The sequence below is a fragment of the Methylobacterium thuringiense genome, assembly GCF_022179645.1.
In the GTDB taxonomy this organism is placed as follows: Bacteria; Pseudomonadota; Alphaproteobacteria; order Rhizobiales; family Beijerinckiaceae; genus Methylobacterium; species Methylobacterium thuringiense.
The window spans coordinates 1-57,100 of the sequence record NZ_BPRA01000035.1; the positions used below are offsets into that span (position 1 = coordinate 1).

General features: G+C 68.6%; 50 protein-coding genes (1 of these 50 cut by a window edge). 25 read left to right on the forward strand and 25 right to left on the reverse strand.

Features of this window, described 5'->3' with window-relative positions:
- Positions 1 to 15: 15 nt before the first annotated feature.
- The gene (locus tag MFF07_RS22020; protein ID WP_238232926.1) at positions 16 to 2,310 is read left to right on the forward strand and encodes a TonB-dependent receptor; all 2,295 of its coding nucleotides are present in this window, start codon (positions 16 to 18) and stop codon (positions 2,308 to 2,310) included.
- Between the two features lie 118 nt (positions 2,311 to 2,428).
- Here MFF07_RS22020 and MFF07_RS22025 read toward each other — a convergent pair whose 3' ends face one another.
- Together MFF07_RS22025 and MFF07_RS22030 are read right to left on the reverse strand one after the other, a co-directional pair.
- Positions 2,429 to 3,796 carry a sensor histidine kinase gene (locus MFF07_RS22025; protein ID WP_147821660.1) on the reverse strand — a complete coding sequence of 456 codons (1,368 nt, stop codon included), beginning with the start codon at positions 3,794 to 3,796 and terminating at the stop codon, positions 2,429 to 2,431.
- On the reverse strand, positions 3,780 to 4,460 hold the full coding sequence (locus MFF07_RS22030; RefSeq protein WP_147821658.1) for a response regulator transcription factor: 681 nt from the start codon (positions 4,458 to 4,460) through the stop codon (positions 3,780 to 3,782). Before MFF07_RS22030 ends, MFF07_RS22025 begins: the two co-directional genes overlap by 17 nt.
- Positions 4,461 to 4,708: 248 nt before the next feature.
- Between MFF07_RS22030 and MFF07_RS22035 the strand changes: the two genes are divergently transcribed.
- The 3 genes from MFF07_RS22035 to MFF07_RS22045 all read left to right on the forward strand — a co-directional run bounded on the left by MFF07_RS22035 (position 4,709) and on the right by MFF07_RS22045 (position 5,715).
- A complete protein-coding gene (locus MFF07_RS22035; protein WP_238232927.1) occupies positions 4,709 to 4,903 on the forward strand; it encodes a hypothetical protein in 195 nt (64 codons plus the stop codon).
- 197 nt (positions 4,904 to 5,100) lie between these two features.
- Positions 5,101 to 5,448 (forward strand): hypothetical protein, encoded by a 348-nt coding sequence (locus MFF07_RS22040; protein WP_147821654.1) that lies wholly within the window; start codon positions 5,101 to 5,103, stop codon positions 5,446 to 5,448.
- Positions 5,449 to 5,541: 93 nt separating this feature from the next.
- Entirely contained in the window at positions 5,542 to 5,715 is a 174-nt protein-coding gene (locus tag MFF07_RS22045) for a hypothetical protein (protein WP_187272669.1), read from the forward strand.
- Positions 5,716 to 5,720: 5 nt separating this feature from the next.
- Here MFF07_RS22045 and MFF07_RS22050 read toward each other — a convergent pair whose 3' ends face one another.
- Positions 5,721 to 6,875, reverse strand: a complete 1,155-nt coding sequence (locus MFF07_RS22050; RefSeq protein ID WP_147821652.1) for a hypothetical protein — start codon at positions 6,873 to 6,875, stop codon at positions 5,721 to 5,723.
- A gap of 172 nt (positions 6,876 to 7,047) precedes the next feature.
- On the opposite strand from MFF07_RS22050, the gene MFF07_RS22055 reads away from it, so the two are divergent.
- Complete coding sequence (locus MFF07_RS22055) at positions 7,048 to 7,908, forward strand: C40 family peptidase (RefSeq protein ID WP_238232928.1); 861 nt, start codon at positions 7,048 to 7,050, stop codon at positions 7,906 to 7,908.
- 39 nt (positions 7,909 to 7,947) lie between these two features.
- Here the strand turns inward: MFF07_RS22055 and MFF07_RS22060 are convergent, their stop codons facing one another.
- Genes MFF07_RS22060 through MFF07_RS22075 form a run of 4 tightly spaced genes read right to left on the reverse strand, consistent with a single transcriptional unit; the run spans position 7,948 to position 10,791 of the window.
- A complete protein-coding gene (locus MFF07_RS22060; protein ID WP_147817255.1) occupies positions 7,948 to 8,421 on the reverse strand; it encodes an arsenate-mycothiol transferase ArsC in 474 nt (157 codons plus the stop codon).
- Positions 8,422 to 8,454: 33 nt separating this feature from the next.
- Positions 8,455 to 8,961 (reverse strand): UPF0262 family protein, encoded by a 507-nt coding sequence (locus tag MFF07_RS22065; protein ID WP_147817256.1) that lies wholly within the window; start codon positions 8,959 to 8,961, stop codon positions 8,455 to 8,457.
- Between the two features lie 43 nt (positions 8,962 to 9,004).
- Positions 9,005 to 10,300: a histidinol dehydrogenase gene (gene hisD, locus MFF07_RS22070; RefSeq protein WP_147817257.1), complete on the reverse strand. Its 1,296-nt coding sequence runs from the start codon at positions 10,298 to 10,300 to the stop codon at positions 9,005 to 9,007.
- Positions 10,297 to 10,791 (reverse strand): DUF2948 family protein, encoded by a 495-nt coding sequence (locus tag MFF07_RS22075; RefSeq protein ID WP_147817258.1) that lies wholly within the window; start codon positions 10,789 to 10,791, stop codon positions 10,297 to 10,299. The genes hisD and MFF07_RS22075 overlap by 4 nt, the downstream gene beginning before the upstream one ends.
- A 189-nt stretch (positions 10,792 to 10,980) precedes the next feature.
- Here MFF07_RS22075 and MFF07_RS22080 point away from each other — a divergent pair, with 189 nt between their 5' ends.
- The 3 genes from MFF07_RS22080 to MFF07_RS22090 all read left to right on the forward strand — a co-directional run bounded on the left by MFF07_RS22080 (position 10,981) and on the right by MFF07_RS22090 (position 14,509).
- Positions 10,981 to 11,196: a heavy-metal-associated domain-containing protein gene (locus tag MFF07_RS22080; RefSeq protein WP_147817259.1), complete on the forward strand. Its 216-nt coding sequence runs from the start codon at positions 10,981 to 10,983 to the stop codon at positions 11,194 to 11,196.
- A gap of 6 nt (positions 11,197 to 11,202) precedes the next feature.
- Complete coding sequence (gene aptA, locus MFF07_RS22085; protein WP_238232929.1) at positions 11,203 to 12,522, forward strand: omega-aminotransferase AptA; 1,320 nt, start codon at positions 11,203 to 11,205, stop codon at positions 12,520 to 12,522.
- A gap of 313 nt (positions 12,523 to 12,835) precedes the next feature.
- Positions 12,836 to 14,509, forward strand: a complete 1,674-nt coding sequence (locus MFF07_RS22090; RefSeq protein WP_147817261.1) for a formate--tetrahydrofolate ligase — start codon at positions 12,836 to 12,838, stop codon at positions 14,507 to 14,509.
- A 234-nt stretch (positions 14,510 to 14,743) separates the two neighbouring features.
- Here the strand turns inward: MFF07_RS22090 and galU are convergent, their stop codons facing one another.
- Complete coding sequence (galU, locus tag MFF07_RS22095) at positions 14,744 to 15,610, reverse strand: UTP--glucose-1-phosphate uridylyltransferase GalU (RefSeq protein ID WP_147817262.1); 867 nt, start codon at positions 15,608 to 15,610, stop codon at positions 14,744 to 14,746.
- A gap of 318 nt (positions 15,611 to 15,928) precedes the next feature.
- Here galU and galE point away from each other — a divergent pair, with 318 nt between their 5' ends.
- The 3 genes from galE to MFF07_RS22110 all read left to right on the forward strand — a co-directional run bounded on the left by galE (position 15,929) and on the right by MFF07_RS22110 (position 19,814).
- The gene (gene galE / locus MFF07_RS22100) at positions 15,929 to 16,921 is read left to right on the forward strand and encodes a UDP-glucose 4-epimerase GalE (protein ID WP_147817263.1); all 993 of its coding nucleotides are present in this window, start codon (positions 15,929 to 15,931) and stop codon (positions 16,919 to 16,921) included.
- 233 nt (positions 16,922 to 17,154) lie between these two features.
- A complete protein-coding gene (locus MFF07_RS22105; protein WP_238232930.1) occupies positions 17,155 to 18,327 on the forward strand; it encodes a lytic murein transglycosylase in 1,173 nt (390 codons plus the stop codon).
- 122 nt (positions 18,328 to 18,449) lie between these two features.
- A complete protein-coding gene (locus MFF07_RS22110) occupies positions 18,450 to 19,814 on the forward strand; it encodes an SGNH/GDSL hydrolase family protein (RefSeq protein ID WP_147817265.1) in 1,365 nt (454 codons plus the stop codon).
- A gap of 69 nt (positions 19,815 to 19,883) precedes the next feature.
- On the opposite strand, the gene MFF07_RS22115 is transcribed toward MFF07_RS22110, so the two are convergent.
- Positions 19,884 to 21,317, reverse strand: coding sequence for a glutamate synthase subunit beta (locus MFF07_RS22115; protein ID WP_147817266.1), 1,434 nt, complete (start codon positions 21,315 to 21,317; stop codon positions 19,884 to 19,886).
- Between the two features lie 101 nt (positions 21,318 to 21,418).
- Positions 21,419 to 26,119: a glutamate synthase large subunit gene (gltB, locus tag MFF07_RS22120; RefSeq protein ID WP_147817267.1), complete on the reverse strand. Its 4,701-nt coding sequence runs from the start codon at positions 26,117 to 26,119 to the stop codon at positions 21,419 to 21,421.
- Positions 26,120 to 26,771: 652 nt separating this feature from the next.
- Here gltB and MFF07_RS22125 point away from each other — a divergent pair.
- Positions 26,772 to 27,806, forward strand: a complete 1,035-nt coding sequence (locus tag MFF07_RS22125; RefSeq protein ID WP_147817268.1) for an NADH-quinone oxidoreductase subunit E — start codon at positions 26,772 to 26,774, stop codon at positions 27,804 to 27,806.
- 43 nt (positions 27,807 to 27,849) lie between these two features.
- Here MFF07_RS22125 and fdhD read toward each other — a convergent pair whose 3' ends face one another.
- Positions 27,850 to 28,692: a formate dehydrogenase accessory sulfurtransferase FdhD gene (fdhD, locus tag MFF07_RS22130; RefSeq protein WP_147817269.1), complete on the reverse strand. Its 843-nt coding sequence runs from the start codon at positions 28,690 to 28,692 to the stop codon at positions 27,850 to 27,852.
- A gap of 285 nt (positions 28,693 to 28,977) precedes the next feature.
- Here fdhD and coxB point away from each other — a divergent pair, with 285 nt between their 5' ends.
- The 11 genes from coxB (at position 28,978) to MFF07_RS22185 (ending at position 38,982) form a co-directional block, all read left to right on the forward strand.
- The gene (gene coxB / locus MFF07_RS22135; RefSeq protein WP_147817270.1) at positions 28,978 to 29,817 is read left to right on the forward strand and encodes a cytochrome c oxidase subunit II; all 840 of its coding nucleotides are present in this window, start codon (positions 28,978 to 28,980) and stop codon (positions 29,815 to 29,817) included.
- A 78-nt stretch (positions 29,818 to 29,895) separates the two neighbouring features.
- Positions 29,896 to 31,521, forward strand: coding sequence for a cytochrome c oxidase subunit I (gene ctaD / locus MFF07_RS22140; RefSeq protein ID WP_147817271.1), 1,626 nt, complete (start codon positions 29,896 to 29,898; stop codon positions 31,519 to 31,521).
- Between the two features lie 166 nt (positions 31,522 to 31,687).
- Entirely contained in the window at positions 31,688 to 32,644 is a 957-nt protein-coding gene (locus tag MFF07_RS22145; protein ID WP_147817272.1) for a heme o synthase, read from the forward strand.
- Positions 32,645 to 32,650: 6 nt separating this feature from the next.
- Positions 32,651 to 32,818, forward strand: a complete 168-nt coding sequence (locus MFF07_RS22150) for a cytochrome c oxidase system small membrane protein (protein ID WP_187272522.1) — start codon at positions 32,651 to 32,653, stop codon at positions 32,816 to 32,818.
- Between the two features lie 13 nt (positions 32,819 to 32,831).
- The gene (locus tag MFF07_RS22155; protein ID WP_147817273.1) at positions 32,832 to 33,419 is read left to right on the forward strand and encodes a cytochrome c oxidase assembly protein; all 588 of its coding nucleotides are present in this window, start codon (positions 32,832 to 32,834) and stop codon (positions 33,417 to 33,419) included.
- A gap of 155 nt (positions 33,420 to 33,574) precedes the next feature.
- Positions 33,575 to 34,435, forward strand: coding sequence for a cytochrome c oxidase subunit 3 (locus tag MFF07_RS22160; RefSeq protein ID WP_147817274.1), 861 nt, complete (start codon positions 33,575 to 33,577; stop codon positions 34,433 to 34,435).
- 121 nt (positions 34,436 to 34,556) lie between these two features.
- The gene (locus MFF07_RS22165) at positions 34,557 to 34,925 is read left to right on the forward strand and encodes a DUF983 domain-containing protein (protein ID WP_238232931.1); all 369 of its coding nucleotides are present in this window, start codon (positions 34,557 to 34,559) and stop codon (positions 34,923 to 34,925) included.
- Positions 34,925 to 35,698 carry an SURF1 family protein gene (locus MFF07_RS22170; protein ID WP_147817275.1) on the forward strand — a complete coding sequence of 258 codons (774 nt, stop codon included), beginning with the start codon at positions 34,925 to 34,927 and terminating at the stop codon, positions 35,696 to 35,698. Before MFF07_RS22165 ends, MFF07_RS22170 begins: the two co-directional genes overlap by 1 nt.
- 79 nt (positions 35,699 to 35,777) lie before the next feature.
- Entirely contained in the window at positions 35,778 to 36,194 is a 417-nt protein-coding gene (locus MFF07_RS22175) for a DUF4864 domain-containing protein (protein WP_147817276.1), read from the forward strand.
- A 78-nt stretch (positions 36,195 to 36,272) separates the two neighbouring features.
- The gene (gene thrC, locus MFF07_RS22180; protein WP_147817277.1) at positions 36,273 to 37,685 is read left to right on the forward strand and encodes a threonine synthase; all 1,413 of its coding nucleotides are present in this window, start codon (positions 36,273 to 36,275) and stop codon (positions 37,683 to 37,685) included.
- Positions 37,686 to 37,689: 4 nt separating this feature from the next.
- A complete protein-coding gene (locus MFF07_RS22185; RefSeq protein WP_238232932.1) occupies positions 37,690 to 38,982 on the forward strand; it encodes a M16 family metallopeptidase in 1,293 nt (430 codons plus the stop codon).
- On the opposite strand, the gene selB is transcribed toward MFF07_RS22185, so the two are convergent.
- The 8 genes from selB to MFF07_RS22225 all read right to left on the reverse strand — a co-directional run bounded on the left by selB (position 38,979) and on the right by MFF07_RS22225 (position 49,943).
- A complete protein-coding gene (gene selB / locus MFF07_RS22190) occupies positions 38,979 to 40,886 on the reverse strand; it encodes a selenocysteine-specific translation elongation factor (RefSeq protein ID WP_238232933.1) in 1,908 nt (635 codons plus the stop codon). The genes MFF07_RS22185 and selB overlap by 4 nt on opposite strands.
- A gap of 153 nt (positions 40,887 to 41,039) precedes the next feature.
- Positions 41,040 to 42,038 carry a formate dehydrogenase accessory protein FdhE gene (gene fdhE / locus MFF07_RS22195; protein WP_147817279.1) on the reverse strand — a complete coding sequence of 333 codons (999 nt, stop codon included), beginning with the start codon at positions 42,036 to 42,038 and terminating at the stop codon, positions 41,040 to 41,042.
- Between the two features lie 3 nt (positions 42,039 to 42,041).
- A complete protein-coding gene (locus tag MFF07_RS22200; RefSeq protein WP_147817280.1) occupies positions 42,042 to 42,773 on the reverse strand; it encodes a formate dehydrogenase subunit gamma in 732 nt (243 codons plus the stop codon).
- A gap of 61 nt (positions 42,774 to 42,834) precedes the next feature.
- Positions 42,835 to 43,770, reverse strand: coding sequence for a formate dehydrogenase subunit beta (fdxH, locus tag MFF07_RS22205; RefSeq protein ID WP_147817281.1), 936 nt, complete (start codon positions 43,768 to 43,770; stop codon positions 42,835 to 42,837).
- Between the two features lie 13 nt (positions 43,771 to 43,783).
- A complete protein-coding gene (gene fdnG / locus MFF07_RS22210) occupies positions 43,784 to 46,864 on the reverse strand; it encodes a formate dehydrogenase-N subunit alpha (protein WP_147817282.1) in 3,081 nt (1,026 codons plus the stop codon).
- Positions 46,865 to 47,017: 153 nt separating this feature from the next.
- On the reverse strand, positions 47,018 to 47,374 hold the full coding sequence (locus tag MFF07_RS22215) for a hypothetical protein (protein WP_147817283.1): 357 nt from the start codon (positions 47,372 to 47,374) through the stop codon (positions 47,018 to 47,020).
- A 95-nt stretch (positions 47,375 to 47,469) separates the two neighbouring features.
- Positions 47,470 to 48,513: an alpha/beta hydrolase gene (locus MFF07_RS22220; RefSeq protein WP_147817284.1), complete on the reverse strand. Its 1,044-nt coding sequence runs from the start codon at positions 48,511 to 48,513 to the stop codon at positions 47,470 to 47,472.
- A 128-nt stretch (positions 48,514 to 48,641) separates the two neighbouring features.
- The gene (locus MFF07_RS22225) at positions 48,642 to 49,943 is read right to left on the reverse strand and encodes an RsmB/NOP family class I SAM-dependent RNA methyltransferase (protein WP_238232934.1); all 1,302 of its coding nucleotides are present in this window, start codon (positions 49,941 to 49,943) and stop codon (positions 48,642 to 48,644) included.
- 165 nt (positions 49,944 to 50,108) lie between these two features.
- On the opposite strand from MFF07_RS22225, the gene MFF07_RS22230 reads away from it, so the two are divergent.
- Positions 50,109 to 50,294: a hypothetical protein gene (locus tag MFF07_RS22230; RefSeq protein ID WP_147821676.1), complete on the forward strand. Its 186-nt coding sequence runs from the start codon at positions 50,109 to 50,111 to the stop codon at positions 50,292 to 50,294.
- 10 nt (positions 50,295 to 50,304) lie between these two features.
- On the opposite strand, the gene MFF07_RS22235 is transcribed toward MFF07_RS22230, so the two are convergent.
- The 4 genes from MFF07_RS22235 to MFF07_RS22250 form a co-directional block, all read right to left on the reverse strand.
- On the reverse strand, positions 50,305 to 50,592 hold the full coding sequence (locus tag MFF07_RS22235) for a hypothetical protein (protein ID WP_147821678.1): 288 nt from the start codon (positions 50,590 to 50,592) through the stop codon (positions 50,305 to 50,307).
- A gap of 125 nt (positions 50,593 to 50,717) precedes the next feature.
- The gene (panE, locus tag MFF07_RS22240) at positions 50,718 to 51,662 is read right to left on the reverse strand and encodes a 2-dehydropantoate 2-reductase (RefSeq protein WP_147821679.1); all 945 of its coding nucleotides are present in this window, start codon (positions 51,660 to 51,662) and stop codon (positions 50,718 to 50,720) included.
- A gap of 109 nt (positions 51,663 to 51,771) precedes the next feature.
- Positions 51,772 to 53,262 (reverse strand): IMP dehydrogenase, encoded by a 1,491-nt coding sequence (gene guaB / locus MFF07_RS22245; RefSeq protein WP_147821681.1) that lies wholly within the window; start codon positions 53,260 to 53,262, stop codon positions 51,772 to 51,774.
- Positions 53,263 to 53,449: 187 nt separating this feature from the next.
- Positions 53,450 to 54,337: a DUF3313 domain-containing protein gene (locus MFF07_RS22250; protein WP_147821683.1), complete on the reverse strand. Its 888-nt coding sequence runs from the start codon at positions 54,335 to 54,337 to the stop codon at positions 53,450 to 53,452.
- A gap of 230 nt (positions 54,338 to 54,567) precedes the next feature.
- On the opposite strand from MFF07_RS22250, the gene MFF07_RS22255 reads away from it, so the two are divergent.
- On the forward strand, positions 54,568 to 56,040 hold the full coding sequence (locus MFF07_RS22255; protein WP_147818459.1) for an MFS transporter: 1,473 nt from the start codon (positions 54,568 to 54,570) through the stop codon (positions 56,038 to 56,040).
- On the opposite strand, the gene MFF07_RS22260 is transcribed toward MFF07_RS22255, so the two are convergent.
- Both MFF07_RS22260 and MFF07_RS22265 read right to left on the reverse strand, forming a co-directional pair.
- Positions 55,997 to 56,515 carry a DoxX family protein gene (locus tag MFF07_RS22260; protein WP_147818455.1) on the reverse strand — a complete coding sequence of 173 codons (519 nt, stop codon included), beginning with the start codon at positions 56,513 to 56,515 and terminating at the stop codon, positions 55,997 to 55,999. The two genes, MFF07_RS22255 and MFF07_RS22260, sit on opposite strands and share 44 nt — an antisense overlap.
- An 88-nt stretch (positions 56,516 to 56,603) precedes the next feature.
- Positions 56,604 to 57,100 carry the 3' portion of a metal ABC transporter permease gene (locus MFF07_RS22265; RefSeq protein WP_147818454.1) on the reverse strand. It continues 181 nt past the right edge of the window, so 497 of the gene's 678 nt are visible here — the last part of the coding sequence; its start codon lies beyond the right edge, outside the window; the stop codon is at positions 56,604 to 56,606.

The window sequence follows — 57,100 nt, forward strand, 5'->3', positions numbered from 1 at the left end:
GGTGGATTGTTGTTTATGACGTATCGGCGAGATCGCGATCGACGCAGCGAAGCCGGCACGGGGCGACGGGACGGCCTGGGCGCAGGCTTCGGCAGAACCGGTACGATCCTGGTCGCGGCCGTCCTGATGGTCGATGCGGCGGGGGCGTTGGCCCAGAACGCCACCACGATCGAGGAGATCAGCGTCGAGGGCGGCGGCCGCGGGACCGGTCCGCGGCCGGCCGCCGCCCCGGTCCTGGCCGTCCCGGTCCAGGCCGCCGCGCCCGCCGCCTCGGCCCCGATCCCCGCCACCGGCGTGGTCGGCCCGCCGCCGCCGCCCTATGCCGGCGGACAGGTCGGGTCGGGCTCGCGGCTCGGGCTGCTCGGCAACCGCAACACCTTCGACCAGCCCTTCAGTGCGACCAGCTTCACCGAGAAGGTCATCCGCGACCAGCAGGCCCGCACCGTCCAGGACGTCGTCGACAACGACCCCTCGATCCGCACCAACGTCCCGGCCTTTTCGGGCATCCTCGGCTTCTTCATCCGCGGCTTCCCCTACTTCGCGCAGGACATCGCCTTCAACGGCCTCTACGGCGTCGCCGATTCCTTCAACCCGGCGATCGAGCCGATCGAGCGGATCGAGGTGCTGCACGGCCCCTCGACCCTGCTCTCGGGCGTGCCGCCCTTCGGCAATATCGGCGGCACCATCAACCTGATCCCGAAGCGGGCGCTGGACGAGCCGCTCAACCGCGTCACGGTCGGCTATGCCTCGAACGCCACGGTCTACTCGGCCGTCGACGTCGGCCGGCGCTTCGGCGAGGGCAAGGAGTGGGGCATCCGCTTCAACGGCGCCATCAACAAGGGCCGGACCCCGATCGACAACCAGAGCGTCGACTTCGGCGTCGCCGCCCTGGCGCTCGACTATCGCGGCGAGCGCTTCCGGGCGAGCCTCGACCTCGGCTATCAGCAGCTCGACTTCGACGCGCCCCTGCGCAACCGCTCGGTCGCCGCCGGCGTGCGCATTCCCCGCGCGCCCGACCTGACCCTCAACCAGCACCAGCCCTGGGAGTACCGCACCAGCGACAACAGGCAGATCGCCACGCGGGTCGAGTACGACCTCACCCCGGACCTGACGGTCTACGGCGCCTACGGCCGCTCGAGCTTCCGCCAGCAGTATTTCGGCGGCGTGCTGCAGATCTTCAACGCGCGCGGCGACTACCGCGACCCGATCCAGTTCATCCCGTTCGAGATCGATAACGAGACCGCCGAGGCCGGCCTGCGCGGCAGCCTCGACACCGGCTTCGTCAAGCACAGCTTCGGCCTCGCCGCCGTCGGCTTCTGGCAGGCCAACGGCCAGCAGCCGGGCGTCGCCGTCGGCCCGACCATCGTCTCGAACCTCTATGCGCCGACCGTGCTTCCCGAGCGCTCCCCCATCGGCGTCTCCCGCCTGACCCCGACCACGAGCACGCGCATCAACCGCTCGATCGCCATCGCCGACACGCTGTCGTTCCTCGACGACCACGTGCTGCTGACGCTCGGCGGACGCTGGCAGAGCCTCGACGTGCGCTCCTTCTCCCCCGTCACCGGCCTCAAGACCGGCGGCAGCGATGCCGGCGCCTTCTCGCCCGGCATCGGCCTCGTGGTGAAGCCGTTCGAGCGGCTCTCGCTCTACGCCAACTACATCGAGGGCCTGACCGCGCCGGTGGCGCCCGTCACCGCGATCAACGCCACCGCCGCCTTCCCCGCCTTCGTCTCGCGCCAGACCGAGGTCGGGGCCAAGTACGATTTCGGCACCGTCGGCGTCGGCTTTGCCGCCTTCACCATCGCGCAGCCCTTCGGCTTCCTCGGCGCCGACAACGTGTTCTTCGCCGGCGGGCGCCAGCGCAACGACGGCGTCGAGGTCACGGTGTTCGGCGAGCCGGTCCCCGGCATCCGCCTCGTCGGCGGCTTCAGCCTGCTCGACGGCGTCCAGGTCCGCTCGCAGACCGCGGCCACCGCCGGAAAGACCGCCGTCGGCGTGCCGGACGCCCAGATCAACCTCTACGCCGAGTACGACCTGCCGCCCTGGCTCGCGCCCGGCCTCAGCCTGACCGGCCGCGTGATCTACACCGCGGCGCAGTACTACGACCTCGCCAACAGCCAGAAGATCCCCGACTGGGCCACCTTCGACCTCGGCCTGCGCTACACCACCCTCTACGACGCGCGCCCCGTCACCCTGCGCGCCAACGTCGTCAACCTCACCGGAAACAACTACTGGGCCTCAACAGGACGCGGCGTCCTCTCACAAGGCGCGCCCAGAACCGTCCTCATCTCAGCATCCGTCGACTTCTGAAAAAGGGAGGGGGCCGGTCAGATGCCGCTCGGCGGACGGATGCCCCCCTCAAAGCCTTCCTGGAGATCAACGACCTGAAGTGCGCCCTTCGCGTCGCGCCGGGAAGCCGGCCTGACCCTCAGGCCGGCGCCGGAAAGCTCACGGCGGCGCGCAGGCCCGGCCGGTTGTCCGAGAGCGTCAGGATCGCCGCGTGCAGCTCCGCCACGGCTGCCACCAGCGGCAGGCCGAGGCCGTGCCCCTTGGTGCCGCGGCTCTTCTCGACGCGGTAGAAGCGCCGCAGCACCTTGTCCCGCTCCGCCACGTCGATGCCGGGCCCGTCGTCGGCGACCGCCGCGACCACGCCTGCGCCGGATCGCGCGAGTTCCAGGCTGATCGTCGCGCCGGGCGGCGTGTAATGCAGGGCATTCTCGATCAGGTTGGCGAAGAGCTGGACCAGCAGCTCCCGGTCGCCGTCGATCCGGAGATCGGGCTCGATCGCATAGCGGACCCTGCGCCCGCCATCCTCGATGCCGGGTGCGTAGGCCTCCCCGACCGTGCGCAGCACATCCGACAGGTCGATCGACCGGAAGCCGGCACGCCGCGCGCCGGCCTCGATCTGCGCGATGCGCAGCAAGGCCGTGAAGATCGTGAGGATCTCGTCGATCTCCAGCACCGCCCGATCGATCGAGGCGCGGTATTCGCCGACGGTGGAGGCCTGCTTCCCGGACGTCAGCAGCCCATGCTGGAGGCGGGTCAGGGGCGTGCGCAGGTCGTGCGCGACGTCGTTCGTGACCTGCCGGAGGTTCTCCATCAGGCCAGAGATCCGGTCGAGCATGCGGTTGAGCGTCCGCGACAGCCGGTCGAAATCGTCGCCGGACCCCGAGAGGGCGATGCGGCGTCCGAGATCCCCGGCGATGATCGCCTCCGCCGTGCGCGTCACCGCATCCACCCGCGCCAACAGGCGGCGGGACACAACGAGGCCGAGGCCGAGGCCGAAGACGATCGAGGCCATCAGGGCGATGGCGAAGGCCCGGTTGAGGATCGCGGTGACCTCCTTGATGCCCTGGAGGTCGTCGGCGACGACGAGCTTCGTGCCGTCGCCGAGCCTCCGCGTCGCCGCGATCAGCGGCCGGGCGAGTTTCCGGCCGCCCGCCGCGGAGACCGGGCGCGCGGACGTGTCGGCCGAACCGGCGAGCGCGGCGAGATCCGGGTTGCCGACTCCGACCCGGCCGTCGACCTCGACGATCGCGTGGCTCAGGCGGCCGCCGCCGCGGGCGAACCGGCCGGCGAGCGCCACATCGAGGTCGACGCGCCCGCCATGGACGAACTCGTCCACCAGGGCGCCGACTTCGGCGTCGATCCGATGCTGTGCCTGCTCCCGGAGCGTGGTGGTGAGCGCGATCTCGACGAGGAAGCCGAGCGCCGCCACGGACAGCACGAAGGCGGCGGTGTAGAGCAGCGCGAAGCGGAAGCCGGCGCTGCGGAGGAGCTTACCCAGAGAGGCCACGCAGGATGTATCCGGAGCCGCGCACGGTCTCGATCAGCCAGCAGTCGAAGTCCCGGTCCACCTTGGCGCGCAGGCGGCTCATGTGGGTCTCGACGATGTTCGTCTTCGGGTCGAAGTGGAAATCCCAGACGTTCTCGAGGAGCTGGCGGCGGGTCACCAGGGCTCCGGCGTTGCGCATCAGGAATTCGAGCAGCTGGAACTCGCGCGGCTGCAGGTCGATGCTGCGCCCGGCGCGCCGCACCGTGCGGGCCATCAGGTCCATTTCGAGGTCGGCGGCGCGCAGGACCGTGACGATCGCGGAGATCGGCGGGCGGCGCGCCAGGGCGTTCACCCGCGCGAGCAGCTCGGCGAAGGCGAAGGGCTTCACGAGGTAATCGTCGGCGCCCGCTTCGAGTCCCTCCACGCGATCGTCGATGCCGGACATCGTGGTGAGGAACAGCAGCGGCGTGCGAACCCGCGCCGCCCGCAGCCGCCGCGTCAGGGCGAGACCGTCGAGCCCCGGCAGCATCCGGTCGACGATGGCGACGTCGTGGCCGCCTGCGAGGGCGAGGCTCAGGCCGGACGGGCCGTCTGGGGCGAACGCGACATCGTGCCCGGCCTCCGCCATCTCGGACCGGACGAAGGCCGCGGTGGCCTCATCGTCCTCGATCAGCAGGATCTTCACGTCCGTCCTCGCCCGCGAGTATGCGCAGGCTCGGCCTCGCGATTGTGTCCTGTATCATCCCGCCGGCCGATCTCGCCAGCGACGAGACACCCGGAAACCACGGCCGCAGCCGCTCCCGGACGCGAAGCTGAGCCGGTTGCCTTGCACTGCACGCAGGTGGGGTCGTCGGCCGAAGCGCCATAAGACGCATGTGTTCGGAGGCATGCGTGTGAGATGGTCGCCGGATGATCGATCGGACACCTCAACAATTGCGCGTCGAGGTCGTGCAGGCGAGCCGTGGAGACCGGCTCTGGGCCTGGACGATCTATCGCGGCATCGGCGAATCGCCCATCGACGGCTCGCATCCGATCTTCGCGACGCGGGACATCGCCAGGCGCGTCGGCACCGCGATCAGGGACGCGTTCCACGCGCCGCAGCCGGCCCTGTTCGCGGGCTGCCAGTAAAACCGCTTCACAGGACCTTTCCTGCCCGGGCGACTCGCGGGCGACATTGACGAGCAGCGGTATTCGCGGATGCGGACGCTCTCAATCGCGCCTCGGCGCAGTGGCCGAGAGTCTTTCGGCCGTCTTGAAACTTTACAACCACAGCGATCGTAGGTCCGCATCAGGGGAATGCTCACTGAACCGTCAGGAGCGTTCATATGCGGAACTGTGCCGGCGCCATCCTCATGCTCGCCGGGACGGCCGGCTCCTGCCTCGCGCAGGACGACAGGCCGCCCCCGTCCGTCACGCCCGAACAGCGCGAGGCCGTGAGCGACAAGCGGGCGGCCGAGATCAAGGCCGTCCTGCGCGAGGGCCGTAAGCGGCAGGACGCCATCGATGCGAGCTATCGGGCGCTGATGGCGCGCTGGTCGCTGGCGGTGTGCATCGGCTGCGAGCCCGCTGGGCGCCGGCCGCGGATCCTGCACACCTATCCGCTGCGTGTGCTGGCCGGCTTCTCGGCAGTCGAGGACGATGCCCGCGAGCGTCGCGGCCGCATCCCTCTGTAGCCGGCGAATTGGTTTTCGCGGCGAACCGCCGGGCGGCGCGCGGAACCGCCCTGGCCCCCGATGCTTTCTCCGGGACGACAGGAGGACATCGCCATGGCCGTTTCATCCCGCGCGATCTACGATGACGGCAAGGCGGCCAAGGCCGCCAACAAGCCGGATTCCGACAACCCGCACCCGGCCGGCTCGCAGGCGAGCCTCGACTGGCTGGAGGGTTATACCGCGGACGAGGTCGAGCCGAGTTCGACGGGACCCGACGAGCACGACTGATCCCATCAGCCGGCGAACCAGTCCCGGAAGCCCCGCCGGATCGTCACCGACGGCGGGGACGCCGACGGCGGGACAGGACCCGACCCGATGCGCCAGTCCGTCGACCAGAAGCGCTGGCCCGGATCGCCCGTCACGCCGAAGCCGAGCACGAGCCGGGAGATCCCGGACGGGACCTGGGCCGAGATCCAGATGCGCTGCCAAGCGTCGCGGATATCGAGGTCGGCGTCGCGGTGCGCCAGCCGCTGATAGCTGTCCGAGAACTTGACGAGCCCGAACACCGTCTCGGCCCGGAACCCGCCCGGAATCCAGATCCAGGCGGAAAAGACGTTGATCGCGCCGGGCACGATGTGGTCGGGTCCGACCTCCGCCGTGAACGCGCTGAGGCGGATCCGCGAGCGCCGCGTGACGTGCCGCTCCGCCTTGTGCTGCAGGCGGATCGGCGCCGAGGCATGGTCCATCGCCGCGGCCGGCCGGCCGTCTAGGGCGAGGGCATGCGCGTTCCGGCAGAGCGCGACCCAGGGCTCCAGGTCGATCCGCATGCCGCCTTCGTAGGGCGAGAAATGCCGCACGTAGCCCCGCAGGACGCCCGGTGAATGCCATTCCGCACAGCCGACCAGGGCCGGATCCTCCGTCTGTTCGGCGCGCAGGACGACGGAGGGGCCGTGCCGGCGGATCGCCGCGGCGAGGCTCAGGAAGGCGTCGAGGGATTCGCTCGGGAGGCCCTTGCGCACGAAAATCCTAGTGCCTTCGGCGAGGTCTTCGAGCAGGCTCCGCTTGAGATAGCCGACGCGCTTGATCTCGCGCCGAAGCACGTCGTCCTGCGCCAGCGATCCGACTTTGTGGTTGGTGTTGTAGGTGAAGTCGTAGCGGAGGCTCCGGCACCAGAGGTAATCGGCATGGCCGGCGAAGATCTCAAGGTCGCCGGGGGCCCCGTAGAACCGGAAATCGCTGTCCAGCGCGTGGACGAGATTGGGGATGCTGCCGCTGCTGAACCGGAATAGCCCCAGGGGCTCGACGCCGCAGGCGCGTTGCACGAGCCCGAATTCGCAATTGTCGCCGATGCCCTGGAAGTTCAGCATCGTCCGCCGGATCGCGGCCGCGACATCCGTCTCCGGCGCGCCGTCCGTCATCGCTACGCCTTCAGACAGCTTCGACGGCATCGCTGATATCCGGGGACCCTGACGCGACCTAACCGAGGGGCGTTCTCGACGGTGCCGATCGTGCCGCCGGACACCCTATCGCCCGGCGCCCGCCCGCTCGCAACGGAGCCCGCCTCCGCATTGCGCCGGTTTCCGTTGACATGCGCCGGCCGTCGGGCATCCGATCCGGCGCATGACCAGCCGTGATCCGCGCCTCACCCCCGCCCGGCCCGACCTCGCCGACAGCCGCCTGCGCGGGCTCGTCGAGGCGGAGCGCTTCGTGGACGGACAGCCCCGGCGGCTGGCCGCGCCCTCGGCCCCGCTGCGCCGCACGCCCCGCTCCGAGGCCGGGCTCGACACCGAGGCGATCATGGGCGAGCCGGTCACGTTCTACGACGTGGTGGACGGCTTCGCCTTCGTGCAGCTCGGCCTCGATGGCTATGTCGGCTACGTGCCCGAGGGCGCCCTCGGCCCGGCCGATCCGGCCCCGACCCACCGGGTCACGGCTTTGCGCAGCTTCCTCTACCCCGAGCCGAACATGAAGCGGCCGAACGGCGGCTACCTCAGCCTCGGCGCCAGCGTGACAGCGCACGAATGCGAGGGCGATTTCCTGCGGATCGGCCCGGGTGCCTACCTGTTTGCGGCGCATGCCGAGGATGTGGGACACCGAAGACCCGACTTCTGCGGCACAGCCGAGCGCCTCGCCGGCACGCCCTATCTCTGGGGCGGCCGCACCAGCCTCGGGCTCGATTGCTCGGGCCTCGTGCAGCTCTCCCTGCTGATGGCCGGCATCGCTTGCCCCCGCGACACCGACATGCAGGAGGCGGCTCTGGGCGAAGCGCTTCCCCCCGGCCTCGACGGGCTGCTGCGCGGCGACCTCGTGTTCTGGAAGGGCCATGTCGGCTTGATGCTCGACGCCGACCGCCTCATCCACGCCAACGGCCATCACATGACGGTCGCCGTCGAGCCGCTGCGCGAGGCGGTCGCGCGGATCGCCGAGAAGAGCTTTGGGGCGGTCACGTCGATCCGGCGCCTGCCGCGAATCGCGGCGTAGCGGATTTTTCAGGGCGGCAATCCTCGCCGCACGCGGGTCTCACTGCTTCAACCGCATCTTGATCCGGTAGGTCAGCCCGTCCCGCACGTCGCGATAGCCGTCGAGGCGCTGTTCGCGGGTGCCGTCCTGGTTCAGCGTCGGGTCGGGGGTCGGCCAGTATTCGACGTCGGCGGCGAGCGTGTGCGTGAGGGCGATGGCCTTGTGGTGGGCTTCCGGGGAGAGGGTGACGATGAGGTCGAAGTTCAGGCCCTCCCACTCCTCCAGCTCCTCGATGGTGCGCGGCTTGTGGCGCGAGGCGTCGATGCCGATCTCGTCCAGCGCCGCCACCATGAACGGATCGCGCGGCTCGCCCGTGCGCACGCCGGCCGACTGCACGTAGATCGATTTTCCGAAATAGTGCCGGGCGATGGCCTCCGCCGCCGGGGAGCGTACGGCGTTGAAGTTGCACATGAACAGCACGGCCTGGACCCGCCGTTTCTTCGCCGGGCCTCCGGGGGGAGCCTCGTCCGCCATGCCGGAATCCTCAGGACGCGCGCCGCGCGCTCATCAGCCCTTCCAATGCAAGGCGAAGACCAGGGTGAACAGCCGCCGCGCGGTCTGGTGGTCGAGGTCGACCTTGCCGTCGAGGCGCTGCTTCAGGAGTTCCGAGGCCTCGTTGTGCAGGCCGCGCCGGCCCATGTCGATCGCCTCGATCTGGCTGGGGGAGGCGGTGCGGATGGCGCTGTAATAGCTCTCGCAGACCATTTCGTAGTCGCGGATCACCCGCCGGAACGGCGAGAGCGAGAGCAGGTGCGTCATCACCGGCTCGCCGCCCTCGGTGGAGATCGCGAAGGACAGCTTGTTCTCCACGAGCCCGATCACGAGGCCGTAGGGGCCCTGGTCGCGCCCCGGAATCGTGAAGGAGTTGTCCTCCAGGATGTCGAAGATCGCGATGGCGCGCTCGTGTTCCTGGTCGGGATTGCCGCGACTGATCGAGGCCTCGTCGAGGCTCACCGCGACGAGGCGGTGACTCGAGGTCTCTTTGTCTGTCGCCTTGTCCGCTTCGGCCGCCATCCCGCCGTCGCCTTCCATCACGTCCCGCGTTCGGACACGCCTATCAGAGGTTCAGCCGGATCGCGACCGAGCGGGCGTGCCCGTCGAGGCCTTCCGAGCGCCCCAGCGCGATCGCCGCCGGTCCCAGCGCCCGGAGCGCCGCCGGATCGCAGCGCAGGATCGAGGTGCGCTTCATGAAGTCGAGCACCGAGAGACCCGACGAGAATCGGGCCGAGCGGGCGGTGGGCAGCACGTGGTTCGGGCCGCCGACGTAATCGCCGATCGCCTCGGGCGTGTGCGAACCGAGGAAGATCGCGCCGGCATTCCGGATCTTCTGCGAGAGGGCTTCGGCGTCCTCGGTCTCGATCTCGAGATGCTCGGGGGCGAGCCGGTCGACCAGCGGCACGGCCTCGTCGAAATCCGCGACGCGGATGATCGCGCCGTAATCGCGCCAGCTCGCCCGCGCGATCTTTTCGCGGGACAACGTGGTGAGCGCGCGCTCGACGGCCTGCTCGACCTGCTCCGCCAGCGCATCCGAGGTGGTGATGAGGATGGCCTGCGCCGCCTCGTCGTGCTCGGCCTGGGCGAGCAGGTCGGCGGCGATCCAATCGGGGTTGGCGTGGTGGTCGGCGAGGATCAGCACCTCGGAGGGGCCGGCGATCATGTCGATGCCGACCTGGCCGAACACCCGGCGCTTGGCCGCCGCGACATAGGCGTTGCCCGGCCCGACGATCTTGGCGACGGGCGCGATGCTCGCGGTGCCATAGGCCAAGGCCGCCACCGCCTGCGCGCCGCCGACGCGAAAGATCTCGGTGACGCCGGAGATGTGGGCGGCGGCCAGCACCAGCGGGTTGAGCCGTCCGTCCGGCGTCGGCACGACCATGGCGACGCGCGGCACGCCGGCGACGCGGGCGGGCACGGCGTTCATCAGCACGGAGGAGGGGTAGCTCGCGGTGCCGCCCGGCACGTAGAGCCCGACGGATTCGAGCGCCGTCCAGCGCCAGCCCGCGGTGACGCCGAGATCGTCGGTGGCGAGGTGGTCCTTCGGGATCTGCAGGCGGTGATAGGTCTCGATCCGCTCGGCGGCGAGGCGCAACGCCGTGAGCTGCTCGGCCGGGCACTGCGCCAGCGCGGCCTCGACCTCCTCGGCGGTGAAGCGCAGCGAAGCCTCCGAGAAGTCGTCGCCGAGCCGGTCGAAGCGGCGGGTGTAGTCGACGAGCGCCGCGTCGCCGCCCGAGACCACGCCGGCGATGATGCCGCGCACGGTCTCGTCGACGTCTTCGGATATCTCGCGCTTCACGCTGAGGAGGCGGGCAAAGCCCTCGGCGAAGGACGGGTCGCGGCTGTCGAGGCGGATCATGAGGTGATGTCTCGGGTCTGGCCCTGCAGCACGGCCTGGCCGGCCTGTTCGGCGTCGTGGTCGGGACGGCCCTCGGCTTCCCAGACGGGCCCGAGATCCTTCATGCGGACCTCGATGCACTCGACGTCGAGCCGGACCGCGATGCCGTCGGCGAAGACGAGGGTGGCGGTGCCGGACGGCGCCTCGCCGGGCTCGAAGGTGACGGCGAGCAGGCTCAGGATCTCGTCGGATGTCTGGCCCGGCACGATGCCCATGTTTTTGAGCCCCTTGGCCTTCACGCTCATCACCCGCTCGAAATGCACGCCGACGAGCCGGCGGCGCGGCGCTTTGCCGGGGGCGGTGGAGCGGTCGAAACGGCGGGCCACCAGCACGAAGCGATGCTCGCCCGGTAGCCAGGCGAGGTCGTCCGCGCGCAGGATCGCATCCTGCAGATGCGCCGAGACGACGGCGAGATCCTCGGTGTCGAGGGCGGCGAGCTTGAGAAGCTCCACGGAGGGCTCCGGAGGGAGGCGGGGTCGCGCGCAGACGGCGACCGGTCGGCGTCTAGGTAGCGAGGCGCTTCCCCCGCGGCAACTGCGGTGGCGGCGCAGGCCCGGTCCCTGCGCGGCGCTTGCCCTGCGCTCGACCGCACCGACATGAGTCTGCCGACACCGAGTCTCGGGCTAAACGAGAGGCGCGCCATGGACCGCACCGAACTGATCCTGAACGTCGAGGGCATGACCTGCGGCGGCTGCGCGGAGTCCGTCCGCAAGACCATTTGCCGGCTCGACCCCGACGCCGAGGTCGCCGTCGACCTGGAGCGCCGCCGGGTGACGGCGACGACCCGCGCGCGGAGTCTCGAGATTGCGCAGGCGCTGGACAAGGCTGGTTTCACGGCCAGCGCTATGACGGGCTGAGGCACCATGGACGCTCCCCGCAACGACCGCGACGCCTGGTGGATGCCCTTCACCGCCAATCGCGCCGCCAAGCGCGATCCGCGCCTGATCGCGAGCGCGGAGGGCATGCATTACCGCACGCCCGATGGGCGCACCCTGCTCGACGGCATCTCGGGGCTGTGGTGCTGCAATGCCGGGCACAACCGCGAGCCGATCGTGGCGGCGATCCAGGCCCAGGCGGCGCAGCTCGACTATGCGCCGCCGTTCCAGTTCGGGCACGAGGGCGCCTTCGCGCTGGCCGCACGGATCGCGGCGCTGGCGCCGGGGGATCTCGACCACGTCTTCTTCTGCAACTCGGGCTCCGAGGCCGTCGACACCGCGCTGAAGATCGCGCTGGCCTATCGCCATGCCACGGGGGAGGGCGGCCGCACGCGGTTCGTCGGGCGCGAGCGCGGCTATCACGGCGTCGGCTTCGGCGGGATTTCGGTCGGCGGCCTCGCCGGAAACCGCAAGGTCTTCGGCCACGGCCTCTCGGGCGTCGACCACCTGCCGCATACCTACGACCGCAAACGGCAGGCGTTTTCCAAGGGCGAGCCCGATTGGGGTGGCCATTTAGCCGACGAACTGGAGCGCATCGTCGCCCTGCACGACGCCTCCACGCTCTGCGCCGTCATCGTCGAACCGATGGCCGGCTCCACCGGCGTGCTGCCGCCGCCAAAAGGCTACCTACAGACACTGCGAAACATCTGCGACCGGCACGGCATCCTGCTGATCTTCGACGAGGTCATCACCGGGTTCGGGCGTCTCGGCTTCGCCTTCGCGGCCGAGCGCTACGGCGTCACGCCGGACATGATCTGCTTCGCCAAGGGCGTGACCGCCGGCGCGGTGCCGCTCGGCGGGGTGATCGTGCGGGAGGGCATCCACGCCGCGCTGATGACGGGACCCGAGCGGGCGATCGAGCTGTTTCACGGCTACACCTATTCCGGCCACCCCCTCGCCTGCGCCGCCGGCCTCGCCGCGCTCGATCTCTACCGGGACGAGGGCCTGTTCGCGCGCGCCCGCACTCTGGAGCCTGTCTTCGCCGACGCCGTGATGAGCCTGCGCGGCGAGCCGAACGTGCTCGACATCCGCACCCTCGGCCTCGCCGCCGGCATCGACCTCGCGCCCCGGCCCGACGCGCCCGGCGCGCGGGGCTACGACGCCATGGTCGAGGCGTTTCACCGGCACGACCTCGTCGTCCGGGTCTCGGGCGATACGCTGACGCTCTGCCCGGCGCTGATCGTGAGCGAGGATCAGATCGGTGAACTGGTGGAGAAGACGCGGGCGGTGATCCGGGCGGTGGCGTGAACGGCGCTCTCTTACCAGTGGCCCTTACGGCTGACGCCGTCAGGGATGTCCGCCGCACGCGCGGCGACGCGCATTCGCGCTGGCCAACGGCCGACGGCTTGTCAGAGCCGAAGCTTACGGCCGCTGGTATCAAACAAAATTTGGCCCAAACCTCCAAAAAATCCGAGACGCTTTTCTCAGCCCACTCGACCACAACGCGCAGAACGCCTTATCTCGGCAGTTGAGCATTTCACGATCCGGCCGCGTGCGCCCGCGTGCCCGGCCCAAGAAATTGCAGCGACGCCCAAACCCAAAAAAGAACGAAGGAGAGGATATGCCCTCAGACATCGAGATCGCCCGCGCGGCGACGCTGAAGCCCATCGCGGAGGTCGCGGCCAAGGTCGGCATTCCGGAGGACGCGCTTCAGAACTACGGCAAGCACATCGCCAAGATCGATCACGGCTTCATCAAGTCGCTCGGCGACAAGCCGAACGGCAAGCTCGTGCTCGTCACCGCGATCTCGCCGACCCCGGCGGGCGAGGGCAAGACCACCACGACGGTGGGCCTCGGCGACGCGCTCAACCGCATCGGCAAGAAGGCCGTGATTTGTATCCGCGAGCCCTCGCTCGGCCCCTGCTTCGGCATGAAGGGCGGGGCGGCCGGCGGCGGCAAGGCGCAGGTCGTGCCGATGGAGCAGATCAACCTGCACTTCACCGGCGACTTCCACGCCATCACCTCGGCGCACTCGCTCGCCGCCGCGCTGATCGACAACCACGTCTACTGGGCGAACGAGCTCAACATCGACGTGCGCCGCATCCACTGGCGCCGCGTGGTCGACATGAACGACCGGGCGCTTCGCGCCATCAACCAGTCGCTCGGCGGCGTCGCCAACGGCTTCCCGCGCGAGGACGGCTTCGACATCACCGTGGCCTCCGAGGTCATGGCGGTGTTCTGCCTCGCCAAGGACCTCGCCGACCTCGAGGAGCGCCTCGGCAAGATCGTCATCGCCGACACCCGCGACCGCAAGCCCGTCACCCTCAAGGACGTGAAGGCCACGGGCGCGATGACCGTGCTCCTGAAGGACGCCCTGCAGCCCAACATCGTTCAGACGCTCGAGGGCAACCCGGCCCTGATCCATGGCGGACCCTTCGCCAACATCGCCCATGGCTGCAACTCGGTGATCGCGACGCAGACCGGCCTGAAGCTCGGCGACTACGTCGTGACCGAAGCCGGCTTCGGCGCCGACCTCGGCGCGGAAAAGTTCATCGACATCAAGTGCCGCCAGACCGGCCTCGTCCCGTCCGCGGTGGTGATCGTCGCGACGATCCGCGCCCTCAAGATGCATGGCGGCGTCAACAAGAAGGAACTCGCCGGGGAGAACATCGAGGCCCTGGAGAAAGGCTTCGCCAACCTCGCCCGGCACGTGACCAACATGCGCAGCTTCGGCCTGCCCGTGGTGGTGGGCGTGAACCATTTCTTCCAGGACACCGATGCCGAGCACGCCAAGCTGAAGGAGCTGTGCCGCGACAAGCTCGACGTGGAAGCCATCACCTGCAAGCACTGGGCTGACGGTGGCGCCGGCGCGGAAGAGCTCGCCAACGCCGTCGTCAAGCTCGCCGAGGGCGAGGCGAAGCCGCTGACCTTCGCCTACGAGCTCGAGGGCAAGCTGTCCGACAAGGTCAAGGCGATCGCGACCAAGCTCTACGGCGCGTCCGGCATCTCGATCGATGCGAAGGCGGCGACCAAGCTCGCCGGCTTCGAGAAGGACGGCTACGGCAACCTGCCGGTCTGCATGGCCAAGACGCAGTACTCGTTCTCCACCGACCCGACCCTGATCGGCGCTCCCTCCGACCACGTCATCGCGGTGCGCGACGTCCGCCTTTCGGCCGGCGCCGGCTTCGTGGTGGTGATCTGCGGAGAGATCATGACCATGCCGGGCCTGCCCAAGGTCCCGGCCGCGGACACGATCCGGCTCGACGAGAAGGGCCAGATCGACGGGCTGTTCTAGGAACCGCGACGCCCACCCTCTCCCCGCACGCGGGGAGAGGGCCGTGGCCCCTCGTCGGGTCCACGGCAAGCGGAGGCGAAGCCGAAGCGGGGGTGAGGGGGCGGCTCCGAACGAGACTCCTCCGGCGGCGACCCCTCACCTTCGGCTGCCGCCTTGCCCCGCCGACGACGAGGTCGTCGCGGCCCTCTCCCTGCAAGCGGGGCGAGGGGGTGCGCTCAGGCCGCGCGTGTACCTTCAGCCCTCGCCGAGCAGCGCCCGGATCTCCGCCGTCAGCGCATCCTTCAGATCCGGCCGCTGCAACCCGTAGGCGATGTTCGCGGTGAGGAAGCCGAGCTTCGAGCCGGTGTCGTAGGTCTTGCCGTCGTAGCGCATGCCGAAAAACTTCTGCGCGTCCATCAGCTCGAGCATCGCGTCGGTGAGCTGGATCTCGCCACCGGCGCCCTTCTTGCCGTGCTCCAGGATCGAAAAGACCTCGGGCTGCAGGATGTAGCGGCCGGAGATGATGAAATTCGAGGGCGCGGTGCCCTGCTTCGGCTTCTCGACCATGCCGGTGATCTCGAAGGTCTGGCCGAACGTCTCGCCGACGGAGACGATGCCGTATTGGTGCGTCTCCTCCGGCTTCACCTCCTCCACCGCGATGACGTTGCCGCCGTGCTCCTCGTAGGCCGCCAGCATCTGGCCCATGCAGCCGGGGCTGAGCATGTCGGGCAGCAGCACCGCGAAGGGCTCGTCGCCGACGATCTCGCGGGCGCACCAGACGGCGTGGCCGAGGCCGAGGGGGGCCTGCTGGCGGGTGAAGCTGGTCTGGCCGGCCTTGGGCAGGTCCTTCTTCAGCTCCTCGTAGGCCGCCGTCTTGCCGCGCTCCTGCAGGGTGTGGTCCAGCTCGAACGCGATGTCGAAATGGTCCTCGATCACCGCCTTGCCGCGCCCGGTGACGAAGATGAAATGCTCGATGCCGGCAGCCCGCGCCTCGTCGACGACATGCTGCACCACCGGCCGGTCGACCACGGTGAGCATCTCCTTCGGCATGGCCTTGGTGGCCGGCAGGAAGCGCGTGCCGAGACCGGCGACGGGAAGGACGGCTTTGCGGATTTTCTTCATGGAGCGGGACCCGTTTGTGGCGTGCGTCGGGACGCGTTGTGGCTGAGATTACATAGCACGGCGTTGGCTGGCTTCACTGTGGGCAAAACGTGCCTGAGAGGGAATTCCCGCGAGATGCGTACGGCGCCGTCGTGACCCGTCAGCCGATACTCGGGAGACATCCGGAAGGCGTCCCTTTCGGTCAAGCGCACCGTGCCTTGGCTTGGCTGAGCGATGCCGACGACGGTTTGCTCTGCCGACCGTAAGCAGTCGATGGTGCTTCATCCGCGCCCCACCATTGTGTAGCGTCAACCTGCAACTGTGGGGACCTGAAACACGATGGCGGTACTGGTCACGGGAGGCGCCGGCTATATCGGCAGCCACATGGTGCTCGCGCTGATCGATGCCGGGCACGACGATGTCGTGGTGATCGACGATCTCTCCACCGGCTTCGATTGGGCGCTGCCGCCCGAGGTGACACTGGTGGTGGGCGACGTGGCCGACCAAGAGCTCGTCGCCAAAACCATCCGCGAGCATGAGATCGAGGCGCTGGCGCATTTCGCGGCGCGGATCGTGGTGCCGGACTCGGTGACCGACCCGCTGCACTACTACCTTGCCAACACCGTCAAGACGCGGGCGCTGATCGAGACGGCGGTGCAGGAGGGCGTCAAGCACGTCATCTTCTCATCGACCGCGGCGGTCTACGGCGAGCCCGAGACCGTGCCGGTGCCGGAGAATCTGGCCACCAACCCGATCAACCCCTACGGCCGCTCGAAGCTGATGAGCGAGTGGATGATCGCCGACGCGGCCAAGGCGCACGGCTTCAGCTACGTCATCCTGCGCTACTTCAACGTCGCCGGGGCCGACCCGCGCGGGCGCTCCGGCCAGTCGACACCGAACGCCACGCACCTGATCAAGGTCGCGACGCAGGCGGCACTCGGGCAGCGCACGCATCTCGACGTCTACGGCACGGACTACCCGACGCCGGACGGTTCGTGCCTCCGCGACTACATCCAGGTCTCGGACCTCGCCGAGGCGCATCTCGTCGCGCTGAACCACCTGCGCGGCGGCGGCGACAGCCTGACGCTGAATTGCGGCTACGGGCGCGGCTATTCGGTGCTGGAGGTGATCGAGGTGGTGAAGCGCGTCTCGGGCAAGGATTTCGAGGTCAGGCTTTCACCGCGCCGGGCCGGCGATCCGGCGCAGATCGTGGCGGGAGCGGACCGGATCCGCAACGAACTTGGCTGGGTGCCGAAGCACGACGACCTCGACGGCATCGTGCGGCAGGCGCTGGATTGGGAAGATGCCTTGGTGAAGCGGAACCGGGTGTGATGACGAAGGGTGCCGACGCTGCGCGAAACCCTCTCCCCCGAAAGACCTCGGGCTTGCCCGAGATCTGTCCTCTTGATGCCCATGTCGGGCAGGCCCGACATGGGGTGAGCGAGGGTCGGGAGAGGGGAGCGACGCTTCCAGATATGTTGCTCCCCTCTCCCGACCCGCTTCGCGGGCCACCCTCCCCCGCAGAGGGGGGAGGGGAGTCGCGCTGGCACCGCCGTGCGATTCTCGTGTCGGTCGTCGGGCTTGCCGCGTCCGTCGGAAACCGCCGCGCGCTCGCAGCCGCCGACCCCGACTTCCGCGCCTTCCTCGACGCTCTCCGCCCCGACGCCCAGGCCCGCGGCATCTCGCAAACGACCTTTGACGCCGCGTTCCGCGACGTCACTGCCCCAGACCCCGACGTCATCGGGCGCACGAAGAAGCAGAGCGAGTTCAGCCGGCCGGTCTGGGAGTATCTCGTCGGCGCAATCTCGCCCGGGCGGCTCGACCGCGGGCGGGCGCATGCCGCACGGCTCGCGGAGACGCTCGCGAAAATCGAAAAGAACTACGGCGTGCCGCGCTGGGTCATGCTCGCGTTCTGGGGCATCGAATCGGATTTCGGCACGAGCCCCGGCACTTTGCCGGTGGTGCGGGCGCTGGCGAGCCTCGCCTATGCACGGCACCGCGGCGATATCTTCCGGGCCGAAATCCTGGCGGCCCTGGAGATCCTGGAGCGGGGGGACATCACGCCCGACAGGATGAAGGGCTCCTGGGCCGGGGCCATGGGGCAGGTGCAGTTCCTGCCCTCGGTGTTCCTGACATACGCGGTCGATTTCGACGGCGACGGGCATCGCGACATCTGGGGCTCGCAGGCCGATTCGCTGGCCTCGATCGGGCATTATCTGAAAGAGATCGGCTGGAACCCGGCCTATTCCTGGGGCTACGAGGTGCGGCTGCCGCCGGATTTCGACCTGAGCCGCTACAAGGGCGACTTTTCGGATTTTGGCCGGCGCGGCGTCAAGCGGACCGACGGCAAGGCGTGGCCGGCGAACGGCACCGGTTCGCTGTTCCTGCCCGGCGGCCTCGGCGGGCCGGTGTTTCTGATCACCGACAATTTCGAGGTGATCCGAGTCTACAACACCAGCGATTCCTACGCCCTTGCCGTCGGCCACCTCGCCGACCGGCTCTCCGGCGCACCGGCGCTCGCCGCCCCTTGGCCGAGCGGCGCGGCCCGGCTCGACAACGCGGGGTTGAAGTCGCTGCAGGAGGGGCTTGCGGCCGGCGGATTCTACAGCGGCGAGTTCGACGGCCGGGCCGGCCCGAAACTGCGCGAGGCCGTGCGGCAGTACCAGATCCGGGCCGGGCTGCCGGCCGACGGTTACGCGGGGCCGGCGCTGCTGGCGCACGTGGCTGGACGGCGCTGAGCCGCCGTTTCGGCCCCCGTGTTCGACACGGTGCGCATCTGGGTTATCATCCTGGCGATCACCGTGACGATCTCAGGCAGCATGCGCCGGCCTTCCTTCGGCGCAGCAGAACGGGCAGCCGTATGGCCTTCTCACCGAGGCATCTCGCGACCGTCGCGCTCCTCGCAGCCGCGGCATTTCTGACGCCCGTGCAAGGGGTCCGGGCGCAGTGGGGCGACAGCTACGACGCGCCGCGCGACCCGTATTACGCGCCGCGCCGCCGCGCCGTCCGCGAAGACCGCCGCTACGCTCCCCCGCAGGAGGCTCCGCGCCAGTTCTACTGGCCCTGGGAGGACCGCCCGCAGCAGCAGGTCCAGCCGAATCGTGAAGTCGCGCCAAGGACTTACAGTCGGCCTGCGCGTCCGCGTCCGCCCTCCGTCGGGTCGAGCGGACAGGAGGCTCCCGTCGCCCGCAAGCGCACGCCCAGCCCCGCGCCCAGCGTCGCCAAGCCACTCCCGCCGGCTCCCGCGAAAACCGCCCCCACCGTCCAGGTCGCGGTCTTCGGCGACTCTCTCGCCTCCTATCTTTCCAAGGGCTTGGACGACGTTTTTCGCGACAACGCCGACGTCGCGGTGATCGACCGCTCGCGCGGCGACAGCGGCATCGTGCGCAAGGACGTCGTCGATTGGGCCAAGGCGGCCGACGACTATCTCAACGCCAACCCGAAGACCGCCTACGGCCTCTTCATGGTCGGCGTAAATGACCGGCAGGCTATCCGCGAGGGCGGAGAAAGCTTCGAGCCGCTGAGCGACAAGTGGCGCGAAATCTATGCCGCCCGGGTCGATGCCGTCGCCAAGGTCTTTACCGACCATAAGGTCCCACTGATCTGGGTGAGCGTGCCGCCCGTACGGTTCGAGCTGCTCACCAAGGACTTGGCGACCATCAACGACATCGCGCGCGAGCGCATCCAGAGGGCCGGGCAGACCTATGTCGACATCTGGCCGGGCTTCGTCGACGACCGCAACCGCTACACCGCGACCGGCCCCGACCTCGACGGCCAGCGCGCCACCCTGCGCACCGCCGACGGCATCCACTTCACCAATCCCGGCGCCCGCAAGGTCGCCCACTTCGCCGATCTCGAGCTGAAGCGCATGATGGGCGCCAACGGCACGCTGCCCGTCGAGCCGCCCGCCGTCGCTGCGGTCCCCTCCGGGGCTCCCCTCGAATCCGGGCCAAGTCTCGACGACAGCTCGACAATCGACCGCAAGATCACCGCGATGCTGCCGAGCCTGCCCGAGCCGCCCGGCATCCCGAGCCTGCCGGTCAAGCCCGCCTCGGGCCCGGTCGTGCCGCTCGGCCGCGCCGAGGTCTCGCCGGGTGGGACGCTGATCAGCAGCCGGCCCCGCGAAGGCGACGCCCTAGGCACGGTCGAGCGGACGATGCAGCGCGGCGCCGCCCCGCTGCCGCAACCCGGCCGCGCCGACGACTTCAAATGGCCGCCGGGCTGATTTTTTGAGGTTTCTTCGAGGGATCAATGAGACAGCCGGTCCTGCGAAGCGCCGGACCGGCTTGAGACTTCAGCGCGGCAGGACGCTCTCGCCCATCAGCGCCTCGTCGATCGAGCGCGCCGCCTGACGCCCTTCGCGGATCGCCCAGACCACCAGGGACTGTCCGCGCCGCATGTCGCCGGCCGAGTAGATCTTGGGCTGTGAGGTCCGGTAGTCCTCCTCGTTCGCCAGCACGTTGCCGCGCTTGTCGAGGGTGACGCCGGAATCCGCGACCATGCCCTTGTGCAGCGGGCTCGCGAAACCGATTGCCATGAACACGAGGTCGGCCGGCAGTACGAACTCGCTGCCAGGGATTGGCTGACGCTTGTCGTCGACCCGAGCGCAGACGACGCCGGTGAGGCGACCCTTGCGGTTGCCTTCGAGCCGCAGGGTAGCAGCCTGGAACTCGCGCTCGGCGCCCTCGGCTTGCGAGGACGAGGTCCGCATCTTCGTCGGCCAATATGGCCAGACGGTCAGCTTGTCCTCGCGCTCGGGCGGACGCGGGCGGATGTCGAGCTGCGTCACCGAAAGTGCGCCCTGGCGGAAAGCCGTGCCCACGCAATCGGATGCGGTGTCGCCGCCGCCGATCACGACGACGTTCTTGCTGGCGGCCAGGATCGGCAATTCGCCGTTGCCGGGCATCGGCTCGGCGCCCACGCGCCGGTTCGATTGGACGAGGTAGGGCATGGCGTAGTGCACGCCTTCGAGCTCCTGGCCGGGAAGCTGCGGGTTGCGCGGCTCCTCGGCCCCACCGCAGAACAGCACGGCGTCGAACTCGGCCGTCAGCTCCTCGACCGATTTATCGACGCCGACATTGACCTTGTAGTGGAAGACGACCCCCTCGGCCTCCATCTGCTTCACGCGCCGGTCGATGTGGCGCTTCTCCATCTTGAAGTCGGGGATGCCGTAACGGAGCAGGCCGCCGGCCTTCGGCTCGCGCTCGAATAGATGGGTGTCGTGGCCGACCCGGGCGAGCTGCTGGGCGGCCGCCATGCCGGCGGGACCGGAGCCGATCACGGCGACGCGCTTGCCGGTGCGGATGGCGGATGGCTCGGGCTTCACCCAGCCGTTGTTCCAGGCCCGGTCCGCGATCGCCTGCTCGATGGTCTTGATCGCCACCGGCTGGTTTTCGAGGTTCAGCGTGCAGGCCTCTTCGCAGGGTGCGGGGCAGACGCGACCGGTGAATTCCGGGAAGTTGTTGGTGGAGTGCAGGTTGCGCGCGGCCTCCTCCCAGTCGGACTGGAAGACGAGGTCGTTCCAGTCCGGGATCTGGTTGTGGACCGGACAGCCGGTGGGGCCGTGGCAGAACGGAATGCCGCAATCCATGCAGCGCGCCGCCTGCTTGGCGAGATCGTGCTCGTCGAGCGGCAGCGTGAACTCGCGGAAGTGGCGAACACGGTCGGCGGCGAGCTGATACTTCTGCTCCTGCCGGTCGTATTCGAGGAAACCCGTGACCTTGCCCATCGATCAACCCTTAGCGGCCGGCATCCGCGCTGCGCGCGCGGCCTGACACGTCCGTCTTTTGCTGCAATGACGACCGGCCTTGTCCGGTCGTCTCGGTCACATCACTCCGCCGCCATCGGCATCCGGGCCGCTTCCATCTCGCGCAGCGCCCGACGGTACTCGACCGGCATCACCTTGACGAACTTGGTGCGGTAGGTCGCCCAGTCGTCGAGGATCAGCTTGGCTTTGGGCGAGCCGGTGTACTTGAGATGGTTGGTCAGGAGCTGGCTCAGCCGCTCCTCGTCGTGGCCCGACATGTCGGCGAGGAGATCGACGCGGCCCTTGGTCTCGAGGTCGCCGTCCTGGTGGTAACGACGCATGACGTCGTCCTCCTCCTCCACCGGTTCGAGATCGACCATCGAGAGGTTGCAGCGCGCGGTGAACGAGCCGTCCTCGTCGAGCACGTAGGCGATGCCGCCCGACATGCCGGCCGCGAAGTTGCGCCCGGTCTCGCCGATCGAGACTACGACGCCGCCGGTCATGTACTCGCAGCCATGGTCGCCCATGCCCTCGACCACCGTGATCGCGCCGGAATTGCGCACGGCGAAGCGCTCGCCGGCCGAGCCGCGGATGTAGCACTCGCCGGCGATGGCGCCGTAGAGCACGGTGTTGCCGGCCATGATCGTGCGCGACGGGTCGGACTTCAGGGCCTCGCTCGGGCGGATGATCAGCTTGCCGCCCGATAGGCCCTTGCCGACATAGTCGTTGCCGTGGCCGGTCAGCTCGATGGTCACGCCGGCCGCGACCCAGGCCCCGAAGCTCTGGCCGGCTGTGCCGGCGAGCTTCACCGTGATGGTGTCGTCGGGCAGGCCCTCGTGGCCGTGTGCCTTGGCGACCATGCCGGAGAGCATCGCCCCGGCGGCACGGTCGGAGTTCCGGATCACGTCGGTCAGCACCACCGGTTCGCCGGTCTCAATGGCGTTCTTGGCGCCTTCGATCAGGCGACGGTCGAGGACCTTGTCGATCGGGTGGTTCTGCCGGCTGGTCCAGCGGATCGCCACGTCCGGCCCGACATCGGGACGGTGGAACAGTTTGGAGAAGTCGAGGCCGCGGGCCTTCCAGTGCTCGATGGCGTCACGCTTGTTGAGGAGATCGGAGCGGCCGATCAGGTCCTCGACCTTGGTGAAGCCCATCGCGGCCATGAGCTCGCGCACCTCTTCGGCGACGAAGAAGAAGTAGTTCACCACGTGCTCGGGCGTGCCCTTGAAGCGCTTGCGCAGCACAGGGTCCTGCGTGGCGACGCCGACTGGGCAGGTGTTGAGGTGGCACTTGCGCATCATGATACAACCGGCCGCGATCAACGGCGCGGTCGAGAAGCCGATCTGGTCGGCGCCGAGCAGCACGGCGATCAGCACGTCCTTGCCGGTGCGGATGCCGCCATCGGCCTGGAGCGCCACGCGGCCGCGCAGGTTGTTCAGGACGAGCGTCTGCTGCGTCTCGGCGAGACCGGTCTCCCAGGGACCGCCAGCATGCTTGAGCGAGGTCAGCGGGGCCGCACCCGTGCCGCCGTCGAAGCCGGAGATCGTGATGTGGTCGGCGCGGGCCTTGGCGACGCCGGCCGCCACCGTGCCGACGCCGACTTCGGACACCAGCTTCACGGAAACGTCTGCCGCAGGATTCACGTTCTTCAGGTCGAAGATCAGCTGGGCCAGATCCTCGATCGAGTAGATGTCGTGGTGCGGCGGCGGCGAGATCAGGCCGACGCCGGGGGTGGCGTAGCGAACCTTGGCGATCTTGGCGTCGACCTTGTGGCCGGGCAACTGGCCGCCCTCGCCGGGCTTCGCTCCCTGCGCGACCTTGATCTGCATCATGTCGGCGTTGACGAGGTACTCGGTGGTGACGCCGAAGCGGCCCGAGGCGACCTGCTTGATCGCCGAGCGGCGCGAGCGCCCGTCCGGCCCGGTGATGAAGCGGCGCGGCTCCTCGCCGCCTTCGCCCGAATTCGAGCGGCCGCCGAACGAGTTCATCGCGATGGCGAGCGTCTCGTGCGCTTCCTTCGAGATCGACCCGTAGGACATCGCGCCCGTGGCGAAGCGCTTCACGATCTCGGAGGCCGGCTCGACCTCGTCGAGCGGCACCGGCGTGCGACCGATGTCCTCGGCGGTGCTGATCCGGAACAGCCCACGCAGGGTCTTGAGGTGGTTCTCCTGCTCGTTCACGAGCCGGGCGTATTCGCGATAGCGGTCGTCCGCGCCCATCCGCACGGCGTGCTGCAGGGTGGCGACGGTGTCGGGCGTCCAGGTGTGGGTCTCGCCGCGCAGGCGATAGGCGTACTCGCCGCCGACATCGAGGGCATGCCGGTAGATCGGCGCGTCGCCGAAGGCGTCGCGGTGGCGGATCGTCGTCTCCTGGGCGACCTCGGCCATGCCGATGCCCTCGACCGTCGTCGCGGTCCCGAAGAAGTCGCGGGCGACGAAGGCCGAGTTCAGGCCGATGGCGTCGAAGATCTGCGCGCCGCAATAGGATTGGTAGGTCGAGATGCCCATCTTGGACATGACCTTGAGCAGGCCCTTATCGATCGACTTGATGTAGCGGTAGACGATCTCGTCGTCGGTGAGATCCGGCGGGAACTCGTCCTTCATCGCGATCAGCGTCTCGAAGGCGAGATACGGGTTGATCGCCTCGGCGCCGTAGCCGGCCAGACACGCGAAATGGTGGATCTCGCGCGGCTCGCCCGACTCGATGACGAGCCCGACCGAGGTACGAAGCCCCTTGCGGATCAGGTAGTTGTGCACCGCCGCGGTCGCGAGCAGCGCCGGAATCGGGATGCGGTCCGGCCCGACCGCGCGGTCGGACAGGATGATGATGTTGTAGCCGCCGCGCACCGCGACCTCGGCCCGGTCGCAGAGTCGGTCGAGAGCACCCTCCATCGCCGACGCGCCGGTCTCGGCGGGGAAGGTGATGTCGAGGGTCTTGGTGTCGAAGCGGTCCTCGAAATGCGAGATCGACCGGATTTTTTCCAAATCGCCGTTTGTGAGAATCGGCTGGCGCACCTCCAGCCGCTTGCGGCGGGAGGCGCCTTCCATGTCGAGCAGGTTGGGGCGCGGGCCGATGAACGAGACGAGGCTCATCACGGCCTCCTCGCGGATCGGGTCGATCGGCGGGTTCGTGACCTGCGCGAAGTTCTGCTTGAAGTAGCTGAACAGCGGCTTCGGCTTGTCCGAGAGCGGTGCCAGCGGCGTGTCGGAGCCCATCGAGCCGACGGCTTCCTGGCCGGTCACGGCCATGGGCGCCATCAGCAGCTTGAGGTCTTCCTGGGTGTAGCCGAAGGCCTGCTGACGATCGAGCAGGGTCACGTCCGAGCGCGAGGCGCGCGGCTGGATCGGGTGCAGGTCCTCCAGCACGATCTGGGTGTTCTTGACCCATTCGGCGTAGGGATGCGCCGCGGCGAGCTCTTCCTTGAGTTCCTCGTCCGAGACGATGCGGCCCTTCTCCAGATCGATCAGCAGCATCCGGCCCGGCTGTAGGCGCCAGGACTGGACAATCTTCTCGTCGGGGATCGGCAGCACGCCCATCTCGGAGGCGAGCACGACGAGGCCGTCGTCGGTGACGATGTAGCGGGCCGGGCGCAGGCCGTTGCGGTCCAGCGTCGCGCCGATCTGGCGGCCGTCGGTGAAGGCCACGGCGGCCGGGCCGTCCCACGGCTCCATCAGGGCGGCGTGATACTCGTAGAAGGCACGCCGCTCCTCGGTCATGAGCGGGTTGCCCGCCCAGGCCTCGGGGATGAGCATCATCATGGCGTGGGACAGCGAGTAGCCGCCCATCACCAGGAACTCGAGGGCGTTGTCGAAGCACGCCGTGTCGGACTGTCCCTCGTAGGAGATCGGCCAGATCTTCGAGATGTCGTTGCCGAAGAGGTCGGAATCGACGCTGGCCTGCCGCGCCTTCATCCAGTTCACGTTGCCGCGCAGCGTGTTGATCTCGCCGTTATGCGCCACCAGCCGGTAGGGGTGCGACAGCCGCCAGGTCGGGAAGGTGTTGGTGGCGAAGCGCTGGTGGACGAGGGCCAGCGCCGATACGAAGCGCTCGTCCTTGAGGTCGAGGAAGTACTCGCCGAGCTGATGCACCAGCACCATGCCCTTGTAGACGATGGTCCGGGTCGAGACCGAAACCGGATAGAATTCGTGCACGCGGGTGTCGTCGAGGCCGTAGACGCGGCCCGAGATCGCCTTGCGGGCGATGTAGACGCGACGCTCGAAGGCATCCTGATCGGTGATCGCCGCCGGGCAGCCGATGAAGAGCTGGCGGTGATGCGGCTCGGTCTCCTTGACCGCCTGGCCGAGATCCTCCGGCTCGACGGGCACGTCGCGCCAGCCGACCAGCGGCAGGCCTTCCTCGGCCAGCACCTTCTGGACGATGTCCTCGATGACCGCGCGGGCCTGGTCGTTCTTCGGCATGAAGAACTGGCCGATGGCGTAGCGGCCGGCCTCGGGAAGCTCGAAGCCGAGACGCGAGCATTCCTCCGCGAAGAAGCCGTGCGGGATCTGGGTGAGGATGCCGCAGCCGTCGCCCATCTTCGGATCGGCGCCGACAGCGCCGCGATGGTCGAGATTCTCCAGGATCTTCAGGCCCTGCTGCACGATGGCGTGCGTGCGCCGGTCGTGCATGTCCGCGACGAAGCCGACGCCGCAGGCGTCGTGCTCCTGCGAGGGATCGTACATGCCCTGGGACTTCGGCATGGCGGGATCGCGCACCACCAGAGGCGCGGGGCCGGCGTGGCGCGACGGCACGGGCCGATCGCTCTCGTCAGCGGCGTGGGGCATCGATCCTCCGGATGCGATTCCGCTCATGTCCAATCCCGTTCTCCGATCGTCCCGCCGGATCCGGCCGGGGATGCGAGCATGTTTCGTGCCCGAACGCCATATGGCGGCCGGGAATCGTACGGTCGTCGCGATCGGGTCGGCTCGGCACTCTTGGAGGGAAGCGCCCGCAACCCGCGGGCGTCACGTCGGCGTCGTCAGCCGGCGTTCGCCCTGATCGCCGCGTCGGCAATCGGCATATCGGTTCGTTTCGACATCGCGTCGGTCACGCCAACCGCTCCTGCCCGTCTTCGGCATCCCGAGAAAAGGACAGTGTTCCTGTCCTAAAAATCGACGTTGCCAGATTTTATCGAGTCCAGCAAGAGCCCCGCCGCGCCGGCAATCACGCTTTAGCACAAGGGTGAATCGCGCTCTCGGCCCCGGCCCGCGTCCGCATGACGCGACCGCCGCGCGACCTTGCCTGATGCCGCCGCAATCGTCCCGCATTTCCGCCCCGATCGGCTGGTTGAAGCAGGGCAGCCGATCACAGGGGCAATGCGGGGCAACGACTCCGCTGAACGGACCGGAGGCGCTCGCGGCCGCAGGGCCCGCCTCCGGTCGAGGCCGGACGGGATCGCTCCGGGGGCCAAAAATCTGGGGGCCAGAGAGAAGCCACATGGCATCCATGCGCCGAACACACCCGTCCCATTCCAATTCTCGACGCGTCCGCTGCGCGCTGCTCGGATCGGCGGTTCTCTCGCTCGTCGCCGCGAGCGACGCTTCCGCGCAGTTCGCCTACGGCTACATGCGCACCTATCCTGGGCCGGCCTTCGAGGACGATCCGCCGCCGATCCCCCCGCGCGCCGTCGTCTATCGGCTGCAGGATCGCGGCTTCACCGAGATCGCTCGGCCGCGCTTCGACGGACGCGCCTATGTCGTCGAGGCGACCAACCCGGCGGGCAGCCGCGTCCGGCTGTTCGTCGATGCCCGCGAGGGCGGCATCGTCGGCCGCGAGCGTCTCGATACGCCCTACTATCCCTCCGCTCGCGTCGCCCGGTCCGCTCCCGGTTATGGCTGGACCGAGGAGGATGTGGCGCCGCGCCGTGGCAGCCGAGCTCCGGAAGGCCTGCTGCCACCGGGTGACATCCCGCTGCCGCGGCCCTCGCTCCATGCCGAGATCGAGCGCGCTCCGGGCCTCCCGTCGCGACCGGGCGCCACTGAGGGCGGCACGTTCGGCGTGAACCCGGATGGCAGGGCGGGCCTGCGGGGCGAGACGGCCAAGGGCGACAGGGCCCGGGCTCCCGCGCCCCAGCGCAAAACCGCCAAGCTGACGCCGCCGGTCAAGCCCGTCGCGCCGAGCGTCTCGCCCGAAGCGCCGCTTCCGCAGACGACGCCTTCCGAGCCGGCCGCCGCCAAGGCGCCGGAGACGGCCAAGGCGCCTGACGCCGCGAAGGTGGTCGCACCCGAGGTGACGAAGGCGGAGCCTGCTGCGATGACGCCGGCCGCGAACCGGCCTGCCGCTGCCGAGAAGGCCGCAAGCGACAAGCCGGCCGAGGAGAAGCGCGCGGACAAGGCGTCCGCCGCAAAGGACGGTGCGAATCAGGGCTGGCAGGACCCGCCGGCATCCGAGCCGAAGCGCAACGTCCGCGTCATCGGCGGTACGATCGTCGTGCCCGGCGGCGGCGAGGCCGCACCCGCCGTCGCGAACTGAGTCTTCCGGGTTTTTGGGAGAAGACGCCGCGCCGGCTGCCTTGTCAGGTGCCGAGCACAAGACGCTCCCGTCCCGCGAACACCGTGAGCGTGTCGGAGCGGGCGATGGCGCAGAGCGTCATATCGTGAAGCCGGGCGCGCTCGATCGCCAGCGAGGTCGGCGCGGAGATCGCTACGATCACGGAGGCGCCGTAGGTGGCCGCCTTCTCCACCATCTCGAACGAGCACCGGCTGGTGATGACGAGGAAGCCCTGGTCGGCGTCCTCGCCCGCCCGCATCAGGGCGCCGATCAGCTTGTCCAACGCATTGTGCCGGCCGACGTCTTCGCGGACCGCGACGAGCGAGCCGTCGAGACGGGCCCAGGCCGCGGCGTGCACGGCGCGCGTCTCCCGACCGAGGGTTTGTTCGGCGTGGAGACCGTCGAGCGCCGTTTTGATCGCCGCAACCGCGACGTCCGGCCCCTTGCCGCTGCGCGGCGCGGCCAACGGGAGCGCGGCGAGATCCTCGATGCCGCAGACGCCGCAGCCGGTCCGGCCGCTGATGGCGCGCTTACGGGCGAGGTGCTCGCGCAGCCGCCCCGGCGCGAGATCGACCAGCAGGCGCAGGCCGTCTTCGCCGGACTCGACCGTCGCCGAACGGATTTCCGCGGCGCTCTCGACGATGCCCTCCGTCAGGCTGAAGCCGTAGGCGAAATCCGCGAGGTCGGCGGGCGTCGTCATCATCACCGCGTAGGGCACGCTGCCGTAGACGACGTTTACCGGCGTCTCGACGGCCAACGACCGGTTGTCGGCGCGCGGGACGGCATCGTCATAGGCAATGACGAGGGTCGGGACGCGTAGGCTCGTCGGAGGCTCGGACTGCAGGGTCTCCGTCTCGCTCGATTGCATCGCGAAACCTTCGCACTCTCAGGTGGTGAGCCGCAGCAAAAATGGCCGCCGACGTCCAAAAGGGCCCGCTTCATCCGCCGCCAGACATGCGTCAAACGGAGCCGTGCGACGCTCTTGGCGGTTGCGTGATTGTGATCAGTATGGTTCTATGTCGCCGTCCATCAGTCTCGCGATGAGAGCCGAACACGGCTGTTGCGCCTCGACCGGACCTCGGCACCGCACCGACGCTATCTGCGAACGTGCGGTAACGAAATCAAGACAATAACGGGGAGCCACGAGAGGCACATGCGGACGGTGCAGGCGAAACATCGGTCTCAATGGGGGCTTGCCGCGATCGGCGCCCTCCTCGTCACGTCCACCGCCGCCTTCGCGGCGGAGCCCGGCGTTCCCGTGCCGTGGCAGATGGGCCGGCAGACGCCGGTGACGGCCGAGGCTCTCGATCTCATGAACTTCGAGCACGTGCTGCACTGGCTCGCCTTCGCCATCTCGCTCTTCGTGCTCGGGCTGCTTCTCTACTGCGTCTACCGCTTCAACGAGAAGGCCAACCCGACGCCGTCGCGCACGACGCACAACACCGCGATCGAGATCGCCTGGACCATCATCCCGGTCCTGATCCTCGTCGGCGTTGCGATTCCCTCGTTCCGCACCCTGCGCACGCAGCTGATCATCCCCACCGCCGACGTGACCGTGAAGGCCACCGGCCACGCCTGGTACTGGTCCTACGACTATCCGAAGGCCGGCGAAGACGGCGGCTTCACCTTCGACGCCAACATCGATGAAGAGAAGGAGCCGAAGCTGCTCCAGACCGACAACGAGATGGTCGTCCCGGTGAACAAGGTCGTGAAGGTCCAGGTGACCTCGACCGACGTGATCCACTCCTGGGCGATGCCGTCCTTCGGCGGCAAGGTCGACGCCATCCCCGGCCGCCTGAACGAACTGTGGTTCAAGGCCGACCGCGAGGGCGTCTATCACGGCCAGTGCTCGGAGCTCTGCGGCATGCGTCATGCCTACATGCCGATCGTCGTGAAGGTGGTCAGCGATCAGGCCTATGCCGAGTGGCTGAAGGAAGCCAAGACCAAGTTCGCCGCGATCGACGACGGCTCGAAGCTCGCCGCGGCCAAGTGAGGCCGCTCGCGGGACGGGCCTCGCCCTGTCCCGCTCCTTTCGCCTGATCACACGATACCCGAGTTAAGGTCAGCATCGATGGCAACCGCCGCAGCACATGCCGGGCATGATGCCCACGACGATCACAAGCCGTCCTTCTTCGCCCGTTGGTTCCTCTCGACGAACCACAAGGACATCGGCACCCTCTACCTGCTGTTCGCGTTCTTCGCGGGCTGCATCGGCGCATTCCTCTCCTTCGGTATCCGGATGGAGATGGAAGAGCCGGGCCTCCAGTACTTCACCAACCCGCAGACCTATAACGTCTTCGTCACGGGTCACGGCCTCATCATGGTGTTCTTCATGGTGATGCCGGCGCTGATCGGCGGCTTCGGCAACTGGTTCGTGCCCCTCATGATCGGCGCGCCGGACATGGCGTTCCCGCGCATGAACAACATCTCGTTCTGGCTCACCGTCGCCGGCTTCTGCAGCCTGATCTGCTCCCTCTTCGTCGAGGGCGCGCCGGGTGCGAGCGGTGCTGGTACGGGCTGGACCGTCTATCCGCCGCTGTCGGCCTCGGGCCATCCCGGCCCCGCCGTCGACTTCGCGATCTTCTCGCTGCACCTCGCCGGTGCCGGCTCGATCCTCGGCGCGATCAACTTCATCACGACGATCCTCAACATGCGCGCTCCGGGCATGACGCTGCACAAGATGCCGCTGTTCGCCTGGGCCGAGCTCGTCACCGCGTTCCTGCTGTTGCTCTCGCTCCCGGTTCTCGCCGGCGCGATCACCATGCTGCTGACGGACCGCAACTTCGGCACGACCTTCTTCGCCCCCGAGGGCGGCGGCGACCCGGTGCTCTACCAGCACCTGTTCTGGTTCTTCGGTCACCCCGAGGTGTACGTGATGATCCTGCCGGCCTTCGGCATCGTCTCGCACATCATCGCGACGTTCTCGAAGAAGCCCGTGTTCGGCTACCTCGCCATGGCCTACGCCATGGTCGCCATCGGCGTCGTCGGCTTCGTCGTGTGGGCGCACCACATGTACACCGTCGGCCTGTCGCTCCAGACTCAATCCTACTTCGTGTTCGCCACCATGGTGATCGCGGTGCCGACCGGCGTGAAGATCTTCTCCTGGATCGCGACGATGTGGGGCGGTTCGATCCGCTTCACCGCGGCGATGCACTGGGCGGTGGGCTTCATCTTCCTGTTCACGGTCGGCGGCGTCACCGGCGTCGTGCTCGCGAACTCGGCGGTCGATAAGTACCTGCACGACACCTACTACGTGGTCGCGCACTTCCACTACGTGCTCTCGCTGGGCGCCGTGTTCATCATCTTCGCCGGTGTCTACTACTGGTTCCCGAAGATGACCGGCCACGTCATCCCCGAGTGGGCCGGCAAGCTGCACTTCTGGCTGGCCTTCATCGGCGCGAACATCCTGTTCTTCCCGATGCACTTCCTCGGCCTCGCCGGCATGCCGCGCCGCTACGCCGACTACCCGGAGGCCTTCGCCCCCTGGCACAAGGTCGCGACCTGGGGCGGGCATATCTTCGCGCTCGGCATGGTGGTGTTCTTCATCGGCGTGATCCTGGCCTTCCGCTCCAGCAAGCGCGCTGCCGCCAACCCGTGGGGCGAGGGTGCGACGACGCTGGAATGGACGCTGTCCTCGCCGCCGCCCTTCCACCAGTACGAGACGCTGCCCCGGATCGTCGACGAGCCGGCCCACTAAGGCCCTACTCCCGACACCGAGACGATCGCGAGGACCGCTCCGGCGGTCCTCGCTCTTTCCCGGAGGCCACGGCCCAAGAGCCAGGCCTCCCGGAAAGGGCGATGCGACGGTACCGACCGCGCAGGCCTGAACGATCGCGTTCAGCACATCGAAAAATACGGTTTTCATGTCGAGCCTGACGAACAGCCTTCCCGCCGACGCTCAGGGCTTCAATCCCACCGCATCTGCGGCAGGCGGTGAAGTCTCGGATTTCTTCGCGCTGCTGAAGCCGCGCGTGATGGTGCTGGTGATCTTCACGGCCCTCGTCGGCATGGTGGTCTCGCACCCGAGCGTGAATCCGATCATCGCGGGCATCTCGCTGCTGATGATCGCCGTCGGTGCTGGTGCCTCGGGCTGCCTCAACATGTGGTGGGACGCCGACATCGACGCGCTGATGACGCGCACCGCCACGCGCCCGATCCCGGCAGGCCGGATCCTGCCGAACGAGGCGCTCGCCTTCGGCATGGTGCTCTCGGTCGGCTCGGTGCTGATTCTCGGCCTCGCCTCGAACTGGCTCGCCGCCGGGCTCCTGGCCTTCACCATCGTGTTCTACGCCGTCGTCTATTCGATGTGGCTGAAGCGGGCGACCGCGCAGAACATCGTCATCGGCGGCGCCGCCGGCGCCCTGCCGCCGATCGTCGGTCAGGCCGCCGTCACGGGCACCGTCAGTCTCGACTCGATCATCCTGTTCGCGATCATCTTCATCTGGACGCCGCCCCACTTCTGGGCGCTCGCGCTCGTGAAGAGCGGCGACTACGCCAAGGCCGGCATCCCAATGATGCCGAACGTCGCCGGTCCCGATTCGACTCGCCGCCAGATCGTCTGGTACACGCTGCTGCTCGTGCCGCTCGGCATGTCGCCGGTGGCGCTGGGTTTCGGCGGCTGGCTCTACGCGGTGATCTCGGCCCTCGGCGGTCTCGGCATGCTGGCCGGCGCGATCCAGGTGTTCCGCCTGCGCGAGGGCGAGCCCGAGCGCCGGGCGGCGATGGGCCTGTTCGGCTTCTCGATCCTCTACCTGCTGCTGCTGTTCGCCGCCCTGCTCGCCGAGCACGGCTTCGGCCTGTTCCGCGCCGTCGGCGTCTGACGCGCCATGGCCGAGCATCCGGAGTTCTCCGTTCGACAGCTGACCCCCGCCGAGGTCCAGGCGCGGCGCAAGCGCTCGATCGCCATCGCGTTGACCCTCGGCGCCCTCGTCGTCCTGTTCTTCGTGCTGACGATCGCCAAGCTCGGTCCGCAAATCCTCGAGCGACCGCTGTGATCGGGCGCCGGGCATGAGCGACCAAGCGGCACGAACCGCGAAAACGGTGCGCTGGACGGCCATCGCCTGCGCAAGCGTCGTCGTCGGCATGACCGGGCTCGCCTTCGCCTCGGTGCCGCTCTACGACCTGTTCTGCAAGGCAACGGGCTATGACGGCACGCCGCGCAAGGGGCTGGCGCTCACGACCTCCGGCGACACGGCTGCGACCAAGCCGGTGACGGTCAAGTTCGACACCAACGTCGCCCCGAACCTGTCGTGGCGCTTTCAGCCGGAGGCGCCGAGCGTCGAGGCCGTGCCGGGCGAGACCAAGACGGTGTTCTTCAAGGTCAAGAACGTCGGCCCGAAGCCGTCCACCGGCATCGCGACCTTCAACGTGCAGCCCGGCCTGATGGGCAGCTACTTCGTGAAGATCCAGTGCTTCTGCTTCGACGAGCACACGCTCCAGCCGGGCGAGACCATGGACTTCCCGCTGGTGTTCTACGTCGACCCGAAGCTGCGCCAGGATGCCGATATCGCCGACATCGGCGAGATGACGCTGTCCTACACCTACTTCGTCTCCCGAAACGGCTCGCCACAGGCGGCGGTGGCGGGCGGCGGCTGAGGCGCAGGCACGAATATTTCGGCGCGCGAGCGTGACAACGGGCGCAGGCCCGCGATAGAGCTTCAGGCTCGGAGGCCGGCCCTAAGCCGATCTTCGACAAGGTGAAACGGGGCCCGCCGGTGGCGGCGAAGGCCGGGGGTGAGGAGAGCTTTTCGATGGCCGAGGCGCACGCCAAGAATCACGACTACCACATCCTCTCTCCGAGCCCGTGGCCGCTGATCGGCGCCTTTTCCGGCTTCGTCACGACGACCGGCGCCGTGTTCTGGATGAAGGGTCTGACGCTGGGCGGCCTCGCTGTCGGCCCGTACATGTTCTCCGCCGGCTTCCTCGGCATCCTCTACACGATGATGTCGTGGTGGAAGGACGTCACCAAGGAGGCGAACAGCGGCGACCACACCCGCGTCGTCCAGCTACATCACCGCTACGGCATGATGATGTTCATCGCCTCCGAGGTGATGTTCTTCGTCGCTTGGTTCTGGGCCTATTTCGAGGCGGCGCTCTACACCGCCGACCCGATCCAGGCGCAGCGCGTCGAGTTCACTGGTGGTGTCTGGCCGCCGAAGGGCATCGAAGCCTTCGATCCGTGGCACCTGCCGCTCCTGAACACGCTGATCCTGCTGACCTCCGGCACCACGATCACCTGGGCGCACCACGCTCTGCTGCACGACGATCGCAAGGGCCTGAAATACGGCCTCTGGCTGACGATCATTCTCGGCGTGCTGTTCACCGCCTGCCAGGCCTACGAGTACAGCCACGCGCATTTCGGCTTCGCCGGCAGCATCTATTCGTCGACCTTCTTCATGGCGACGGGCTTCCACGGCGCGCATGTCATCATCGGCACGATCTTCCTCGCGATCTGCCTGATGCGGGCCTATTCCGGCGACTTCACCGTCAAGCAGCACCTCGGCTTCGAATTCGCCGCCTGGTACTGGCACTTCGTGGACGTGGTCTGGCTGTTCCTGTTCGCCTCGATCTACGTCTGGGGCTCGGGCATCGGCCACGCCGCCGCTCACTGACGGTCCGAACCGGCGCGCCTTGCGCCTCGGACAACCCTGAAGGGCGGCGCGAGCCGCCCTTTTTTGCGCCCGGAGCCGGGCTCGTCCCCATATCGGGAGTCGAGCCCAGGAGACCGTATCCGTGACCGCCTCTGCCATCAGCCCGAATCCGATCCCGACTGGCCTGCGCGGGCGCTGTCCGCGGTGCGGCGAGGGCCATATGTTCGATGGCTTTCTGACCTTCCGACCGTCCTGCGAGGTCTGCGGCCAGGATTTCTCTTCGTTCTCGACGGGTGACGGGCCGGCCTTCTTCGTGATGTCGATCGTCGGCTTCGTCGTCGTCGGACTCGCCCTCTGGATGGAGATCACCTACGAGCCGCCGATCTGGGTCCACGCCCTGGTCGCGACGTCGCTGTCGGTGGGCTTGAGTCTCGCTCTGGTGCGTCCGCTCAAGGGCCTGCTGGCGGCGCTCCAGCTCCACAACAAGGCCGAGCAGGGACGCTTCAAATAGTGAACGTGATCGGCGCATCGAAGAGTCCCAGCCGCTGGCGCGGCCTGATCGCGCCCGGCATCGCCTCGGCCGTCTCTCTCGCCATCCTGATCGGGCTCGGCATCTGGCAGATCGAGCGCAAAGGTGAGAAGGAAGCGCTGATCGGCCACATCATCGAGCGCTCGCACGCGGAGCCGCCGGCCGCGCTGCCTGCCGCCGACGCCTGGGATCCGAAGACGGACGAGTTCCGCCGAGTCCGCGTCACCGGCACGCTGAAGAACGACAAGGAAACGCTGGTCCACGGCCTCGCCGCCGGCGACGTGCCGGGCCGGGCGCTTCAGGGCTTCTACGTGATCACGCCGCTGGTGCGGACGGACGGCTCGACGGTCCTGGTCAACCGCGGCTTCATTCCCACCGAACTCAAGAACCCCGCCGACCGTCAGGCCGGACAGGTTGCCGGTGAGACCACGCTGACCGGAATCCTGCGCGCCACCGAGGTCCGCACCATGTTCGTGCCGGCCGCCGATCCGGCCCGCGGCGAGTGGTTCAATCGCGACATCGCCGGCATCGCGGCGGCGAAGGGGCTCGGAGCAGTGCCGCCCTACCTGATCGAAGCGGACGCGACGCCAAACCCAGGCGGCTGGCCGAAGGGCGGCCAGTTGCGCGTCGACCTGCCCAACAACCACCTGCAATACGCGTTCACCTGGTTCGGCATCGCCGCGTGCCTCGTCGGCGTGTTCTCGGTGTTCGCGTGGAGAAAGCTCAACGATCCGCCCGAGGCGTCCGCCGGCTGATCCCTGCGGCACGGCCTCTGCTTGTTCCGCTGCGGCGGCGCGCTACACTCGTATCGGCCGGTCGTACGGAGTGGTGACGATGCGCATCCTCGTTGGACTTCTCTCTCTTCTGCTGATGGGTTCGCTGGCATGGGCCGCGGACGAGACCGATCGCAACGCCGCGCGCGCCACGATCGAGCGCCAGCTCGAGGCCTTCAAGAAGAAGGATTCGGCCACCGCCTACGCCCAGGCCGCTCCGCAGATCCAAAACATGTTCACCTCGCCCGAGACGTTTCTCGCCATGGTCGAACAGGGCTACCCGCCGGTGCTGGCGCCGCGCAGCTACAGCTTCGATGCCGTCGAGGATGCGGGTGAGGGCGAGCTCGCCCAAGGCCTGAAGCTGCAGGACGAGAACGGCGTCGACTGGGTCGCGCTCTATTCGCTCCAGAAGCAGGCCGACGGCCAATGGCGCATCACCGGCTGCTCGCTGAAGAAGGCGCCGGGCAGCAACGCGTGATAAACGTCGCACGACGTCCGGACCTTTTCGACAGACCCCCACGAAACGTGTAGAGCGGGCGCCTTCCCGGAGGCCCCTTTGCTGCACGTTTCGACCCGCGGCGCCGCTGCGCCCTTGAGCTTTTCCGACGCCCTCCTTGCCGGTCTCGCCCGCGACGGCGGCCTCTACGTGCCGGAGAGCTGGCCGCAGATCGCAAAATCCGAGATCGCGGCCTTGAGCGGCGTGCGCTATGCCGACGCGGCCAAGCGCGTGCTGCGCCCGCTCATCGACGGCGAGATCGCGGACGCTGCGCTCGACCGGATGATCGAAGATTCCTATGCCTGCTTCCGCCACCCGGCGATCTGCCCGCTGACGCAGATCGACGACAACCTCTTCCTGCTCGAACTTTTCCACGGCCCGACGCTCGCCTTCAAGGACGTGGCGATGCAGCTGCTCGGGCGGCTGATGGATCACGTCCTGCGCCAGCGCGGCTCACGGGCGACCATCGTCGGCGCGACCTCGGGCGATACTGGCTCTGCCGCCGTCGAAGCCTTCAAGGGGCTCGATCAGGTCGACGTCTTCGTGCTGTTCCCGCACGGCCGCGTCTCGGAGGTGCAGCGCCGGCAGATGACGACGGTGGCCTGCCCGAACGTGCACGCCATCGCCATCGACGGGACCTTCGACGATTGCCAGGACATCGTGAAGTCGATGTTCCAGCACGGCGATTTCGCGCAGGATGTCCACCTTTCGGGCGTGAACTCGATCAACTGGGCGCGAGTCGCCGCGCAGGCGGTCTACTACTTCACCAGCGCCGTCTCGCTCGGGAGCCCGCACCGCCCGGTCTCGTTCGCGGTGCCGACCGGCAATTTCGGCGACATCCTGGCCGGCTGGGTCGCCAAGCGCATGGGGCTGCCGATCGATCGCCTGATGATCGGCACCAACGCCAACGACATCCTGGCCCGCACGCTCGAACACGGCACCTACGAATTGCGCGGCGTGCACCCAACCACCTCTCCGTCGATGGACATCCAGATCTCGTCGAACTTCGAGCGGCTGCTGTTCGAGGCGCTCGGCCGCGACTCCTCCTCGCTCGGGCGTCTGATGGCCGGCTTGAAGCAATCCGGCGGCTTCTCGCTCGATCCCGCCGTGCTGCAGACCGTGCGCGACGAGTTCGATGCCGCCGCCGTCCACGAGCCCGAGGTGGTGGAGGAGATCGCCGGCACCTACCGCAAGACGGGCATGGTGCTCGATCCGCACAGCGCCATCGGCGTGCGCGCCGGCCGCCGGCTGCTGCAGAAGGACCCGGCGACACCCGTCGTGGCCCTCGCCACCGCCCATCCCGCGAAATTCCCCGATGCGGTCTCCCAGGCGACGGGCGCGGGGCGCCCCGTCCTGCCGCCGCACCTCGCCGACCTGCTGGACCGACCGGAGCTGATCGCCAACCTGCCGAACGATCAGGCCGCCGTGGAGCGCTACATCCGCGAGCGCGCCCGCATCACGGCGGGTGCCTGACCCCATGAACGAGCACTTTTCCACATTCGGCGCCTCGCCCGACCTGAAGATCGCGCGCCTCGCCAACGGCCTCACCATCGCGACCGAGGCGATCCCCGGCGTGGCGACGGCCTCCCTCGGCGTCTATGTCGGCGCTGGCTCGCGGCACGAGCGGCCCGAAGAGCATGGCCTCAGCCATCTCATCGAGCACATGGCCTTCAAGGGCACGCAGACGCGCTCGGCCCGCCGCATCGCCGAGGACATCGAGAATCTCGGCGGCGAGATCAATGCTGCAACCAGCACCGAGAGCACGAGCTACACGGCCCGGGTGCTCGGCGAGGATGTCGGTGTTGCCCTGGACGTGCTCGGCGACATCCTGACCCGCTCGACCTTCGAGGCCGGCGAACTGGCGCGCGAAAAGGGCGTGATCCTGCAGGAATACGCGGCCGTCGAGGATACGCCGGATGACGTCGTCTACGACGCCTTCGTCGAGACGGCTTTTCCCGACCAGCCGATCGGCCGGCCGATCCTGGGTCGGCCCGAGACGATCACGAGTTTTTCGCGCGAAGGCATCGAGGCCTTCATCGCTCGGGAATACGTACCCGAGCGCATGGTGCTGGCAGCTGCCGGCGCCGTCTCGCACGACGAAATCGTTGCGGCGGGCGAGCGTCTGTTCGGGGACCTGAAGCCGGCCATATCGCAGCCGATCGTTCCCGGGCTCTATGCCGGCGGCGAGCGCCGCATGCAGAAGAAGCTCGAACAGGCGAACCTCGTTCTCGGCCTGCCCGGCCTCTCGTTTCGCGACGACGGCTATTACGCGCTGCACCTGTTCGCGCAGGTGCTCGGCGGGGGCCTGACCTCGCGGCTCTGGCACGAGGTGCGCGAGACCCGCGGCCTTGCCTACGACATCCAGGCCTTCCACTGGCCCTTCTCGGATTGTGGGCTGTTCGGCATCGGCGCCGGCACGTCGGGCTCGGACCTGCGCGAACTCGTCGAGGTCGCCATCGCCACGACCCGCACGGCGACGGTGGAGCTCGACGAGGTCGAACTCGCCCGCGCCAAGGCGCAGCTCAAGGTCTCGTTGCTCTCGGCCCTGGAGACGCCCGGCGGCCGCATCGAGCGCAACGCCCGGCAGCTCCTGGCCTGGGGCCGCGTGATTCCCTCCGGCGAGGTGATCGCGAAAGTGGATGCCGTGACCGTGGACGACGTGCGGGCGGCTGGCCGGACGGTGATCGCCGGGGCGCCGACGCTCGCAGCGATTGGGCCGATCAAGAAGCTGCCGACGCTGAAGCACGTGGCCGCCTCGCTCGTCGCCTAACCCTCGCCGTCGACGAAGATTCGGCGGTCGCCGACGCGGCGCGTGAACCGCACTGCGTCGAGATGCTCGAGCAGCGGGATCGAGAACTTTCGCGAGATGCCCAGCGCCGCGCCGGCTTCCTTGGCCAGGAAGCCGCTGTCGGCCGCCGTCGCCGCCGGGAAGCTCCTTACGAGCTGCGCCTTGCCGGCCGTGATGGCGTCCCGGTGAAACAGGATCGTGCGCTTCTGCACGCGGTCCAGCGCTCGGATCAGCGTTCCCGAGGCTAGGAGATAGGTCAGTGCCTCGCGTCGCCGGATGTCGCGTCCGACGACCTCGACCTCGTCCGGTGGGGACAGCGCGCCGTTACGAAACGTCGTTTCGAGAAGCCGGACATGCTCGGTCTCGTTCCGGGCCGGGTCGAAATCGGCGCGGCGAAACAGCGGGCCTGCCTGAACCACGTCCCGCGTTCCGATGAGATCGCGCAGGGCGGCCGTGGTCACAATCTCAGCGGCCGTGACGGCACGGGCGAGACGGTCGACCGGAAGCCCGTGTTCGATTGCGTGATCGCGGTGATGCACAGTCAGGGCCGACAAAAGGTTCTCGCGGAGCGCAGCGAAGGCGGGGGCGCCAAGGAAGCGGTCGCCGATCTCGCAGGCACCGAGTTCCGTCAGGCCACGCCGCACGCGCTCCGGGGCGATTCCGACGAGGCGGGCGAGATCGAGCAGCGCGGTACCCGATGCGGCGTCGCGCGCGAGCCGTGTCGCAAGCGTCTCCTTCGGCTTGCCGGTTGCGGTGACGGAGAGTTCGGCCTGGACTCGCGCATCGTGCCGCTTGCGGCGTCGTGCCAACGGATCGAGGATCCGCCCGCCCGCCACGGTGACCGAGGGCGAGTCGAGGCGGAGGATGAAGGGCTCGCGGGCCGGTACCGCGATGTCCTCCTCGGTACGGAGCTGCGCGAGGGCGCTCGCGCCGGGCTCCAGTCTGTCGCGGTCGAGCAGGCGCAGGCGGGCGGGTACCTCGGTGGTGCCGAACAGGAGCCGGCAGCCGGTGCCTCCTTCCAGCGGCGCTGCAGCGCTCGCCACGGCCGTCAGGGCGACGTCGATCCAGCGGCCGGTGGCCAGCATGTCCGGTGCGGTCAGGGCCTGACCTCGGTGCAGGTCGCCGATCTCGACGCCGCGTAGGGCCACCGCCGTCCGGCGGCCGGGCTCGGCAGCCTGCACCGGGCGGCCATGGATCTGGAGGCTTCGCACCGTGGCCGTGCGGTTGCCCGGCATGATCGCGATCCTGTCGCCGACCGACAGCCGACCGCGCCGCAGGGTGCCGGTGACGACGGCGCCGAAGCCGGGGCGGGCGAAGACGCGGTCAATCGGGAGGTAGGGGAAGCCGTCGTCGCTGGACGGAGCGGCCTCCCGCAACAGCGCGCTCAGCGCCGTACGGAGCTCGGCGATACCGGTCTCGGCCAGGACCGAGGTCGCCACAACCACAGGATGCATGATGCCGGCGCGGGTCGCGACGGCGGACAGTTCTGCTTTGCGCGCGGCGATTGTTTCAGGGCCGACGAGGTCGCACTTGGTCAGTGCGACCACGCCGCGCCGCACGCCGATCAGCCGCGCGATCTCGAGATGCTCCACGGTCTGGGGCTTGATGCCCTCGTTGGCATCGACCGCGAGCAGCACGGCGCGCATGCCGGTGGCGCCCGAGATCATCGCGCGCACGAAGCGTTCGTGGCCGGGGAGATCGACGAGATCGATCTCCCCGGCTTCCCCGCCGGCGGCTTTCAGCAGGGCGAAACCCGGCACGATCGAGACGCCGCGCGCCTTCTCCTCCTTGAGGCGGTCGGTATCCGTGCCGGTGAGGGCGTGGACTAGGGCGGTCTTGCCGTGGTCGACATGGCCGATCACGCCGACGAGGAGCGATATGGTCAAGACGGTGCCGAAGGGTTGGGGAAATAGACGATGATTGTCGCTGTTCTAGCCGCCGCCGCGCGTTCGGTGAAGCAAAATTATCAATCGCACAATCTAATTGTACGCAAGTTATAGGGTTGTGGTGCTGGGGGGAAAAGGCGAAATCCCGGGCGCTCAGACGACGAACAGCAGGTTCAATCCGGCCTTGCGAAACCCCTCTTCTGCGATCTTGAGGTCGAGGCCGTAGGAGGCCACGTCGTCGGCGATCGGATCGAAGGCCGGATCACGGTCCTGATGGAAGTGCTTGAGGTAGCTGTTGCAGCTCGTGCAGGTCTCGACCTTCACGTCCTTCGAGATCTCGTCGAGCCCGTAATAGCTGATGCCCTCCCCGGAGCCGCAAGCCGTGCAGCGGATCCGGACGTGGTTCCAAAGCGTGTTGCAGACCGAGCAAGATAGGTAGCGGGCCTTGTCGGCCGGCGTCCAGGCGACGATGAGGCTGGCCGTCGGCGCGCCGCCGCAGCAGGGGCAGACGCCGTCGGCCACGGGTTTCAGGACCTTGTCGTCGAGGGCGGCGGCCTGCTCGGCCATAAAGACCTGAAGACCGGCCGCGACGAAGACGCATTCGGCCATGCGCTCCACGAGGAAGGCGCCGTCGAAGATCTGGAGGGCGAGATCGAGCCGCTCCTCCGGCGCCGCGGCCTGCAGTGAGGTGCGGGCGAGCTGCGCCGCCTCGGTCAGACCAGAAAGATCGATGACGTCGAGCAGCCGGTCGAGGCAGGCGAGGAAGTTCGGATCGTCGCTGACGAGGCTACGAGAGAGCGGCGGCATGCCGTTGTCGCTGCGCAACGCGACGTCTTCGGCCGACAGAGGCAAGGGGCGTTCGCCGGCAAAGGCACGCTGCGCCACGACCTCGGCCTGCGCGGCGGCGATGCGCGCGAGCAAGTCGAGATAGCCCTCAAGCGGGTGCCCGGGTGCGATCGCCTTCAGCCGTTTGGCGCGATCCGCGAACAGCGTCGCCGGCTTCGGCAGCCGAACGAAGGGGACCGAGGCCGCGATGCCGATCCGGTCGGGATCGGGCTGGATGTCCGCCGGCTTACGGACCGGCTGCTCGGCAGGCGTCGGTTCGGTGGCGGCCTCCGCAGGGGGGCCGCCGCGCCTGAAAAATCGGGCCAAGGATCAGGGTCCGTGCTTCTCGACAGGCTTCGCGCCGGCAGCGGGCTTGTCGCCCGTGATCTGGCGCAGCCATTTGCGGTGGTGCCGGTAGGCCCAGCCGCCCGTGACGTTGCCGCGCATCATCGCACGCCCGGTGCCGCGCACCCAGATGCCGGCATAGATGTGGACGACGATGATAGCGATGGCGCCGATCGCGGCGAGCGAATGGGCGAGAAGCGCCCAGCGCTGCGTCTCGATGGTGGTGTACTCGTAGAAGTACTGCTCCCAGATCATCAGCCCCGAGACGAACATCACGCCGATCAGCACGGTCTGGCCCCAGAACACTCCCTTCTGGCCGGCATTGTACTTGCCGAGTTCGGGCAGCCGGTCCTCCCGGTTGGTGACGACGTCGCCGATCTTCATCGACCAGGCGACGTCGTCCTTGTTTGGGATGTTCAGGCGCCAGAACTTCAGGAACAGCAGCGCGAAGCTGACGACGAGGGCCACGCCGAACCATGGGTGGATCGCCCGCGTCGCCGCGCCACCACCGAACAGGCCGGTGAGCGAGAATAGGTAGGGCGTGAACATCGCCAGACCCGACAGCGCCAGCAGCGTGAACAGGATCGCCGTGACCCAGTGGTTGACCCGCTGGAGCCCGGAATAGCGCGGCACGTACATGATCTCGGGCGTTTCGGCCTTCACCTCCCGCAGGGGAGGATGCGGCTCGCCATCCCGGACATCGGTATGAATCGTCATCGGACCTGTCCCGATCTCTGTCTGTACAATGCCGTCTGTCTTCCGCTGATCCCCCAATCCATCACGAGGGCCGGATCTCGCCGCCGTCCCGGCGGCGCGCACCGCGCTCCTTCATGTCGATCGCCTCTTCCTCTTCCTCCGCCTCGACCTCGTTCGGTCCGGCGGTCACGTAGTGGAAGAAGCCGGCCAGCGCCGCGAAGCCCATCGTGGCGAGCCCCATCACCTTGGCGCCGCCCTTCCAGAAGGCGACCAGCGGCGAGATCTTGGGGTCGTTCGGCAGGCCCGCATAGAGCTGCGGCTTGTCGGCGTGGTGGAGCACGTACATCACGTGCGTGCCGCCGACGCCGGCCGGGTCATAGAGGCCGGCCTTGTCGAATCCGCGCGACTTGAGGTCGACGACCCGGTCGTTCGCCTGCTCGATCATGGCCTCCTTGGTGCCGAACATGATCGAACCGGTCGGGCAGGCCTTGGCGCAGGCGGGAGCCTGACCGACCGCGACGCGATCGGAGCAGAGCGTGCACTTGTAGGCCTTGTTGTCGGTCTTCGAGATGCGCGGAATGTTGAAGGGGCAGCCCTTCACGCAGTAGCCGCAGCCGATGCAGTGATCCTCGACGAAGTCGACGATGCCGTTCGAGTACTGCACGATTGCGCCCGGCGACGGGCAGGCCTTGAGGCAGCCCGGGTCGGTGCAGTGCATGCAGCCGTCCTTGCGGATCAGCCACTCGAGATTGTTGGTCTCGGCGTTCTCGTACTCCGTGAACCGCATCAGGGTCCACGACTTCGCCGTGAGGTCGTGCGGGTTGTCGTAGACGCCGACATTGATGCCGACGTCGTCGCGCAGGTCGTTCCACTCCTCGCACGCCGACTGGCAGGCCTTGCAGCCGATGCACTTCGAGACGTCGATGAGCTTGGCGACCTCCTGCTGACGGCGGATCGCCGGCGGCGTCTCCGTGGAAGCGGACTTCTGCCGGATGTCGAGGGAGCTGTAATCGGCCATTGTGCTGCTCCCCCTACGCGACGCGGTCGTTCGGAGGCGTGGTCGCCTCGATATTCACCAGCCACGCCTTGTATTCGGGCGTCTCGGTGTTGGCGTCGCCGACCACGGGGGTGAGCGTGTTCGGGTGCCAGCCGTTGCGGGTCTTGCCGATGAAGCCCCAATGCTGCGGCAGGCCGACGACGTGCACGGCCTTGCCGTCGCACATCAGCGGCTTGATGCGCTTGGTGACCACCGCCTTGGCCTTGAGCGACCCGCGCTTCGACCAGACGCGGACCCAGTCACCCTTGGCGATACCCTTCTCCTTGGCCAGCTGCTCCGAGATCTCGACGAACATCTCCGGCTGGAGGATCGCGTTGATCCGGGAATGCTTAGTCCACTGATGGAAGTGCTCGGTGAGCCGGTAGCTCGTCGCCGCGTAGGGGAACTCGGCCGAGGTGCCGAGATCGGCTAGATCGCCCTTGAAGATGCGCGAGGCAGGATTGCCCTTCATCTTCGGGAACGGAATGTTCGCCATCGGCGACTCGAACGGCTCGTAATGCGTCGGGAACGGCCCGTCGCGCATCAGGCCGCGGGTCCACAGGCGGGCGACGCCCTCCTGGTTCAGGATGAACGGACCGACGTTCTTCTCCGGCGGCGTGGTGACGCCGTAATCCGGCACGTCGAAGCCGACCCACTGCTTGCCGTTCCACTCGATGATCTTCTTCTTCTCCGACCACGGCTTCCCCTCGGGGTCGCACGAGGCGCGGTTGTAGAGAATCCGTCGGTTGGCCGGCCAGGCGAAGGTCCAGTTCGGCGCGATGCCCTTGTTGCCGGGATCGGTGTTGTCCCGGCGGGCCATGATGTTGCCCTTCTCGGTGTAGCAGCCGGAATAGATCCAGCAACCGCACGCGGTCGAGCCGTCGTCCTTGAGTTGCGCGAAGCCGTCGACCTGCCGGCCCGCCGGGATCGTGGTGCCGCTGGCATCCGTGATTGGGGCCACCGTGTAGCCGTTCAGCTCGCGCGCCAACTCGACCGGAGTCGGCGATTCCGGGTCGGCGTAGTTCCAGTTCAGGTTGACGATCGGGTCGGCGTAGGCGCCGCCGTCCCGCTTGTACAACGCCTTGATGCGCAGATGGATGGCGGACATGATCTCGATGTCCGGCCGGCACTCGCCCGGCGGCTCCTGCGCCTTCCAGTGCCACTGCAGCCAGCGGCTGGAATTGGCGAGCGAGCCCTCCTCCTCGGCGAACAGCGTCGTCGGCAGCTCGAACACCTCGGTCTGGATCTTCGAAGAATCGACGTCGTTGTACTCGCCGTGGTTCTCCCAGAACCGGGCCGTCTCGGTCTGCAGCGGGTCCATCACGACGATGAACTTCATCCGCGAGAAGGCTTCGGTCATCTTGGCGCGATTGGGGAAGGTCATCAGGGGGTTGAAGCCCTGGATGACGTAGCCGGTCATCTTGCCCTGCTTGGCCAGCTCGAAGCCGCGCAGCACGTCGTAGGTCGGCACGTCGAGCTTGGGCAGATAATCGAAGGCCCAGTCGTTCTCCTTGGTGGCGTGCTCGCCCCACATCACCTTCTGGAAGGAGACGAAGAACTTGTTGTAGTTCTGCCAGTAGCTCATCTGGCCGGGACGCAGCGGCTTGAACTGCCGCTTCGAAATGTAGTCCGCGTAATTCTCGTCCTTCTCGATCGGGATGTTGAGATAACCCGGGATCAGGTTCGACATCAGCCCAAGATCGGTGAGACCCTGGATGTTGGAGTGGCCGCGTAGCGCCTGCATGCCGCCGCCGAGCTGGCCGATATTGCCCAGCAGCGTCTGCACGATGCACATCGAGCGGATGTTCTGCGAGCCCTTGGAGTGCTGCGTCCAGCCGAGGGCGTAGAGCGACGCCATCGTCCGGTCGGTCGACGCGGTCGAGGCCATCAGCTCGCAGACCTTGAGGAAGGTCTCCTTCGGCGAGCCGCAGATCCGCTCCACCATCTCTGGCGTGTAGATCGCGATGTGCTTCTTCAGAAGGTTCAGGACGCAGCGCGGGTGCTGCATCGTCTCGTCGACGACCGCGAAGCCGTCGGGACCCATCTCGTAGTCCCAGGTCGTCTTGTCGTAGTCGCGCTTGTCCTCCGAGTAGCCCGAAAATAAGCCCTCGCTGAAGTCGTAGCCTTCCTTCACGACGAAGGCAGCGTTCGAATAGGCCGCGACGTAGCGGTGCTGGATCTTGTCGTTGTCGAGCAAGTACTTGGCGACGCCCGACAGGAACGCGATGTCGGTCCCCTGCCGGATCGGGCAGTAGAGATCCGCCACGGAGGCCGTGCGGGTGAAACGCGGGTCGACGACGATGAGCTTGGCGTTGTTATGCGCCTTGGCTTCCACCACCCACTTGAAGCCGCAGGGGTGCGCTTCGGCGGCATTGCCGCCCATCACGGTGATAACGTCGGCGTGCTTGATGTCCATCCAGAGGTTGGTCATCGCGCCACGGCCGAAGGAGGGCGCCAAACTGGCGACCGATGGGCCGTGTCAAACCCTGGCCTGATTATCGAAGGTCAGGGCCCCCATGCTTCGGACGACCTTGTAGGTACACCAAGCCGTCTCACTGGAAGTCGCGGATGCGCCGAGGAAGCCGACGGTGGTCCATCGGTTGACCGTCAGGTCGCCGTTCTTGGCGATGAAGTTCTTGTCGCGGTCCTCCTTGAGGAGCATCGCGATCCGGTCGAGGGCGAAGTCCCACGAGACGCGCTTGAACTCCGACGAACCGGGCTCACGGTGCATCGGGTACTTGGTGCGGGTCTCGGACGTGATGAAGTCGAGGAGCGACGAACCCTTCGGACAGAGCGTGCCGCGGTTCACCGGATGGTCCGGGTCGCCCTCGACATGCATCACCGCCGACTTCGAGTTCTTCGAGTTGTCGCCGAGGCTGTAGAGGATGACGCCGCAGGCCACCGAGCAATAGGGGCAGGTGTTGCGCGTCTCCTTCATCTGCGCGAGCTTGAAGGGCCGCACCGCGGCTGCCATCGCGGGCTCCAGGGCACCGAAGCCGAGAGCGCCGAGCGACCCGCCGGCGAGACCGACACCGATCCCCTTCAGCAAGCCGCGTCTCGAGACCTGAACGTTCATCGCAGGGCCTTGTTGAGAGCTATTCTTAATTCAGTTTTATGCGCGAAGGCCGACCCGAGGCAAGCGTGCGCTGCAGCGTGGCCGCGGCATTTATCGCCGCACTGGCAGCACGTTCGCGGCCCGGCGCTCATCCGGTCGCAGGGCAGGTTTTCGCTATTTCGTGGGCGAGGCCGGGTTGCTGCCCGAGGGGCCGGGGGTGCGATGATCGAGCGGCTTCTGCGGATCGTCCGAACCGTTGTTCGAGGCGCTGCTCGCGCCGACCGTCTTGGTGGACGAGCTGTCGGACTTGTTGCTCATCGAGTTGCCGCCCGGATTCTCCGCATCCTTGGAGGCCGATTCCTCGCGCGGCACGGGGGCCTGGCTCCAGCCGTCGTTGGCGCTCTTGTTCTTGTCGCCCATGGCGTCCTGGCCCTTGATGTCGCCGGGCTCGGCCTGTGCGGACAAGGTCATGCCGAGCGTCAGAAGCAGGGCCGCCACGGGCAGCCTGCGCGAAAAAATGCCGGAAACCATTGGAAATCCTGACGATTGCGGTTAACGCGATGGCCGGTCAACGCCGCCACGCCGGGGCAGTTCCGGCGCCGGCGGTTCCCGCTCGCCCGCTGGTGTCAGACGTTGCGCATGAAGCCGCGGGCGCGGATCCAGCTGAGGAAGAGGCCGGCCCAGGCGGCGGTCGGCGCCCCCGGCACGCCGAGGCCGAAGCCGTGGCCGCCGCGCTCGAACAGGTGCATCTCGACTGCCACGCCCGCTGCGCGCAGGGCGTTGTACATCAGCAGCGGATGGTCGACGGTGCCGACCGGATCGTCGGAGGCCTGGGCCAGGAAGGTCGGCGGCGAGCGCCGCGTCACCTGCGCATCCACCGAATAGGCCCGGCGCTGCGCGTCGGAGGGGTTGTCGCCGACGAGGACGGCCCGGCTGGAGATGGTTCTGTCGAACGGCGCCTTCAGGGTGATGATCGGGTAGATCAGGCCGGCGAGCGCCACATGCGCGCTCTGCTGGTCGGCTGCATCGACGTCGTCGTAGAGGTCGACCTCGGAATCCACCGCCGTCTCGCCCATGAGATGGCCGCCGGCCGAGAAGCCGAGGACGCCGATGCGCTCCGGGTCGACGCCGTATTGCGCGGCGTTGGCGCGCACCAGCCGGACGGCGCGCTGCGCGTCCTGGCGCGGGGCGTCCGGCCCGTCGCGCCACTTCTCGCCCGGCAACCGGTAGATCAGCAGGAACACCGTGAAGCCGGCCTTGGCGAGCCAGGCTCCCACCGGCAGCCCCTCGCCGCTGATGTCGATGCGGCGGTAGCCGCCGCCGGCCGCGACGATGAACGCGCCGCCGTTCGAGCGCTGCGGGCGGATCACCATCAGGCAGGGTCGCGTCACGGCGGTGATCACGCCGCTCAACGTCTCGTCGAAACGGTAGTCGCCCCGGAACGGCCCGCCGCCGCCCGGCGGCAGGCCCGGCCAGAGGTCGATGACCTCAAGTTCCGCCCCGGGCGCCGATTTCGGCAGGGGCCGCACGGTCTCGATCACGGGCGGCTGGGCCGGATTCTGCGGGATCGCCCGCGCCGCGGCGTCTCCCGGATTGTCCTGCGCCCGTGCCCGCTCCCCGGTCAGGACGGCCGCCGCGCCCGCCAGAAGGGCCCTGCGATCGAGCGTCATGGCGCCAGCATCCGACATCCTCCTCACCCGCGCGGGCCATGCCGGGCAAACGGCTCAGACGCGCTCGCGATCCTTATACATCGCGCTTTCGCCGCCGCATCGTGCCGCCTTTTCTGCGGAGCGCGGCGTCAGTCCCGGCGCTCGAGCGTCGCGACGTAGAAGCCGTCCGTGCCGGTGAGGGCCGGGCTCATCTGCAGGCCGTGCCGGGTCAGGCGCACGAACGGCGCCAGGGCCGGGGCCTCCTCGGCGATGATGCGGGCCGTGTCGATCGCGCCGAAGCGGCCGCGCTGGCGCTTCAGCAGCCCCGTCACCGCCTCGTCGTTCTCGTCCGGCAGCAGCGAGCAGGTGACGTAGACGATGCGTCCGCCCGGACGGACGAGCTCGGCGGCCCGGTCCAGGGTCTGCGCCTGCTCGGCGACGCGGAGCGCTAGGCTGCCCGGCCGCAAGCGCCACTTGGCGTCGGGATTGCGCCGCCAGGTGCCGGTGCCGGTGCAGGGCGCGTCGACCAGCACCCGGTCGACGCTGCCGTCGAGGTCGGTCAGCACGTCGGCCCGCAACCGCCCGGCCCGCGGCGTGCGGATCTCGGCCTCGGCGCCGGCCCGGCGCAGGCGCTCGTGGATCGGCGCGAGCCGGCGCGGGTCGGCGTCGGTGGCGACGATGCGGCCTTCGTTCTTCATCAGCGCGGCGAGCCCCAGGGTCTTGCCGCCGCCACCGGCGCAGAGGTCGACCACTGTCTCGCCGGCCTTCGCCCCGGAGAGCCGCGTCGCGAGCTGCGAGCCCTCGTCCTGGATCTCGTAGAGGCCCTCGATGAATTCCGGCTCGACGTGAAGCGCGGGGCCGCGCCCGTCCGCCCCGATCGGGATGCGCAGGCCGTTCGGCGCGTGCGGCGTCGGCTCTGGCGCGAGGTGGGTCAGGCGGGCGAGCGCCGCGTCGCGGTCGAGCTTGAGCGCGTTGATCCGGATGTCGAGGGGTGCCCGGCGGCCGAGCGCGCGCAGTTCCGGCAGCAGGTCGTCGCCGAGCAGGCCCTGCAAGGCGGGCAGTACCCAGGCCGGCGCGTCCCCGGCGATCTCCGGCGGGGCGTCGTCGAGGCTGCCGTTGGCGAGGCGCTCACGCTCGCCCTCGCTCAGCGGCTCCGGGGCGAAGCGCGAGCCATCGAACATCGCCGCCACCGTCGGCAGGGCGAGGCCGTGCTGCAAGCGCAGCATGCCGATCAGCACCGAGCGGGGGGCGTCGTCGCCCATGATCCAGGCGGCCGAAGCCCGGCGGCGCAGGCCGTCATAGACGAGGCTCGCGATCGCGGCGCGGTCGCCCGATCCGGCGAAGCGGTGGGCGAGGCCCCAATCCTTGAGGGCGTCGGCGGCCGGACGGCGGCGGTCCGCGATGTCGGCCAGGACTTCGATGGCGGCGGAGAGGCGGGCGGGAGGGGTCAGGGTGAACTCCGGTAAGGTCTCGTTGACGCTGCCACGATACGGCCACGCTTAGTTCGGGTCCCGGCCATGATACGGCCGAGCTTAGGGCTTGGTCCTGCCCCACAAGGAGGGCGCGCCGCGTCCGTCGACGGCCGGGCGCGCGTTCTGCGTAAAACGAGGCTCCCGATGTCGCCCAGGTCGCCCCTGTCTTCCCTCGCCGCCGCCTGCCTGTTCGCGCTGGCCGCCGCGGCCTGCTCGCGGGCTCCGGCCGAGTCGATCGCCGACCCGGTGCCGCCGCCGCGCCGTCCCTACGACGCGAAGACCCAGCTCGAATACGGCGATCCGCGTCCGCCCGCGCCCCAGCGCTACTGAGCGGCGCCGTTCAGGCGCCCGCCGCCGCGCCGGGATCGGCGAGCACGGCATCGCGGGTGCGGTCGATCATGGCTTCGACCACGGAATGATAGGCCGCCTGCATCGGCTCGAGGCCGGCGGCCTGCATCTCGGTGGCAAGCGCCGTCTGCAGTTCCGCCATCGCGTCGGTGCGGCTCTTCAGGTCCGGCGCTGCCAGGGCGAACTGGATGATCGCGGCCTGCGCGTCGGCGAGTTCGTTGCGCTCGCTGCGCGCGATGAGGCCGCGCAGGGTCGCGAGGCATTCGGCTTTGGTCGTCATGTCGGCGATCCCGGGCGGCTATGCCGGACCAGAGCCGAGCATCGTTTCCGCACATAGCATCATTGGGCGCAGGCGCGCGACCGGCGAACCTTTTGAATTCACGGGCCGGTTCCCGGCCTTCCGGATCAGGCCGCCTCGCGCTCGCGGCGGTTCTGGTAGGCGCGCAGGTGGGTGTAGGCGAGCTCCAGGAGCGGCCGCGCCGAATCCGGCGCCGTTGTCCGGCCGCGGGCGATCAGGTCGCCGACGATGTGGTCGGCCTCGATCCGGGCGCCGTTCTCGATGTCGCGCAGCATCGAGGCGGTCATCGGCGCCCCGTCCGCGGTGAGCATCTTGCGGGCGCCCGCGAACACCTTGTCGCGCGGTGCGTAGCCGGAGGCGTCGGCGACGACGCGGCATTCCTCGTGCAGCGCTTCCAGGAAGGCCTTGCCGCCCGGCGCGCCGACGATGTCGCCGATCGTGCTGCGCATCAGCGTGGTGCTGCCGGCGAGCGTCGCCAGAAACACCCACTTCTCCCACATCTCCAGCAGAACCTTGTCGCTCGCCCGCGCCTGGAACTTCACGCCCTGCATCAGTTCCTCGATCGCCCCGACGCGCTCGGAACGCGTGCCGTCGCGCTCGCCGTAGGTGAGGGTGTGCAACTCGCTCATCTGGCGGATCTCGCCGGCCTTGGTGAGCGTGGCGACGATGGCGCAGGTGCCGCCCAGCACCCGCTCCGCCCCGAAGGCTGCGTCGAGGGCGTCGAGATGGTTCATGCCGTTGAGGATCGGCAGCACCGCCGTCTGCGGGCCGACGGCCGGGGCGACGTCGGCAATGGCCGTTTCGAGGTCGTAGGCCTTGGCGGAGAGCAGCACGAGATCGAAACGGCCGGCCGTGCCGAGCACGTCGGCCGTCACTGTCTGGGGTTTGTCGATCCGGGTGTCGCCGACTGGGCTCAGCACCTGAAGGCCGTCGGCCGCCAGCTTTTCCGCGCGCGCCGGCCGGACCAGGAAGGTGACGTCGCGTCCGGCCTCGGCGAGCCGCGCCCCGAAATAACCGCCGGTGGCGCCTGCGCCGACCACGAGAACCCGCATGGCATGTCTCCGCATCGTCGGGTCGATCCGAGCCCGTTCATGCGTCTATGTGCGGCGCGAGGGCGCAGGCGCAATGGGGAACGTGTCTGCTTGCGCTCTGCGTGGTCGCCTACCGGCTCGGATAGTTCGGCGTTTCCCGCGTGATCGTCACGTCGTGGACGTGGCTCTCGCGCAGGCCCGCATTGGTGATGCGGATGAACTGCGCCCGCTCCTGCAGCTCTGGCACGGTCGGCGCGCCCACATAGCCCATGGCGGCGCGAAGCCCCCCGGCGAGCTGGTGGAGCACGGCGGCGACGGGGCCCTTGTAGGGCACCTGTCCCTCGATGCCCTCGGGCACGAGCTTGTGGGTGTCGCTGACCTCGGCCTGGAAGTAGCGGTCGGCCGAGCCGCGGGCCATGGCGCCCACCGAGCCCATGCCGCGATAGCTCTTGTACGAACGGCCCTGGTACAAAAACACGTCGCCGGGGGCCTCGTCGGTGCCGGCGAGCAGGCTGCCCAGCATCGCCACCGAGGCGCCGGCGGCGATCGCCTTGGCGAGGTCGCCCGAGTACTTGATGCCGCCGTCGGCGATCACCGGCACGTCGGCCTTCTGGCCGGCTTCCACGGCCTCCATCAGCGCCGTGAGCTGGGGCACGCCGACGCCCGCGACGATGCGGGTGGTGCAGATCGAGCCCGGGCCGATGCCGACTTTGATGGCGTCGGCGCCGGCATCGATCAGCGCCTGGGCGCCGTCGCGGGTGGCGACATTGCCGGCGATGATCTGCACGGCGTTCGAGAGCGCCTTCACCCGGCGCACGGCGTCGAGCACCTTGATCGAGTGGCCGTGGGCGGTGTCGACCACGATGATGTCGCAACCGGCATCGATCAGCCGCTCGGCCCGCTCGAACCCGGCCTCGCCCGTGGTGGTGGCGGCGGCGACGCGCAGGCGCCCCTGCTCGTCCTTGACGGCGTGCGGGTAGGCGACCTGCTTCTCGATGTCCTTGACCGTGATCAGGCCGATGCAGCGGTAATGGTCGTCGACCACCAGCAGCTTCTCGATGCGGAACTGGTGCAGCAGGCGCTTGGCCTCGTCCTGCGTCACGCCCTCGCGCACGGTGATGAGCCGGTCCTTCGTCATCAGTTCGGAGACGGGCTGGGCGGTGTTGGTGGCGAAGCGGCAGTCGCGGTTCGTCAGGATGCCGACGAGCTTGCCGCGCGAGCCGTTGGGGCCGCGCTCCACCACCGGGATGCCGGAGATGCGGTTCTCCTTCATCACCGAGAAGGCGGCGGCGAGGGGCTCGTCGGGATGGATGGTGATCGGGTTGAGCACCATGCCCGACTCGTATTTCTTGACGAGGCGGACCTGCTCGGCCTGCTCATGCGGCTCGAGGTTGCGGTGGATGACGCCCAGCCCCCCGTTCTGCGCCATGGCGATCGCCATCGGCGCTTCCGTCACCGTGTCCATGGCCGAGGAGACGATCGGCAGCTTCAGCGCGATCGTCCGGGTCAGCCGCGAGGCGATGTCGACCTCGCCGGGCATCACGGAGGAGGCGGCCGGGCGCAGCAGCACATCGTCGAAGGTCAGCCCCTCGATGATGGTATCCGCGCTGATCAGGGCCATGTGCCAACTCCGCTTTGTCATGTGAGCGCCGGGCTCGTGACGAGCAGATTGGCGCTTCGGATTGGCACGTGCCGTTATCATGGGGGTGCGGCTCGCGCAAAGACGCGAATGCCGCAATGCAGCGGGATAAGCCGCGAACCGGCCGCGCCGGAAGCGGCCCCGATCCCCGCTGGACGCAGACCGCCGCTCAGTTGAAGCGGGCGTCCTGTCCCTTGTCGCCGTATTCCGGCGGCAGGCCGATATAGTCGGTCAGGATGCCGTCGATGCCCGGGGCTCGGCCGTAGGCCGCGCAATCGGGGTCGAGGGGCGCCTCGCCGAGGATCGTCACGCGGATGCGGTTCCAGTTCGGGATGAACAGCTCCGACTTGAACGGATCCTTGCCGGTGGCGAGGAAGAAGCCGAAATCCTGGCCGAACTCTCCGGCGAGATCGTAGGGGTCGCTGTCCTTCGAGAAGCGCGGCTGGCTGGTGAAGGAATTCGCGGCACCGCCCCAGATCATCGCAGCGCGCTGCTGGCGGTGGCGGTCCACCGCCTCGGCTTCCACCGTGAGGCTGCCGAGCCCGATCGGGATACGGGGGACCGGAATGCGGCCGAGGCCCTCGGCTGCGCCCACGCCGACTTGGCCGGCGATGGTGATCGCGGCCGAGAGGCCGATGGTCGAGCCGGCCCCGAGCAGGTCGGTCGGATCGACCCGCGTCACCCGCGAGCGCACGGTGAGGTCGGCGTCCGGGGTCGAGACGACGTCGTACTTCAGCGACAGCTCGTAGCACATCGCCCGGTCCGCGGCGTTCGCGGTGAGGCGGCGCTGCTCCGGGGTGAGGAATTCGCCGCCGGGGATGCTGCCGGTGAAGGCGGTCGGGATGATCCGGACGGTGCGGGTGCGCGCCAGTGCGCCCTGGTCGGCATAGAGGCGCGAATCGGAGGCGACAGCGTCGCTGCCGGACAGCCGGTCCCGGCGCGACAGCGAGCCGCCGTCGGTCAGCACGACCTCGCCGCAGCCGGCTACGGAGGCGAGCAGCATCGCCGCAAGGGCGAGGCGCAGGGCAGATCGCGGCTTTGCGAGCCTCGAAGGCATCAGGTCTCTTTCGCGAATATGTCGGACGGTGCGCGCGGCGGCTGAATCAACCTGCACGCCTCACCGTGGATTAAGGCCGAGCTTACGGCTGCAGCGGGGTGCCGCGAAAGGGGAGAAGGGGGGGCGGGCCGCCGAGGGGCGCAGCCTGTGTCTCTCGCGACACGATTCCGAAACAGTGTCGCCGGCGCGGACATGCAACCGAACAGATCTGGGGATATGTCTCCCACCCGATGCGCCCCGCCCAGATCGTTCCCCTCGTCGTCGCCACCGCCCTGTTCATGGAGAACACCGACTCGACGGTGATCGCCACGGCGCTGCCGGCCATCGCCGCGAGCCTCGGCGAGGACCCGATCGCGCTCAAGCTCGCGCTGACCTCCTATCTCGTCAGCCTCGCGATCTTCATCCCGGTCTCGGGCTGGGCGGCCGACCGCTACGGCGCGCGCACGGTGTTTCGCGCCGCGCTCTGCGTGTTCATGGCGGGCTCGCTGGCCTGTGCCGCGTCGAGTTCGCTCCTCGGCTTCGTCGCCGCGCGCTTCCTGCAGGGCATGGGCGGGGCGATGATGGTGCCGGTGGGGCGCCTCGTGATCCTGCGCAGCGTGCCGAAATCCGAGCTCGTCGGGGCGCTCGCCTACCTCACCATCCCCGCCCTGATCGGGCCGGTGCTCGGGCCGCCGCTCGGCGGCTTCATCACCACCTATTTCGACTGGCGCTGGATCTTCTTCATCAACATCCCGATCGGGCTGGCCGGGATCGCCCTCTCGACGATCTACTTCGAGAACCTGCGGGAATCGGAGCGGCCACCCCTCGACGTCGCGGGCTTCCTACTGTCCGGCGCGGGCCTCGCCCTGCTGATGCTGGGGCTCGCCTCGACGGGCAAGCATCTGCTGCCGGCCTGGATCTCGTGGGGCAGCATGGCGGCCGGAGTTATCCTCATCGCCGCCTACCTGCGGCACGCGAAAAGGGTCGTGAATCCGGTGATCCGGCTCGATCTCCTGCGCCACGCGACGTTTCGCGCGGCGGTGACGGGCGGAAGCCTCTTCCGCATCGGCACGGGGGCGATCCCGTTCCTGCTGCCGCTGATGCTGCAGATCGGGTTCGGGCTCGATCCGCTGCGCTCGGGGCTGATCACCTTCGCCGCCGCCGCCGGGGCGCTGCTGATCAAGATCGTCGGCCCGCGCATCCTGCGCAGCTACGGCTTCCGCCGGGTGATGCTGACCAACGCGCTGATCGCCTCGGCCTTCCTCGCGGTCAACGGGCTGTTCACGGCTGAGACGCCGCACTGGCTGATCGTGTCGGTGCTGCTGCTGGGCGGCTGCGTCCGCTCACTGCAATTCACCTGCGTCAACGCCATCGCCTATGCCGACCTCGACAGCCACGAGATGAGCGCGGCGACGAGCCTCGCCAGCGTGGCGCAGCAGCTCTCGCTCAGCCTCGGCGTCACCATCGGCGCCCTGGCGCTCGAAGGCTCGGCGGCTTGGCACGGGCATGCGGGCATCGCGGCGGCGGATTTCGCGCCGGCTTTCTTCACCGTGGCCGTCATTTCGGCTGCCGCGATCCTGCCGTTCCTGCGGCTGGCGCCGGATGCGGGGGCGGAGGTGTCGGGTCAGCGGACTCTGATGACGAAGCCCGCCGACGGCTCACCCGCGACGCTGGCCCCCGTCACGCCGCGGCACGTGCCGGAGCCCGGCCGCCCGAGCGCTTGACCGGCGCCTTCCGGGCCGGGGCCTTCTTCGCCGGATCCTTGGCGCGGGGCCGTACTGGTGCCGCCTCGCCCGAGCGCCAGCCCTGCCAGCTCCAGGCGCCGGGACCGGCCATGGCGTAGATCAGGAAGGCGCCGGCCAGGCCGAGATCCGAGAGCAGGAAGGCGCGCTCGGTGACGGCGGCCGCGCCGGAAAACGCCCAGAACGGGTGCAGCAGGATCGCGAAGGCCGCGACGAACCCGGCCATGGCGAGCCCCGTGATCCGCGGCATCACCCCGAGGACCAGGGCGAGCGGCCCGAAGACCTGGACGATCACGGCCACCGTGGCGAGGGCGTTCGGCGCCGGCAGTCCCGCCCCAGCCAGCGTCACCGCGAAGCCCGAGACGTTGAGCGCCCGCGCGATCCCCGTCGGCAGAAGCGCCGCGGCCATGAGCAGGCGGGCGGCGAGAAACGCACCGTTGCGGGCACGATCGGTCACGGGCGGAACTCCGGAAGCTGGCGATACGGCCGAGCTTCCGGTGTCCGGCTGAAGGCCCGGTTAAGGCTGCGTGGCCGTCCCCATCGGATTACATCGGCGGGCGCAGGCCGTCCTTGCCGACCGCGACGCGCTTGGCGCTGAGCTTGCCGTCTTCGTTGCCGGCGATGACGAAGGCCTTGGCGCCGGGCTTCAGGATCGCCGCGTCGGCCGGCTCGAAGGTCACCACCGGGGCCGAGGCCGGAACGGCGATGGTCTTGGAGCCGTCCGCGCCGTAGCTCACGGTGAGCGTCGTGACGCCACCCGCACCCGCGCTTTTGGCGACCGTGCCGTTGGTCATGGCGCTCTTCACCTTTGGCGCGCCGGCCGTCGTGGCCTTCACGGTGCCGTTCGTCATCGCGCTCTTCACCTTCGGCGCATCGCCCGCGGTGGTGTCCTGGATCTCGTCCCAGGGGTAGTGGCCCTCGCCGGTGCCGCGCATCGCTTCGGGAAACAGCACCACTTCCAGCGCCGTGGGCGGGTTGTCGCCCTTGGTGGCGGTGCCGATGAAGACGCCGTCCTTGATCTGGTCGAGGCTCGACTTCACCA

Coding starts and splice junctions, on each gene's coding strand:
- MFF07_RS22020 (WP_238232926.1), top strand. CDS start 16: ATGACGTATCGGCGAGATCGCGATCGACGCAGCGAAGCCGGCACGGGG.
- MFF07_RS22040 (WP_147821654.1), top strand. CDS start 5,101: ATGCGGAACTGTGCCGGCGCCATCCTCATGCTCGCCGGGACGGCCGGC.
- MFF07_RS22045 (WP_187272669.1), top strand. CDS start 5,542: ATGGCCGTTTCATCCCGCGCGATCTACGATGACGGCAAGGCGGCCAAG.
- MFF07_RS22050 (WP_147821652.1), bottom strand. CDS start 6,875: ATGCCGTCGAAGCTGTCTGAAGGCGTAGCGATGACGGACGGCGCGCCG.
- MFF07_RS22055 (WP_238232928.1), top strand. CDS start 7,048: ATGACCAGCCGTGATCCGCGCCTCACCCCCGCCCGGCCCGACCTCGCC.
- MFF07_RS22060 (WP_147817255.1), bottom strand. CDS start 8,421: ATGGCGGACGAGGCTCCCCCCGGAGGCCCGGCGAAGAAACGGCGGGTC.
- MFF07_RS22065 (WP_147817256.1), bottom strand. CDS start 8,961: ATGGCGGCCGAAGCGGACAAGGCGACAGACAAAGAGACCTCGAGTCAC.
- hisD (WP_147817257.1), bottom strand. CDS start 10,300: ATGATCCGCCTCGACAGCCGCGACCCGTCCTTCGCCGAGGGCTTTGCC.
- MFF07_RS22080 (WP_147817259.1), top strand. CDS start 10,981: ATGGACCGCACCGAACTGATCCTGAACGTCGAGGGCATGACCTGCGGC.
- aptA (WP_238232929.1), top strand. CDS start 11,203: ATGGACGCTCCCCGCAACGACCGCGACGCCTGGTGGATGCCCTTCACC.
- MFF07_RS22090 (WP_147817261.1), top strand. CDS start 12,836: ATGCCCTCAGACATCGAGATCGCCCGCGCGGCGACGCTGAAGCCCATC.
- galU (WP_147817262.1), bottom strand. CDS start 15,610: ATGAAGAAAATCCGCAAAGCCGTCCTTCCCGTCGCCGGTCTCGGCACG.
- galE (WP_147817263.1), top strand. CDS start 15,929: ATGGCGGTACTGGTCACGGGAGGCGCCGGCTATATCGGCAGCCACATG.
- MFF07_RS22110 (WP_147817265.1), top strand. CDS start 18,450: ATGGCCTTCTCACCGAGGCATCTCGCGACCGTCGCGCTCCTCGCAGCC.
- MFF07_RS22115 (WP_147817266.1), bottom strand. CDS start 21,317: ATGGGCAAGGTCACGGGTTTCCTCGAATACGACCGGCAGGAGCAGAAG.
- gltB (WP_147817267.1), bottom strand. CDS start 26,119: ATGCCCCACGCCGCTGACGAGAGCGATCGGCCCGTGCCGTCGCGCCAC.
- MFF07_RS22125 (WP_147817268.1), top strand. CDS start 26,772: ATGGCATCCATGCGCCGAACACACCCGTCCCATTCCAATTCTCGACGC.
- fdhD (WP_147817269.1), bottom strand. CDS start 28,692: ATGCAATCGAGCGAGACGGAGACCCTGCAGTCCGAGCCTCCGACGAGC.
- coxB (WP_147817270.1), top strand. CDS start 28,978: ATGCGGACGGTGCAGGCGAAACATCGGTCTCAATGGGGGCTTGCCGCG.
- ctaD (WP_147817271.1), top strand. CDS start 29,896: ATGGCAACCGCCGCAGCACATGCCGGGCATGATGCCCACGACGATCAC.
- MFF07_RS22145 (WP_147817272.1), top strand. CDS start 31,688: ATGTCGAGCCTGACGAACAGCCTTCCCGCCGACGCTCAGGGCTTCAAT.
- MFF07_RS22150 (WP_187272522.1), top strand. CDS start 32,651: ATGGCCGAGCATCCGGAGTTCTCCGTTCGACAGCTGACCCCCGCCGAG.
- MFF07_RS22155 (WP_147817273.1), top strand. CDS start 32,832: ATGAGCGACCAAGCGGCACGAACCGCGAAAACGGTGCGCTGGACGGCC.
- MFF07_RS22160 (WP_147817274.1), top strand. CDS start 33,575: ATGGCCGAGGCGCACGCCAAGAATCACGACTACCACATCCTCTCTCCG.
- MFF07_RS22175 (WP_147817276.1), top strand. CDS start 35,778: ATGCGCATCCTCGTTGGACTTCTCTCTCTTCTGCTGATGGGTTCGCTG.
- MFF07_RS22185 (WP_238232932.1), top strand. CDS start 37,690: ATGAACGAGCACTTTTCCACATTCGGCGCCTCGCCCGACCTGAAGATC.
- MFF07_RS22200 (WP_147817280.1), bottom strand. CDS start 42,773: ATGACGATTCATACCGATGTCCGGGATGGCGAGCCGCATCCTCCCCTG.
- fdxH (WP_147817281.1), bottom strand. CDS start 43,770: ATGGCCGATTACAGCTCCCTCGACATCCGGCAGAAGTCCGCTTCCACG.
- MFF07_RS22215 (WP_147817283.1), bottom strand. CDS start 47,374: ATGGTTTCCGGCATTTTTTCGCGCAGGCTGCCCGTGGCGGCCCTGCTT.
- MFF07_RS22220 (WP_147817284.1), bottom strand. CDS start 48,513: ATGACGCTCGATCGCAGGGCCCTTCTGGCGGGCGCGGCGGCCGTCCTG.
- MFF07_RS22230 (WP_147821676.1), top strand. CDS start 50,109: ATGTCGCCCAGGTCGCCCCTGTCTTCCCTCGCCGCCGCCTGCCTGTTC.
- MFF07_RS22235 (WP_147821678.1), bottom strand. CDS start 50,592: ATGACGACCAAAGCCGAATGCCTCGCGACCCTGCGCGGCCTCATCGCG.
- panE (WP_147821679.1), bottom strand. CDS start 51,662: ATGCGGGTTCTCGTGGTCGGCGCAGGCGCCACCGGCGGTTATTTCGGG.
- guaB (WP_147821681.1), bottom strand. CDS start 53,262: ATGGCCCTGATCAGCGCGGATACCATCATCGAGGGGCTGACCTTCGAC.
- MFF07_RS22250 (WP_147821683.1), bottom strand. CDS start 54,337: ATGCCTTCGAGGCTCGCAAAGCCGCGATCTGCCCTGCGCCTCGCCCTT.
- MFF07_RS22255 (WP_147818459.1), top strand. CDS start 54,568: ATGCGCCCCGCCCAGATCGTTCCCCTCGTCGTCGCCACCGCCCTGTTC.